This is a genomic window from Phycisphaerales bacterium (genome assembly GCA_035627955.1).
Classification (GTDB): Bacteria; Planctomycetota; Phycisphaerae; order Phycisphaerales; family UBA1924; genus JAEYTB01.
Map to the genome: position 1 here is coordinate 1 of DASPKU010000005.1, position 57,671 is coordinate 57,671.

The window sequence follows — 57,671 nt, forward strand, 5'->3', positions numbered from 1 at the left end:
GAAAGGGCGGGTGCGCCCTTCTCGATGGGGATGATGCTCGCGCCGCAGAGGCGTCGAGATTGGAACTATGCGATCTGGCCGTGCGGCGTGGGGCTGGTGTTGTGGAAGATGTGCATCGTGTCGTACCGGCTGGGGGCGCGGCGTGGGTACCTGTGCCTGAAGTGCGGGTATGACAGGCGGGGGTTGGCGCGGGGGGCGGCGTGTCCGGAGTGTGGGGGGAAGTAGGGTGACGCGCGGGTTGATGGGGTGATGGACAGCGAAGGCACATAGCGACGAAGACGTCGCCATGGCACGCTTTGTAGTTGACGCCGGGGTGTGGTTCACGCGCTCCGCAAATGGCAGAGCGCGGCTTTCACGGGGGCAACCGCGGCATCGGCGGCCAGAGCTCCGCCAGTGGCACAGGGAGCATGAAAGGCACATAGCGACGAAGGCGTCGCCATGGCACGCTTGGCAAGTTGATTGTGGTCAGACGCTCGCGACGGCGGGCTTGATGGTGCCGGCGATTTCGGGGGCGGCGGCGGCGATCTGCTCGGCGATTTCGCGCCGGTTGATCTGGACGTCGCGGGGGAAGTCGAAGGCGATGCGGACGCGCTCGCCCTTTACCGAGGCGATGCGGACGATGCCGATCGGGTTCTTGGGGTCACCGATGACGACTTCCTCACCCTCACGACGCGTGATCACCAACATGGCTGCGCTCCCATCCTGGGCGTCCACTCTTCGGGCGTCAACAACCGTCCACCAGACGCGCCACCCCACAAGGCCACTCGAACATTTCGACTGCTCAGGCGGGGCCACCCCCCGCTTTGAACCACTCACCTGCCCGGTTTATACCACGCGGAATGGGGCGGGGAAAGGGAATCTTTGAACGCGTTTGTCGGATTCCGGGGGCGGCTCTTAACTTCACCCGGGGCAGGGGCTTGGGAAGTGGGGGAGTGGAGGAGAAGAGGAGTGGAGGAGTGGGGGAGGGGGTGTCGGAAGGGGGCAAACCGGAGACCGGAAAGCGGAGACCGAAAAGCGGAAAGCGGAAGGCGGAAGGCGGAAGGCGGAAGGCGGAAGGCTGAAAGCGGAAGCGGAGAGCGGGGGCGTTGTGCGATGAGTGAAGGGAACCCACCCCAACCCCTCCCTTGGGGAGGGGCTTCTATCAGCCGACGCTTTGGACGCCGCGGACTTCGGGGATGTGGGCTTTGAGGTTGCGCTCGATGCCGACCTTGAGGGTCATGGAGCTGGACGGGCAGCCGACGCAGGCGCCGTGGAGGCGGATGCGGACCAGGCCTTCGGGGGTGATGTCCACCAGCTCGAGATCGCCGCCGTCGGACTGCACGGCGGGGCGGATGAGGTTGAGCACGCGGCTGACCCGCTCGTGGAGCGAGGGCTGAGTCGCGGGGGCTTCGGCGGGGGTGGGCATCGGGGGGATGGTAGGGGCGGGGATGGGGATGTGGGGAGGTGGGGAGGTGGAGAGGTGATGGTGACGCCGTGGGCCACCTCCTCACCTGTTCACCTCCTCACCTCGGCACGGCGCGTGCCGGTACACTCGCAGCTATGAAGTCATGGATGACGTTGGCGGCGGGCGGGGTGGTGGCGTTGGCGGTGGTGGGGTGCTCGACGTACTCGCCCAGCGAGGAGCCGCTGGTGGATGTGTCGAATCGGGCGCTCGCGGGCAAGGCGCGGGTGCAGGCGATCGACGCGGCCCGCGAACGGGTGGCGGCCGATCCCGGGCGCACGGCGACGACGCAGCGGGTGCTGAAGGATGTGGCGTGGACGGCCAGCGAGCCGACGACGGTGCGGATGGCGGCGATCGGGGCGCTGCTGGATGACCCCAGCGAGGCGGTGAGAGCGGACGCGAAGGAGATGGTGAAGCTGCTGCTGCCGCGGGAGCGGTCGCTGGCGGTGGTGATTTACCTCAGCGAGGTGGCGAAGGCGCGGCGGTGGACGGACGCGATCCCGGCGCTGATCCGCAGCTATTCGCGGAGCGTGGAGAGTTTGGGTTGGACGGGGGGAATCCGGGATGCGGACCGGCCCGAGCGCGATGCGATCATCGCGCTGTCGGAGGGGCGGGCGATCGAGGAGGTCGTGTTCGGCGTGTTCCTGAAGCCGCCAGCGGTGCAGGACACGCTGGGTGCGGACTGGGAGGCGCGGCTGCGGTCGGACGCGTGGGACCTGCTGGCGCGGCTGGACAGGGACGGCACACAGCGGCGGCGGATGGTGGGGGCGGTGCCGCCGGGCGAGGCGGAGATCGTCGAGCAGATCCGGCGGTGCGTGCGCGACCTGCGGGCGATGCCGCTGACGGGCGATGAGCTGCGGTGGCTGTCGCGCCTGCTGGACGCGAAGAAGACGGGGAATGCGGAGTGGTGGTCGCAGGCGGCGGCGGCGATCGCGACGCTGCCGCCGGAGGTGCAGCTCTCGATGCGGCATGCGGAGCCGGTGCGGTGGGCGAGCGTGGCGCACAAGGAATGGCTGGGGGCCTCGAAGGAGGAACTGCTGGGCGTCCTGCGGGCGCGGCTGGAGAAGCGGCGGATCTGGGAGCGGAATGTCGAGCAGGCGCGGTACCGCGTGCGCGAGCGGCTGGACCATTGGGCGCCGACGATGGAGTGGGCGGATGTGCTGGCGCTGCTGATCGCGGATGAGGTGGTGCACGAGCCGGGGGTGTTGAAGGCGATCACGGCGCAGGCGGAGCTTGATCGCAACGACCAGACGACGGAGTATGGCGGGGCGATCCTGCGGAAGAACGTGGGGCTGGGGACGATCCCGCGGGAGGAGTGGGTGGCGATGCTGTTCCCGCCGCGGCCGGGGCAGCGGCAGGGGGACGAGCGGTTCGTGGCGTCGGATGACATGCTGAACGCGAGTGACGCGGCGCTGCTGCACTACCACATGCATGTGCAGAAGGAGCGGAACGAGCAGTACGCGGGGCCGAGCCCGGGGGACCTGATTTATGCGGCGCGGTTCGGGCGGTCGTGCGTGGTGTTCACGAGCGTTGGTAAGGGTGGGCGGATGAACGTGGACTACTACCAGCCGGATGGGGTGGTGGTGGACCTGGGGGAGGTGGAGCCGCCGGCGGTGGAGGTGGATTCGGGGATGCGGCGGGGGATTGGGCCGCGGTAATCCGGGTGGGGCTGGGCAATAGCAATGGGGAGCGTACGTTGAACGGGCAGCGTCCCCGCTCGGGGACGATTGTGGCGTTGCATAAAAATGTGGCGGATCAGACCCTCCCGTGGAGTCTAAGTCGATGAACCTCAAGAGCTTGAAGTCGAAGGCGGCGGTCCTGGTGGCGGCGGCGGTGGTGACTGGCGGCCTGGGGGCGAAGGCGCTGGCGCAGGGTCAGCGGCGGCCGGAGGGGGAGCGGCGGGAGCGTCAGCCGGGGAATCAGGAGCAGCGGCGGAACCAGGATGGGGGTCGGGACGGGGGGCAGGGCGGTGGTCGCGAGGGCGGCGGGCGTGGGGGCTTTGGCCGCATGGGCGGCGGGTTCATGGAAGGGATGATGGGGTCGGCGGTGACGAGCCGGCAGCTCGAGAAGTACACGACGATCCTGGGGCTGACCAAGGACCAGCAGCAGACGGTGAAGATGCTGCACGAGGGGTACAGCGAGCAGGCCCGCGAGGTGGGCGAGAAGGCGCGGGAGGAGATGCGGAAGCTGGGCGAGGAGATGCGCGACTCAGAGGACCGCGAGGGCCTCATGGAGAAGATGCAGAAGAGCATGCGGGAGGTGCGGGAGACCCGCCGCAAGCAGGATGAGAGCTTCGCCAACGACGTGAAGGCGGTGCTGACGCCCGAGCAGGCGGAGAAGTGGCCGGCGGTGGAGCGGATGCAGCGGCGGGAGGCCTCGATGCGGCGCGGGTTCATCAGCGGTGAGCGGGTGGACCTGTTCGCGCTGGTGAACGACAACAGCCTGTCGGCCGAGGCGCAGAAGAGCGCGGCGCCGATCCTGTCGGAGTATGAGGTGGAGCTGGACCGCGAGCTGATCAAGCGGAACCAGTGGCAGGAGAAGCAGTTCTCGAAGATGAACGAGCTGCGGCGGGAGGGGGACTTTGAGGCCATCCAGAAGCTGGTGGAGGAGGGGCGGGAGCTGGACGTGAAGGTGCGGGACGTGAACCGCAAGTATGCCAAGCAGATCGAGGGGGCGCTGCCCGAGGGGGAGAAGGAGCGGTTCCAGACTGCGTTCAAGCGGGCGAGCTTCCCGGACGTCTACCTCCAGACGCAGAGCGACGAGGCGATCGAGGTGGCGCTCAAGCTGAAGGACCTGACGCCCGAGCAGCGGGAGCAGGTGCAGGCGCTGCAAGCCTCGCACGTGAAGGCGCTGAACCCGCTGAACGAGAAGCTCGCGGCGGCCGTGGAAGAGGCGGAGATGAACTTCAATGTCGGGCAGATGGGGCGCGGCGGGTTCGGGCGGGATGAAGATTCGCCGGCGGGCAAGCTGCGGCGGGAGAAGCGGGACCTTGACCGCACGACGATGGAGTCGCTGCGGAAGGTGCTGACGGCGGAGCAGGCGGAGAAGCTGCCCCGGCGTGAGGAGCGCGGCGGGGGCGGGCAGCGGCGGCGCGAGAACGTGAACGAGGAGAACTGACCGGCCCCGAGGTGTGGGTCGCAGGCAGCGGTGCTGGCCGTGGCTGGGAAGCGGAGCCGGTGCGCGTGGGACTGGAAGCGCGTGCGACGGAAAGTCCGGGCGGCGGCATCTTCGGTGGGGGCGGGCGCGCGGTTCTGCGCGCCCGCGACACAGGAGAATGCACGATGGCGCGGACAACGCTCACCGGTCGGATGGTTCTGGGAGTCCTTCTCGCGGCGGGGACGCTGGCGGGGGTGGAGGCGCTTGCGCAGCAGCCCGCGCGGGTGGTGCTTAATGTGAGCGACGGGCCCTTCGGTGGGAACGGCCTGGTGAGCAAGCGGAGTGTCGAGCGTTACGCGGAGCTGCTGAGCTTCAGCCCTGAGCAGAAGGAGTCGGCGCTGACCATCCACGAGGGGTACCAGGCGTCGATGAAGGAAGTGCAGAAGGCGCGCAGCTCGGCGACGGAGGACCTCAACCGCTCGGCGCAGGACAGCGGGGACTTCTCGGTGTTCGCGGAGAAGATGCCGGCGATCACCAAGGAGTACCGCGAGAAGGAGCAGAAGCTCGAGAGGACGCTGATGGAGGACCTCAAGAGCCTGTGCAGCGGGGCAGGGCAGGAGGACAAGTGGCCCAAGGTCGAGCGGATGCGGCGGCGCGAGGTTGAGCTCCGGCGCGGCAGCGTGGCGGGCGAGGCGCTGGACCTCATTGAGATCGTGCACAACATGAAGCTGGAGCCGTCGGTGCTCGCGCCCATCAGCGGGGCGCTGGACGAGTACGAGATTGAGGTCGATGCGGCCGTGAAGGAGCGGCAGTCGCAGCGCAGCGGCGCGCCGGAGTTCAAGCCGGGCGAGCCGCCGGATATCGAGGCGCTGCGGGCGCAGATGGACAAGATGCGGGAGGCGGGGCAGAAGATCAAGGGCGTGAACGACCGGTTCGCCAAGCGGATCGAGGCGGCGCTGCCGGAGGAAAAGCAGGCGGCGTTCAGGCAGGCGGTGCGGCAGGCGAGCTTCCCGCAGGTGTACCGCCGATCGCCGATCGTGCGCGACCTGGACAAGGCGCTGGCGCTCAAGGACCTTTCGAACGAGCAGCGGGAGAAGCTGACGGCGCTCAAGAAGAGCTACGAGCGGGACACTCGCCCGGTGAACGACGCGTGGGCCGCGGCGATCGAGGCGTCGGACAAGGAAAAGGGCGAGGGCGCCGGGATGCTGACCGCGCCGGGCGGGGGACCGATGATGATCCGCATGGGCGAGGAGCCCGAGGCGATCAAGGAGGCGAGGAAGGCGCGCCGGGAACTGGACGACAAGGCGCGCAAGGCGATGAAGGAGACGCTGAACGAGTCTCAGCAGGCGGCGATCAAGCCGCAGCCGGGCGAGGTTGAGGAAGGCATGGAGATGGTCACGGACTCGGTGATGATCCGCGCGACGAGGTGAGCCATGGCCGCAGCGGATAGGAGAGCTTGGTTCGCCGCGGTGGTGATGACTGCGGGCGCGCTGGGAGCGCTGGGGGCTCCCGGCGCCGCTCTTGCGCAGGATGCCGGCATCGTCGTGACCTCGATCCGGCATGGGCCGGGGACGGGGCAGGCGGGGCCGATTACCAGGCGCGGCGTTGAGCGGTACACCGAGCTGCTGGAGTTCACGCCCGAGCAGAGGGACGCGGCAATGGCTCTCTACGAGGGGTACCTCGTGGGGCGTCGGGCGGCGGACGGCGTCAAGCAGAGGGCCAACGAGGAAGCTATCAAGGCGTTCCGCGCCGGGAACCGGGAGGCCGGGGACCGGGCGGGGCTCTCGCGCGTCAACCAGGAACACGATGCGGAGATCAAGCGGCTGGAGAGGGCGTTCTTCGCCGACCTGCGGTCGCTGTGCACCGGGGCTAGCCAGGAGTCGAGCTGGGCGCGGGTGGAGCGGGCGCGCCGGCGCGAGGTCGAACTGCGGCACGGTTCGGTGAACGGCGAGAGCGTGGACCTGTTCGAGCTTGTGCACCGCCTCAGGCTGACGCCGGAGCAGGCCCGCGGCGTGCGGCCGCTGCTGGATGATTACGAGGTCGAGGTTGACGGCCATCTGAAGGCCCGCCAGCGGATCGCGGCGGAGACGCCGGGGTTCAACGGCGGCAACGTCTCGCTCGAGGATGTGAAAAAGCGGCTGGCGGAGGCGCGGGAGGCCGGAGGCGTCATCCGCGATCTCAACGAGCGGCACGAGCGGAAGATCCGCGCGGCGTTGCCCGAGGAGAGGCGGGCGGAGTTCCGGCGGGCCTTCCTGCTGTCTTCGTACCCGCCGGTATACCGGGCGTCACCGGCGGAGCGGCACCTTGAAGCGGCCCTGAAGCTCAAGGACCTCTCGGCAGCGCAGCGGGAGCAGCTCGTCGCGGCCAAAGCGTCGTATGAACGGGAGGCACGCCCACTCAACGAGGCGTGGGTCAAAGAGGTGCAGGAGGCCGACGGCCTTGAGGTGGGGGATTGGCTCTACCCCAGCGAGGCGGGCGACCCGATCCTGCTGCACCTGGACAAGGGGCCCCAGCCGAGGTCGGAGGCCGCAAGGGCGCGCCGGAACCTGGACAAGGCGGTGGTGGACCGTGTGCTGGCGGTTCTGTCGGATGAACAGCGCGCGGCGGTGTCTGTGGGGGAGAAGGAACTGGCGGACGCGGCTCCCAAGAAGGGGGACGGTGGTGCTGGGGAGGGCGACCTCGAATGACCGGCGGTGCACGGCTGGGGGGATGGCGGGTCACCTGCTCGCACCGTGTAACGGGGCTGGTGGGGATTCGTTTATACTCCCGGACAGGCGTTCCGCCTCAGGTCCGCAGGAGCAACTCGATGATTGGCCGCATGGTTTCCAAACTCGTTCGGGTCGTCGCCGTGGTTGTGGTGGCGGGGGCGGTCGCGTTCACGTCGTCGCCTGCACAGGCACAGTGGGGCGGGATGGGGATGGACGCGCGGGCAATGGACGTCTCCATTTCCCGCCGGACCGTGGACGCGATGACGCGGATCCTGATGCTCGACAAGGACCAGAAAGAGACGGTCCTCAACCTGCACGACGGGTACAAGAAGGACTATGAGGCCGCGCAGAACAAGATGACGGACGGGATGAAGGGGATCCAGGAGAAGGTCGCGGACACGGGCGACTTCACGCTGTTCCAGAAGGAGATCCCGAAGCTCGCCAAGGAGTTCTCGGAGAAGTCGCGGACGCTGGAGACGACGTTCCTGAACGACGTGAAGCTGGCGCTGACGGAGCCGCAGCTGGCGAAGTGGCCCCAGCTCGAGCGCTACCGCCGGCGTGACAAGATGATGCGGGTGGGTGTGGTGAGCGGCGCGGCGGTTGACCTGATCCGCGTGGTGGACCGCCTCAAGCTGACCGCGACAGACAAGGCGGAGCTCGATTCGCTGCTGGAGCGCTACGAGCTGGACATCGACAAGAGCGTGAGCGACCTGGAGCGTATGCAGAAGGAGATGGAAGAGAAGTTCATGAACGGCGACGGCCGCAACATGATGGACATTGGCAAGATCCAGGAGCAGCTGAAGGCGCTGTACGAGCCGGGCAAGGCGATGCGGGAGACCAACAAGGAGTACACCCGCAAGATCGGGCTGGTGCTGGACGAGAAGTCGCGGGAGCGGTTCGAGGCGGAGGTCAAGGCGCGCGGCTTCCCGCGTGTGTACCGGCAGGCGCACGTCATCAAGCAGATGGAGGCCGCGGAGAAGCTCGAGGGGCTGGACAAGGGCAAGAAGGACGAGATTGCGGCGTTGCGGGCGAGCTACCTGAAGGAGGCGGCGAGCACGAACGAGCGTTGGGCCAAGGCCATCGAGGAGCGCGACGACAAGGCGGGCGGCACATTCGCGGCCATGATGTCGAACATGACCGGCGGCGGGGGTGAGCTCAACAAGGACGTGAATGAGGCGCGCCAGGCCCGCAAGGAGCTGGACGCCAAGACCAAGGAGAAGCTGGAGTCGCTGCTGACCGAGGAGCAGTGGAGCAAGCTGCCCGCGGCCCCGCCCGAGCCGCGCGGCGGCCCGTGGGCCGACATGATGCCCCAGCCCGATGACGAGGACGAGCCGGGTCAGTGAGTGCGTGTGACCTCACGCGACCCGACAACGCCGATGGATGCCAAGGCGCAGGAAAGTTCAGGACGAATGACGGCGATCCAGTCCAGCCCGATCAAGCCCTCCAGTGCGGAGGAGAAGGCGCCCGTGCCCGGCACGGGCGGCCCTGTTGTCCTGCAGCAGAAGCCGGAGGTGGACGGGGCGGCGGCGGCGCTGCTGCCGGGCGATCAGGCGGTGCGGCTGCGGGCGATTCCGTACGCGTTCGAGAACGGGCGGCTGCTGGTGGCGATGCTCGACCCGGCGGACCTGATCGCGGCTGACGAGGTGTCAATCTGCGCCGGCAAGCCGGTGACGCGGGTGGGCATCGCGCAGGAAGCGTTCACCGAGCTGCTGCGGGACGTGCACGGCATCACGGCAGCGCAGATGGCGGCGCGCCTGGGCGGGGCGGAGGCGGACGAGGATGATCTCGTCACCAACCTCGAGGCGATTGAGGCTGACGACCTGCACCGGATGGCCGAGCAGCCGTCGCTGATCAACCTGGTGAACCTGATCATCCTGGAGGCGATCCGCGAGCGGGCCAGCGACGTGCACGTGGAGCCCTTCGAGAAGAAACTGGCGGTCAAGTACCGCATCGACGGCGTTCTCGTGGAGCGGGAGCCGCCGCCCAAGCAGCTGCAGCCGGCGATCACCAGCCGCATCAAGATCATGGCGGGGATGAACATCGCCGAGCGGTATGCGCCGCAGGACGGGCACATCTCGCTGCGGTTCGAGGGGCGGAAGATCGACATCCGCGTGAGCACGGTGCCGACCCTGTACGGCGAGAGCGTGGTGATGCGCATCCTGGACAAGGAGGCGATCAACCTCGACCTGATGGCGCTGGGCATGCGCGAGCCCGACCGCCAGGCGATGCAGAAGCTGATCGACCTGCCGCACGGCATGGTGCTGGTGACGGGGCCGACGGGCAGCGGCAAGACGACGACGCTGTACGCGGCCCTGAGCAAGCTGTACGACCCGACGCTCAAGATCATCACGATCGAGGACCCGGTGGAGTACGAGCTGTCGGGGGTGAACCAGATCCCGGTGAACCCTAAGCGCGGCTTGGACTTTGCGAACGGGCTGCGGAGCATCCTGCGGCAGGACCCGGACGTGATCATGGTGGGCGAGATCCGCGACGGGGAGACGGCGGAGATCGCCGTGCGTGCGGCGTTGACGGGGCACCTGGTGTTCTCGACGCTGCACACCAACAACGCGGTGAGCGCCGCGGGGCGGCTGCTCGATATGGGCGTGGAGCCGTTCCTGCTCTCGAGCGTGCTGGAGGGGATTCTGGCGCAGCGGCTGGGGCGGCGCGTGTGCCAGGCGTGCAAGGTTCCGATGCCGCTGCCGGAGGAAGTGAAGCACCGCCTCGCGGACGTGGAGATGAAGTTCTTCGAGGGTGGGCAGTGCTGGCGGGGCGTGGGCTGCGAGAAGTGCAACGGCATGGGGATGCGCGGGCGGCTGGGGTTCTACGAGGTCATCCTCACGAATACGCGGATGCGGCAGGCGATCGCCAAGCGCGTGGGGGCCGTGGAAATGGGCCAGACGCTGCCGCCGGGGTTCGTCACCATGCGGCGCGACGGCATGCTCAAGGCCGGTTCGGGCATGACGACGGTGGAAGAGGTGCTCCGCGCCACGCAGGATGCCGACGAGAGCGTCGGCGGGGCGGGTGAGTGATGCCCACGTTCGCGTACCGCACTCTTTCACAGAATGGATCAGCCAACGGACGCGCGGGGGCGACCATCGAGGCGGTGGACCGCGCCGCGGCCGTGCGGGAGCTGATGCGGCGGGGCGTGACGCCCACGTCGGTAGAGGTGGTCACCAACGGGCAGGCGAAGGCGCTGGCGAGGGCCGACGCGGGCGGGGGCGCGGTGATCGGGCCGGGGCAGGGCGCCGGAGTGATGTCGCTGTCAGAGATGGCGAACTTCATCCGCGAACTGGCGACGGCGTTGCAGGCGGGGCTGCCGCTGGTGCAGTCGCTCAAGACGATCGCGAAGCAGGGGCGCTCGCCCAAGCAGAAGGCGATGCTCGACTACATCATCGGGCAGGTGGAGCACGGCAAGAGCCTGGCGGACGCGATGGCGTCGTGGGGGGCGCCGTTCGGCGAGCTGACGATCAACATGACGCGGGCGGGGGACATCTCGGGGCGGATGGCCGAGGTGCTCAAGCAGGCGGCGGACCTATTGGACAAGGACGTGAAGCTGCGGCGGAGCCTCTTGAGCGCGACGCTGTACCCGATGATCCTCTGCGTGCTGGTGGTGGGGGCGATCATCGTGGTGGTGACGGTGATCGTGCCCAAGCTGCTCAAGCAGTTCGCGGGCAACGCGTCGGCGCTGCCGTGGCCGACGAAGGTGGTGCAGAACACAGCAGACTTCTTCGCGGGGTACTGGTGGGCGATCATCCCGGCGCTGGCGCTGGTGGTGTGGTCTTTCCTGCGGTACTACCGCACGCCCGAGGGGCGGCTGAATGTTGATACCAAGCTGCTGAGCGTGCCGGTGCTGGGGCGGCTGCTGCGGGATGTCGCGGTGGCGCGGTTCACGCGCACGCTGGGGACGCTCACGGCGTCGGGCATCCCGGTGATCATGGCCCTGCGCGTGACCAAGGGGACGCTCGGCAACAAGGCGATGGAGCAGGTGATCGAGGCGGTGATCGAGAAGGTCGCGGCCGGCAAGACGATCGCCGAGGTGATGGAACGGAGCAGCTACTTCCCGCCCATGCTGGTGCAGATCGTGAACCTGGGCGAGCGGTCGGGCAAGCTGGACGAACTGCTGAGCCAGGCGGCGACGGCGTTCGAGGACCGCACGGAGATGAGCATCAAGCTGTTCACGACGGTGCTGCCGCCGGTGCTGGTGGTGATGCTGGCGGGGGTGGTGGGTTTTGTCGTGCTGGCGATCATGCTGGCGCTGCTGGAGTTCCAGAACGCGGTCTCGGTCGCGTGAGGACGAGTTGTTTGCTTGGCGAAGTCGGCCGAACGCGGTGAGTGGTTGAGCTATCGAAAGGCAGGGATCATGAATCGGAGCTTCAGGAGCTTGAGGAACACGCGGCGTGCATTCACGATCATCGAGGTGATCGTGATCGTCGTCATCATCGGCGTCATCGCGGCGGTGGTCACACCGCGGCTGTTCTCGAAGGTGACAGAGAGCAAGAAGTCGATGGCGCAGAGCAACGCCGCGACGCTGTTCCAGGCGATGCAGACCTACTCGCTTGATTGCGGGATGCCGGAGCCCGGATCGTCGATCCGCATTCTCCTCGAGCGGCCGTCGAACGTGGACGAGGGCGCCTGGAAGGGTCCGTATGTGCAGAACGAGAACGACCTCAAGGACCCTTGGGGGAACTACTTCAACCTGGTGGTTCCCGGGCAGTTCAACGTGGACTTTGACATCGTGAGTTACGGCAAGGACGGCCAGCCCGATGGCGAGGGCGAGAACGAGGACATCATCTCAGGGAAGCGGTGAGCAGGATTGCAGGGAAGCCGACGCACATCCCGCAGCACTGGGTTTAGCCTCGTTGAGGTGATCGTTGTCATTGTGATTATCAGCGTGCTGGCGGCGGCGACCATTCCCCGGATCACCGGCATGGCGGGGCGGCGGGTGCGGGCGTCCGCGGAGCAGGTGGCGGACCTGCTGTCGGCGGCGTCGCGCCGGACGTCGCTCACCAGCCAGCAGGCGATGGTGGGGTACAACGCCGACCTGAACGCGGTGAGTTTCAGCGTGCTGGTGGCCGATGCGGGCGACAGCGCGAGCGCTTCGTGGCAGGAGGACCGGCTCGCGCCTTCGGTCATGCTCGGCGACACGATCATCGTCGCGGTGGAGGCCGATGGTGGCGCGATGGACCCTGCGGCGTGGCGGTTTGAGTTTGTTCCCGGCGTGCGGCGGCCGAACCTGGCGATCATCCTGAGCGACGCGAACGACCGCGAGCGGTGGCGGGTCGAGCTGCCCGCGACCACGGACCAGGCGGTGGTGAGTCCGGGCGAGCACGGTGTGCTGGCGGACCTGTCGATTGATCTGGACGCCGCGGGCGTGGGGAGCGCCGCGTGGTGAAGAAGCCCTGCACAACCCACCCCAACCCCTCCCTCAGGGAGGGGCTTCGGAGAAGGCATGGCGTGGTGCTGGTGGACGTGCTCGTCGCCACCATCATGCTGGGAGTGTCGCTGGCGACCCTGATCAGCCTGACGGGGCGGGCGCTGAGCACGCAGCGGCAGGGGGAGCAGCTGCAGATCGCTGCGATGCTGCTGGACACGCAGTTGAATCTGGTGCTGGCGCGGGGGCCGGATGACTACGGGTCGCGGTACACGCTCGAGGGGCCGTGCGAGGAGCCGTACACAAACTACACGTACCGGTTGGACTTCGAGGAGGGCGAGGGTGGGAACGCGTACCGCGTGGTCGCGACGGTGTCGTGGATGGACGGCGGCGCGGTGCGGTCGGAGACGGTTGAGACGATGATGTCGCCGCGGCTGGGCGATGATCCGGACCCGGACCGGCGTCCGGAGCAGCCGGCGGTGCGCGGGTACTAGGTTCGGTTTGCAGGGAGCGTGCGTTGCGGAAGGGCGGGCCAATCAGGCGAAGACGCGGCTTCACGATCGTGGAGCTGGTGGTCGCCTCGCTCGTGGGGGTGCTCGTGGCGACGGGCACGGCCGCGGCGATCTCGCAGATGTACAGGGCGCGGAACCACTCGCGGGCGCACCAGCAGGCGTTCCAGCGGGCGGACACAGCGGCGGCGCGGATCGCGCTGGACCTGACCACCGCGCTGCGGCGGAGCGACCCGCTGCAGCAGTGCGTGCGGATCATGAACGGCGGCGGCCCGGGGAGCGAGCGCGACGAGCTGCTGGTGCTGATGACGAGCATGCGGCCCCTGCGCGGGGCCGATGGCGAGGCGGAGGGGCAGGAATACGAGGTCCAGTACCGCGTCGAGCCGGGGATCGACGGGCGCGAGGCGCTGTGGCGGCGGATGGACATCGGGATGGATGATTACATCGACGGCGGCGGCATCGCCACGCCGATCGCGGGCGGTGTGACGGCCCTGAGCTTCCTGGCGACGGACCAGAGCGGCGAGTGGATCGAGCAGTGGGACTCGGACGCTGATGGGCTGCCGCACGCGGTGAAGATCACGGTGACGGCGCTGGCGGATGATGGGCGGGCCAGCGCGACGGGCGTGCGGATCGTGGCCCTGGACCGCGTGCCGCTGCCGCCGGTGGTTGAGGGTGAGGGGGAGGAGTCGAGCGAGGGCGAGTCGGGGGCATCCACGGGCGGTTCAAGCGGCAGCAGCGGGGGTGGGCGTTGAGCCGGCATCGTGCACGCTTCGGTGGACAGCGACGGGCCCGGCGCGGGTTCGCGACCGTGATGGTGTTCGGCATCATCATCGTGGCGGCAGTGATCATCAGCATGATTCAGTCGTCGGCGTTCTCGCAGGCCGCGGCGGGACGGGAGAGCATGGCACGGGTGCGGGCAACGTGGGCGGCGCGGGCGGGGGTGGAGGCCACGCTGGCGCGCCTGGAGTACGCCACCGAGAACCCCGAGCCGGGGGACGCCTTCAAGCTGATGGACGACATGGTCGAGATCGCCGACGGCGTGCTGATCGACGCCACGTACCGCATCGCGACGACCGAGGGCAACAAGGAGGTCCCCGGGCCCCTGGACGCGCACGCGAAGCTCAACATCAACCGCATGACCCGGGACCAGCTGCTCACCATCGAGCCGCTGATGACGGAGGACATCGCGGACTCCATCCTCGATTGGATCGACACCGACGAGGAGCCCAACCCGATGGGCGCCGAGAGCCCTTACTACATGAGCCTGCCCTACAGCTACCTCGCCCGCAACGGCCCCATGCAGTCGATCATGGAGCTCGAGCTCGTGGCGGGGGTCGACCAGCGCGACCTGCGGGGCGAAGATTGGAACGGCAACGGGCTGCTGGACCCCAACGAGAACGACGGCGAGGCGAGCTGGCCGCCGGACAACGCGGACGGCATCCTCGACATGGGGTGGTCGGGGATCCTGACGGCGGCGAGCGTGGATGGCGGGCTGGGCGCGTCAGGCGAGCCGCGTCTGAACCTCAAGACCGCGAGCGAGTCGGACATCGCCCAGCGCACGACGGTGACCGGCGCGCAGGCGAGCGTGATCGCCAACTACGCCGCGAACAACGAGAACGCCACGATGGCGGACTTCATCGGGCGTAGCCTGCGCAGCCTGGGGCAGCAGCCGGGGCAGCCGCCGCCGCAGGTGGAAGCACTGACCGACGAGCAGCTGGGGCTGCTGCTGGATGAGTGCGACATCCCCGCGGAGCAGGCGGCGGGGCCGATCCCCGGGAAGCTGAACATCAACACCTGCCCGGCGGAGGTGATGCGGTTCATCCCCGAGATCGGCGACGAGATGGCGGACGCGATCATCTCGGACCGGTCGGGGCGGGCGGACGGGTACACGTCGATCATCGACCTGCTGGAAGTGCCGGGGATGAACCGGCGGACGCTGGCGACGCTCTACAACTTGTTGACGGTGCGGTCGAACGTGTACGTTGTGACCAGCCGTGGGCGGGATACGAAGACCGGGCTCGAAGTTGAAATGACGGTGACGCTGGACCGTTCGGCGGTCCCCGTGGTCATCAAAGAGGTGCGTGTGCGATGAAGGCAGGGCTGACATCCCGGACCGATGGCCGGAGCAATGGCCGCAGCAACGGTCGCAACGGCCGCAACGGCAGGCCCGGCGCGCTCGCGGTGCTGCACACGCAGGAGGGGCGGCACCGGCTGCTCATCGCGCGCCACCGCGAGCGGTGGGAGGTGGTGGAGGCGCGGACGCTCCAAAGCTTGGACAGCGCGGTGCTGACGCCGCTGTTCGAGGAGCACCTGGTGGCGCAGGTGGTGCGGGTCGCGCCGGGGCGCGAGTCGATCGCCCGGTGCGTACAGGTGCCGGGCGGGGATGACGCGTCGCTCGCGGGCGCGGTGTCGCTGCTGGCAGAGGCCGAGCTGCCGTCGACGCTGCCGGCCTACCGGCGCGCCGGCGGCGTGCTGCCGGGCGGGAACGCGGACCTCCGGACCGGCCTGCTGACGGGCTGGGTGCCTTCGGCGCGGACGCCCGAGCCGATCGGCGAGACCCCGGAGGTGTGGGTGTCGCCGGTGGCATGCCTGGCGATGCTGCGGGGGGACTCGGGACGCGCGGCCGTGTACTGCGAGGCTTCTGAGGGGCTGATCTGCCTTCTGGTGCCGGGTCCGGAGCGGACGGTGGCACGCGTGACGGTGGAGGAGCCGGCGGACGGCGAGGAGTGGGGGGCGCGGGTGGCGCGGGCGGTGGAAGAGACGGCGCAGATCGCCGGCGTCACCGCTGCATCGGTGGGCATCTTCAACACCGGCTCGCGGGCGAGCACGACCAGGCGTCTGCTGTTGGAGAGCGCGTCGGTCTCGAACGTGAAGGTGCGGGTGTCGGGCGTGCGAGAGGACTCGGGCTGGCTGGACGACTTTGGCCTCGCGTTGGGCGCCGTGCTGATCGCGGGGTCGGAGCATGCGGCGGTGCGGTCGCTGGCGGGGCTGCACGCGGACACGCCGCGTCAGCAGCTGTCGCCCATCGAGTCGGCAACAGCGTGGATCGCACGCCCGCGGAACGCGTGGGCCGTCATTGCGGCGTCGCTGGTGCTGATGCTGCTGGTGCCCTGGGGCCTGGCCCACGCCCGCGCGGCCATCCTGGCTCCCCGGGCCGAGTCGCTCAAGGAGTTGAAGGTCGGTCGCGAGGGCGCGGAGAAGAAGGCGGCGATGTACGAGCAGCTCCAGAAGAGCCGCTGGCCGATGACCAAGCTGCTGGCGGACATCTCGACGGCGGCGCCGCAGGGGGTGGTGATCTCGCAGCTGAGCCTGAACGTGGGGCAGGGCGTGACGATCAAGGGCACGGCGTCAAGCGAGGAGGAGATCACGAGGTTCCAGGAGAAGCTCGCGGGCACGCGGGTGTTCGGCAACGTGAGCATCGGGCGGCAGGCGGCCAAGGGCTCGGGGTACGAGTTCGACATGACCGCCAAGGTGACGGACAACGTGCACGCCCAGGTGAAGATCACGGAGGAGAACGACTACGCGGCCAAGCCGCTGGGCGTGCGGCTGCACGGCGAGGGTGCTTCGAACACGGCGGTGGCCCCGGCGAGCGAGCCGGAGCGGCGGGGCGGGCGGCGTCCAGATCGCGACCGCGGCGAGCGGAGCGGAGATGCCCCGGCGCGGACCGAGGGTGAGTCCCGGCGTCCGGCGAGCACGACGCCAACGGCGGTACCGCCGCCGCTGACGGATGCGGACATCGCCAAGATGGACCGCAACACGGCCATGAAGGAGTGGTCGTCGCGTCAGTCCTACGCGCAGAAGAACCCGAGCCTTGACTCGGCCACCAAGCAGCGGCTGAAGGACGAGGCGGAGAAGTGCAAGGCGCAGATGCAGAAGGCCGCGACAGCAGCCCCCGCGGGCGGCGCGCCCGCAGCACCGGCCGGCGCTGCACCGGCGACACCCGCCACGCAGCCCGTAGGAGGGACCAAGTAATGGGCAAGTACGCCGCCGCATTCCAGGCGCTGCCCCGCGCCGCCAAGTGGGCGATCTTCGGCCTCGGGCTGGTGCTCGTGTACTTCGGCGTGGTGGAGCCCATGCTGGTGCAGATCAACCAGGCATCCATGAAGGCTGATCAGCACGAGACGCTGGTGCGGTCGTTCACCGAAGAGGGTGGCACGCAGAAAAAGGCGATGCAGACGCTGCAGGCCGGCATCCGCAACTACGGTGACGTCGAGTACCTGGGCGACGAGGCCGGGCGCACGCTCAAGTTCAACAGCGACGTGGACCGCATCCTCCGCGAGAACAAGGTGACCGGCGCCAAGAGCAGCACCAAGAGCGTGTCCCTTGGCCAGGGCGTGCTCACCGCGAAGGTGGGCAGCGATTACCGCGTGCTCCGCATCGTGCGCGACATCGACTTTGAGGCGACGCCCGAGGAAGTCGCGGCGGTGGTCGCGGGGCTGGAGCGCAGCCCCGTGGTGGCCACCGTCTCGCGGGTGCAGATCAGGACGATTGAGGGCAAGCAGTCGGAGCGGACGGTGCACGCCACCCTCACGGCCGAGGCGTGGATCAGCGTGAAGAAGGGGTGACGATGAGCGGCTTCCAGGGAATCAGGGCTGTGTACGCGACCCTCGGGCCGGTGGGGGCGCTCGCGACCATCGCGGGCTGCGCAGCGGCCGTGGTGGTGGGGGCGTCGCTCGTGACCTTCACGCGCGGGGCGCTGACGACGGCGCCGGATGTGGACCCCAACGCGCAGGTAGCGGCAAAGGGCGACGACAAGACAGAGAAGTACCTGGCGCAGATCAACGGTCGCACGCTGTTCTACCAGCCGGTGCGCGTAGTCAAGGAAGAGCCCAAGGTCATCGAAGAAGACAAGGGTCCGCCCCCGCCCCCGCCGCCGACGACGGAGTACGGCGGGTCCCGCATCATCGCGATGGTGCTGGACACGGTGTGGTTCGAGGACGGCCGCAAGATGAAGGTGGGGGACGAGGAGAAGGACGACACCGTGGTGGTGTCGGTGAACTCGCCTTGGGACGCGAAGCTTCGGTGGAAGAAAGTGGAGTTCACGGTGCCGCTGTTCGGGCGGGACACGGTGGTGATCAAGAAGGAGCGGGGGTCGGAAACCGCGGCGGCCACGCCCGAACCGCCGAAGCCGCCGGAGGCCGCGCCCGCGGAGAAGGCTCCGGAAACCAAGACCGCGGGCACGCCGGGCGACAAGCCCGCCGAGCCCACGCCGGAGAAGCCCGCCGACCCACCCAAGCCCGGCGGCGAGAAGATCGCGGCGAACGAGGCCGCGCCAGCGAGCGCCGATAAGGCGACAGAAGCAAAGAAGGACGAGCCCGCCAAGGACGCGCAGCCCAGCGACGGCCAGCCCAAGTGATTGCAGGAAGTCAGCGAGGACAGCGAGAGAGAACAGGAGCAGCATGAAGACTCGCGCCGAGACCAACAGGATGTTCATCGCGTCGGCGGCGGTTCTGTCGGTGCTCGCCGGCACCGCGCTGGCGTGGCAGCCCACGACCAGTGCAACGGAACCGCAGCAGGGCAAGGACACGCCGGGCGAGCAGCGGCCGGTCGAGGTCGCCAAGGCCGACGCGCACACGGCCGCGCGACCAGCGGTGCGCGAGAGCGCGGACGCCGCGCCGAAGCTCTCCATGCCCACCGGCCCCGCCGGGCGGCGGGCGATCGCCGGTGAGCCCACGGCCCTGGGGTTCCGCAACGTCACGGTCGACCAGATCGTGCCGTTCATCGTGGAGTCCACGGGCAAGGTGGTCATGCCGCAGCAGGACGTGCTCAACCGCAAGGTCACGATCCTCAACGACCGCCCCATCCCGCGTGAGGACGCGCTCGACCTGGTGTTCCAGGCGCTGCAGCAGATCGGCGTGGCGGTGGTGGAGAGTTCGAGCGTGATCTCGCTGCGGGACATCGCGGAGATCACGCGTCAGGACGTCCCGGTGATCGGCCCCGACGAGTCGACGCTCGCCCGCAAGGACCTGGGCAACTTCGCCGAGAAGATCTACCGGCTGCGCTCCTCGACGGCCAAGTCGATGGGCGACACGCTGAAGGCGGGCCTGCCGGACTTCGCCAAGATGACGGTGGACGAGGAGTCCAACCAGATCGCAATCATGGGCAACATCGCGCTGCTGCAGCGGATCGAGTCCAAGATCAATGGGCTGGACCGGCCCCCGGCCGCGGCATTGCAGACCGAGACGTTCCGCCTGCGCTTCCAGGAGGCGGCGACGATCAAGGAGAACATCGAGGAGCTGTTCGGCGCGGGCAGCACGAGGAACAGGGGCGGCCAGAACCAGAACCAGGGCGGCAACCGCGGGGGGCCCAACTTCCAGTTCCAGGGGCGCGGCGGTCCCGAGCAGGCGCCCACGGCGGCGGCGAGCGAGGTTCGCGTCACCGCGAACACGCAGCAGAACTCGGTGACCGTGGCGGCGGACCCGGCGATCCTGGCGCAGATCGCCGAGCAGATCAACGAGCACTGGGACAAGGAGATGCCCCTCGACGTGCTCACGCCCAAGATCTACGACCTCAAGTACAGCGATCCGGTGAAGGTGGCGGCGCAGCTGGAGGGGATCTTCGGTCGCGGCACGCAGTCGCGCACGGGCGGGCAGCAGCAGCAGCAGAACCAGGGCGGGGGACCGTTCGGGTTCAATCAGGGCGGCAACGTCTCGCCCGCGACCGGCACGGGCGCGGGGCGGCTGGCCAATCAGTTCTCGTTCACGCCGATGCCCGACGCCGGGCGGCTGATGGTGGTGGCCAAGACGCCGGACAACATCAAGGTGCTGGATGATCTCATCGAGCAGATCGATCAGCCGCAGAACGCGGGGCTGCCGTCGGTGATCGAGCTCAAGCACGCGTCGGCGGAGGACCTGGCCGAGCAGCTCAACGCGCTGCTGGCGCAGGACGGCACGCTGGCGTCGATCCGCAGGGCGGCGAGCGGGCTGACCGAGAGCTCGGCCAACAGCAGTCCCTTTGCGACGTCGACCACAACCACCACTTCGAACCAGGAGGGCTTCTCGCAGGAGCAGCAGACCACCGGCAGCCAGGTGATCTCCTTCTGGTGGCAGCGCTCGCGGACGCCGACGGACCGGCGGGCGTCTTCGAACCTGATCGGGCAGCTGCGCATCGTGCCCATCTGGCGGCAGAACGCCTTGATGATCGTGTCGCCGCCGGAGTACAAGCAGTCGATCATCGACCTGGTGGCGCAGCTGGACAAGCCCGGGCGGCAGGTGCTGATCGCGGCGATCGTCGCGGAGATCTCGCGTGACGACGCCACGGCCTTGGGGCTGCGGTGGTCCAGCCAGCAGATCACGCCGACCAACCCGGACAACAGCTTCAGCATCGGCAACAACGCCACGGGGACGAAGAACGACTTCATCAACTCGCTGTTCGACACCTCGGTGCTGAACACCGAGGCGAACCTCAACCTTGTGCTGCAGGCCTTGGCGCAGAAGACCGACGTCAGCATCCTGAGCGAGCCCAAGATCTTCACCAGCGACAACCAGGAGGCGGAGTTCTTCGACGGCCAGGACATCCCCTTCGTGACCGACTCGCAGACGAACGCGCAGGGCAACCTGGTGCAGTCGTTTGACTACCGAGCGGTGGGCATCCAGCTGCGGGCGAGGCCCCGCATCACGGTGCAGGGCGACGTTGACCTCAAGGTGAACCTGGAGCTGTCGTCGATCGTGCCGGGGCAGACGCTGTTCGGCGGCTTCGTGGTCGATCGTCGCGAGACGACGACGCAGCTGATCGTCAAGAACAAGCAGACGATCGTGATCTCGGGCATTCTGCGGGCCGAATCCAGCGACATCGTGCGGAAGGTGCCCCTGCTGGGGGACATCCCGCTGCTGGGCGCGATCTTCCGCAGCAAGGAAAAGACCATCAAGAACACCGAGCTGCTGGTGTTCATCACGCCCATCGTGGTCGTCAACACCGACGGCACCGAGAGCGAGGCCCTCAACGCTCCCTACCGCGAGCGGCTGGAGCAGATCAAGAACCAGCTCCGCAAGGAGGAGCCTCTCAAGGGCAAGACCACCCTTCCCGAGCTGCACGACGGCCCGCGCCCAGCGGGCGACAGCGGCACCACGGGACCGACCCCCGGCGCCGATACACCCAACCCCAACCCGCGCCCGGGCCTCGACCAGCAGACCGTACCCGAGCGGGCCAAGGAGCTCTGAGAGCCGCCGATGCGAGCAGTACGCGCCATCCTCTGCAGCACCGTCACGAGCGTTGCGGCGGGTCTGCTGCTCGCCGGTTGTGTCACCGAGTCTGCGGGTCCTTCGCGGGGCGTGCGGGTCAGTCCCAGCGCGCCTCCGACGAATCAGCCCTCGCGCGCACCCGCGGGTCCGCAGCGGCCACAGCCCAGCGCTCCTGTTACGCTGCCGGCTGGGCCGATCGCCAGCCCAGCGCTCACCAGCCGAACCACGCTGTCGCGCATCGAGGTGGGCGTGGTGCCCTACGGCGTGGTGCGCAACGATGGCCAGTCGCTGCCGCTGGTGTCGCCCGACGGGCGGTTCATCGCGGTGCAGGAGGGCGAGGCGCCGACGTGGGAGGTGATCCTCGCCGAGCCCGGCGCGGCTCCGCCGATGCGGACCGTGATCAGCGTCTACCAGGTCGGCGAGCGCGAGCTGACGTGCGTGAGCCCGGCGCAGCCGCTGGCGACTGGGCTTGTGCTCGGGCGGGCGAGCGACCACGAAGGGTTCCTCGTCGAGGCGCCGCAGGCGGACGGCTCGCGCTGGATCGGGCGTGTGGAGTGGACGGGCGGGCTCGAATGGCTGGTGCAGGGGAACATGGTGAACTCCAGCGCGGTGCTGACGCCGCGGGGGGACCTGGTGTACGTGCGCCGGCCGATCGAGGGCGACTTCAACGAGCTGGTGGTGCTCTCGCGGGGCGGGCAGCCGTCCGTGCGGTCGGGCGACGGCGGGTCGTACGAGTTCCCGATGTGCACCAGCGACGTGAGCCTGGTGTACGCGCTGCGATTGACAGAGAAGAGCGGGATCGAACTCGAGGCGATCCGCCTTGACCGCGGCGGCGCCCTCGACGGCCCCGCGCGACTGACCTCAACGGTGTCCACGAAGGTGCTCCAGCCCAAGGCCGACCGCTTGCAGGCGTACCAGATCACCGCGGGCGTGACGCCGCCGATCGCCAGCCGCGGCGGTTTCAGCGGGGGCGAGTCGGCGCTCGCGCTCTTTCACCCGCGGATGGGTCGCGTTGCGGCTTTTCGGCTGGAGACGGGGCAGTTCGAGCCGCTCGCGGGCGGCTCGATGTCGGCGATCCCATCACAGGACGCGGCCCGGCCCGGGTTCTACTGCACGACGCCGGAAGGCCTGGTGTTCCAGCCGACGCTCGACAAACCCGCGCAGGGCGAGACGCCGACCATCCGCGTGCTGCCCTCTCCCTACGTCGGACGGCGGCTCGCGGGCACGCCCGAGTCGATGATGCTCTTTGGGCCCGTGAAGGGGAAGGCCGACGAGTTGGAGGTGGTCAAACTGGTGATCGGGCCGCCGACCGCGCCTGAGCCGGCCGCGCCGCAGTGACCGGTGCAGTTCTCGGGCGGGCGGTCCGCCGGCTCGAATCCACCGGCACCGCGGCGACTAATCTTCTTTCTCGTGCACCCTCTGCTACGTGAACTCGGCGCCCGCGTCGACGCCTGCATGCCCGCCGACCGGCGGCGGCTGACGGGGCGTCTGCACGGGCTGGGCCGGGTCCTCGCGGCGGCTAATGGTCAATCAGGCGGCGAGCTGCCGCCCCAGGTGGCGGCTTTCACGACTGACCTGGAGCAGGCGGAGGCGCGCCTGGCGCAGCGGCGAGCCCGCGTGCCGGTGATCCACTACCCCGAGGACCTGCCCGTCTCGCAGAGGCGGGAGGAGATCAAGCGGGCCATCGCCGAGCACCAGGTGGTGGTGATTTGTGGCGAGACCGGCTCGGGCAAGACAACGCAGATCCCCAAGATCTGCCTGGAGCTGGGGCGGGGTGTGACCGGGATGATCGGCCACACGCAGCCGCGGCGCATCGCGGCCCGCAGCGTGGGGCAGCGCATCGCCGAAGAGCTGGAGACGCGCTTGGGCGACCTCGTCGGCTACAAGGTTCGGTTCGGGGACAAGACGAGCCCCGGCACGTTTATCAAGCTGATGACGGACGGCATCCTGCTGGCGGAGACGCAGGGCGACCGCAACCTCGAGCAGTACGACACGATCATCATCGACGAGGCGCACGAGCGCAGCCTGAACATCGACTTCCTGCTGGGGTATCTGCGGACGCTGCTGCCGCGCCGCCCGGACCTCAAGGTGATCGTGACGTCGGCGACCATCGACCCGCAGCGGTTTGCGGACCACTTCGCGGGGCCGCGGGGGCCGGCGCCGATCATCATGGTCTCGGGCCGCACGTACCCGGTCGAGGTGCTGTACCGCCCTCCCGTCGCGGAAGAGAAGCTCGACGAGCTCGACGAGGACATGCAGCGGGCGATCCTGCACGCCGTGGACGAGGCCGCGAGCTATGGGGATGGCGACATCCTGGTGTTCCTGAGCGGCGAGCGGGAGATCCGTGAGACGGCGGAGCTGCTGAGCAAGCACCACGTGCCGGGGTCGCCTTCCACGGCCATTCTGCCGCTGTACGCCAAGCTCTCGGCCGAGGAGCAGATGAAGGTCTTCCAGCCGCACACGGGGCGGCGGGTGGTGCTGTCGACCAACGTCGCGGAGACGTCGCTGACGGTGCCGGGCATCCGCTACGTGGTGGACGTGGGCTTCGCGCGGATCAACCGCTACTCGCCGCGGACGAAGGTGCAGCGGCTGGAGATCGAGCCGATCTCGCGGGCGAGCGCCGACCAGCGGATGGGCCGGTGCGGGCGCATCGGGCCGGGCGTGTGCGTTCGGCTGTACGCGGAGGAGGACTACACGACGCGCGGGCAGTACACCGACCCCGAGATCGTGCGGGCGAACCTGGCGAGCGTGATCCTGCAGATGGCCGCGCTGCGGCTGGGGGACGTCGAGCGGTTCCCGTTCATCGATCCTCCGGACCCACGGGCGATCCGCGACGGGTACGAGACGCTGCACGAGCTGGGCGCGGTGAACGAGAAGCACGAGCTGACGCCGCTGGGGCGGGACCTCGCGCGCCTGCCCATCGACCCGCGGATCGGCCGCATGATCCTCGCAGCTAAGCGCGAGGGCTGCCTCGAGGACGTGCTGGTGATCGCCTCGGCCCTCTCCGTGCAGGACCCGCGTGAGCGGCCGATGGAGAAGGCGGACCGCGCCGACGAGGTGCACGCGGAGTTCAAGGACCCCTCGTCGGACTTCGGCGGGTACCTCAAGCTGTGGGCGGCGTACCACGACCGCAAGCGGCACCTCTCGGGCAGCAAGCTGCGGAAGTGGTGCAAGGAGAGTTTTCTATCGTTCGTGCGGCTGCGCGAGTGGGAGGACATCCACCGGCAGCTGAGCGAGCTGATCCAGGGGATGCAGGACCAGGACGGGCAGCGCACGGGTGGGCGAAGTGAGGGCGGTGCTGGGCGACGCGGCGAGCGCGGCGGTGGGGGGCGTGACGGGCGGGGCGGGCGCGGCGAGCGCGGGGAACGTGGCGGCCCGCGTCACCAGCGGCAGCCGGCGATGGCCGTGGAGTCGCGCGGGTCTGCGGCGCCGCCGGCGCGCGGGCGCGAGCGGCATAACGGCGGCCCTGAGCAGCAGGCACGGTCGAGTGCACCCGCGTCGAGCGCCGTCGCGCAGCTCGACCAGACGCAGCAGACGCGGTACAACCGCCTGCACCGGGCGCTTCTCACTGGCCTGCTGGGCAACATCGGATTCAAGACCGAGACCGGCGAGTACGCGGCGGGCCGCGGCGTGAAGTTCAACATCTTCCCGGGCTCGGCGCTGTTCAAGCAGGGGCCAAAGTGGGTGATGAGCGCGGAGCTGGTGCGCACGACCAAGCTGTACGCGCGCACCGTCGCGGGCATCCTGCCGGAGTGGGTGGAGGAGCTCGGAGCGCACCTGGTGAAGCGCACGTACTCCGAGCCGCACTGGTCGCGCCAGGCGGGGCGGGTGCTGGCGTATGAGCGGGTAACCATCAACGGGCTGGAGCTCGTCGCGCGCCGGCGCGTGCACTATGGGCCCATCGACCCGGTCGCCAGCCGCGAGATCTTCGTGCACCACGCGCTCGTCGAGGGTGACCTCGACACGCGGGCCCCCTTCTACTCGCACAACCAGGGGCTGGTGGAGCAGGTCAGGGAGCTGGAGATCAGGAGCCGCCGCAGCACGCTGCTGGCGGATGTCGAGCAGCGCTTCCGGTTCTATGACTCGCACATCCCCAGGGACATCCTGACCGCCGGCGCGTTTGAGCGCTGGCGTTTCGAGGAGACCAAGAAGAACCCGCGCCTGCTGTTCATGAACCTCGAGGACCTGATCGCGCCAGACGCGTCGCTGCCCACGCGCGACCAGTTCCCCGACGAGATCGACGCCGGGCCCGTCGTGCTGCCGGTCGTGTACCGCCTGGAGCCGGGGCACGAGGCCGACGGCGTCACCGTGCGCATCCCGATGGAGGCCCTCGGCCAGCTCGGCCCCGAGCGCTTCGTGTGGCTGGTGCCCGGGCACCTGCAGGAGAAGATCGACACCATCATCCGCGGCCTGCCCAAGGAGTTCCGGCGCGTGCTGCCGCCGGCCGCGGCCCTCGCGCAGCGGTGCATGACGGACCTCACCTTCGGCGAGGGCTCGCTCATCGACCGTCTGCGCGAGTGCATCCTGAGGGCGACCACCGTCGAGGTCCCGCGCGAGGTGCTCGCGGCGGTGCCGCTGCCGCCCTACCTGCGCATGCGTTTCGAGGTGATCGGGTCGGACGGCAAGGTGGTGGCCGCGGGGCGTGACCTGTCGGAGATCAAGGCCCAGCTGCGGACCGAGCTCAAGACGGGCCTGCTCGCAAGCGAAAAGACGTACACGCGCGAGGGTATCAGGGAGTGGAGCTTCGGCGACCTGCCCGAGCGGGTCGAAATCGACCGCTTCGGCGTTGCGTTCGCGGCGTTCCCAGGGATCGTCGACCAGGGCAAGGCGGTGGCCCTCAAGCTCTTTGACACCTTTGACGCCGCCCAGCTTGCAAGCCGCGCCGGCACGCGCCGCCTGTTCATGTTCGAGGCGAGCGAAGAGCTCAAGCGGCACACGATGTACATCCCGGGCGTGGAGAAGATGTCCCTCCAGTACGCCACCCTGGGAACGCCGCAGCAGTTCAAGGAGCTGCTGAAGGAGCTCATCGCCGACCGCGCCTTCATCGGCGACCAGCTGCCCGTGCGCACGGAGAAGGAGTTCGCCTTCCGCGTGGGCGTTGGCATCGATCGCCTGGGGGCCGCACGTGAGGAGGTGACTGCCCTCATGGGCACGGTGATGACGGCGTACCAGGCCGCGAAGTACGCGGTGGACCACGCGAGCAAGGCCCCCGCGTTCCAGGCCAACCTTGATGATGTGCGCGATCAGCTCGGCGCCCTCACGCCCCCCAGCTTCCTCGTGAGCACCCCCTACGAGTGGCTGCGGCACTACCCGCGGTACCTCCAGGCGATCCAGCTGCGCGTGCAGAAGATGACCGGCCCCGGCCTGCAGCGCGATGCCCGGAATATGGCGGAGATCGTCCCCCTGTGGAAGGGGTACTTTGAGCTCGAGAAGCGCCGCAAGGAGCTGGGCCTGAGCGAGAGCAAGATTATCGAGTACCGCTGGATGGTGGAGGAGCTGCGCGTGTCGCTCTTCGCGCAGGAGCTCCGCACCGCCGTCCCCGTTTCGGTGAAGCGCCTGCAGGAGCTGTGGCAGGCGATCGTCAAGGGCGCGTGACGCCGGCGGCCACCCGATGCGGCGGTGGATGCCGTTCACCGCAGGGGCGAGCTCCTACCGTTTCGCCGCCGCATGATCCAGGTCCTGCTCATCCTGCTGTTCGGCTCGATCTACCTGTTCGACTGGCAGGGCAGCGAGGGCGTGCTGGACCTGCCGCCGGGCGAGGTGCTTGCATGGCTGCTCGCGCCGCTCGCGGCCATGTGGGGCGTGTTCCAGGCGCTGTGCGTGCGGTGGGGGCGGCTGATTGACCGCAAGGGCAGCTACTCCGCCGTGCGGATGGCGGACACCACGATGCTGGCGCTGCGGCTGCTGGCGGGGGCGTGGTGGGGGTTCTGTCTGTTCGCGTTCGGATCGCTCGCGACCGTGCGCGGCCTTGTGGGCGACTTCATCATCGTCGACGAGCTGGCGACGATGCTCCCGGTGCTGCTGTTCTTCGCGGCGACCTGGTGGTCGCTGTACCCGCTGGAGCTTCGAATTCGCGAGGCCCTGCTGCTGCGCGAGCTCAACAACGCCGAGGGCACGCCCGTGCACCCGCCGCTCACCCGGGGGCAGTACGTGTCCTCGTGCCTGCGGCACCAGGCGATGCTGTTCCTGGCGCCGCTCACGATGATGATGGCCTGGCATGAGACGCTCGCGATGCACGTGGGGGAGTGGATCGTGCGCGAGTGGCGGGGTCAGGCCGAGTGGCTGCTGCCGGTTGTGACCTACGCGGGCATCATCGCCATCCTGATTACGTCCCCGGCCGTGATCCGGCGCGTGTGGGACACCGTGCCCATCGGCGACGGCCCCCTCCGCGAGCAGATGCGGGCGATGTGCAGGCAGTACCGAATCCGGGTGCGCGGCCCGCTGCTGTGGCGCACGCACGGAGCGATGGTGAACGGGGCAATCCTGGGCATCTTCTGGCCGCTGCGGTACATGCTGCTGAGCGACGCTCTGCTCGAGCGGCTCAACGCCGATCAAGTGGAGGCGGTGATGGCCCACGAGGTGGCGCACGTGCGGCGTCGGCACCTCATCTGGCTGGCGGTGTGCGTCATCTCGGCGGTGCTGGTGCTGGCGCTGGTGCTGGGAACGATAGTGGAGGGGTTCCATATCCGCGTGCTCAGCCCCACGACGCTGTCGGTGATCATGGGGCTGATGGGCATCGCCGGGGCGGGCACGGTGTTCGGCCTGGTAAGCCGCCGCTTCGAGTGGCAGGCGGACGCGTTCGCCGTGCAACACTTGACGCGTACGCGCGAGCATGAGGCCGCAGCGGTGACGGCGGGTGCGGTGGGGGTGATGTCCAGCGCCCTGCAATCCGTCGCCGACCTCAACGGCATCGACCCCGAGCGGTTCACGTGGCGGCACGGCTCGGTGCGCGAGCGGCAGCGGCGGCTGGCAACGCTGATCGACCGGCCGGTGGACGCCCTGCCCATCGACCGGCAGGTGAAATGGATCAAGATCGCGGCCGTGGTGGGCATCATCGCCTCCTTCGTGCCGTTCCTGCTCGGGGGGGCGTCATGAGCCTGACGGCGGCGGAGCAGCGGGTGTGCGGCATCATCTCGGGGCGGCACGCGGCAATGGTGGAGCAGCTGCGGCAACTGGTGAACATCCCCACGGGGCCGGGATCGGCAGGCGGGCTCGATGAGACGCGGGGGCTGTTGACGGAGCGGTTGGCGAAGCTTGGCGCCGCTGTGGAACTCGTCCCCGGTGACCCCAAGCCCACGTGGCTGGATCCTGAGGACCGCGGCAGTGTTCCGCCCACGGCGGTGTGCCGCCGGCCTCGCACGACGCCGCACCTGCCGAAGGAGCACCGCGCCGGTGTGTTGTTGTGTGGGCATCTCGACACCGTGCACCACGCCTCTTCCTCGTTCCGCGAGCTGTCAATCTCCCCTGATGGTCGCACCGCCACCGGTCCAGGCTGCGTCGACATGAAGGGCGGGCTGCTCGTGGGCGCGACAGCGCTGGAAGCGCTCGAGGAGGCGGGCGTGGCCGCGGGGTGGGGGTTCATCATGAACTCCGACGAAGAGACGGGGAGTTATCACTCAGACACGGCACTCCAAGCCGAGGCCAAGCGCGGGTACCGGGAGGGATTGGTGCTGGAGCCCGCGATGGCCGACGGCGGGCTCGTCACCGAGCGCCCCGGCAGCGGCCAGTTCATGATCGAGACACGCGGCAGGGCGTCGCACGTGGGGCGCGACTTCGGCGCGGGCGTGTCGGCGGTGAACGCGCTGGCCGCGTGCATCCTGCGGGTGTCGCAGCTGGTGGACACCTCGCGGGGGCGGATCGTCAACATCGGACCGCTCCAGGGCGGCGTCGCGGCCAACGTCGTCCCCGACCTCGCCCGCGCGTGGGGCAACGTTCGCTTTCCCACCTACGAGGCCGGCGAGGAACTCGGCCGAGCGCTCGAGGCGATGGAGACCGCGCCTAGCGAACTGCCGGGGGTGAAGGTCTACCGCAGCTTCAACAGGCCCGCCAAGCCGCGCACACCGCAGGTCGATGCACTTGCGATCCACGCACGCTGGGCCGCCGAGGCGCTCGGCCAGCAGCTGCCCTTCGGCAAAACCGGCGGCGTGTGCGATGGGAACAACCTGCAGGCCGCGGGGCTGCCGACGATTGACACGCTGGGCGTGAGGGGTGGGGGGCTGCACACGCCGCAGGAGTGGATCGAGCTGGCGAGCCTGGTGGAGCGGGCGCAGCTGCTCGCGGTACTGATTATGCGTCTATCGCAGTGAATAGCAGCGTGCGGGCACGGCCCGAAGACGGATCGTGCCACCCCGACCTCTCACAGATGAACTCCCCTCACCCGGTAAGCCGATGGACGCTGCATAAACTCGCGTCAGCACAGGAGCAGCAATGACCCAGGCCCCCGCCCAGCAGCCCGCCCGCCCCAGCACTCCCAATAGCTCCAGCTCGTCGGCCACGGCGCAGACCTTGGGCGACCAGCTGCACCACAGCCCGGCGGTGAAGGCCGCGGCGGCGGCGATGGTGGCGGAGCTGCGGGCCAAGTCGGCGCAGATCACCGACGTGCGGCCGCCCCGTCCCGAGCTCAAGCAGACCTACGACGCGCTGATGGCGCGGGCCGCGGCGGTGCGCGGGCGGGCGCTGCTGTACCCCTACCTCGGCTCTGGCCTGGGCAACGGCGCCCTGGTGGAGCTCGCCGACGGGTCGGTGAAGTGGGACATGATCTGCGGCATCGGCGTGCACTTCTTCGGCCACAGCGACCCGGAGCTGGCGGAGCTGGGCGTGCTCAGCGGCATGGACGATGTGCTCAAGCACGGCAACCTCTCCAGCAACTTCGAGCCCTACGCGTTCATGGAGACGCTGCTGAAGGAGGCCGGGAAGAACAGCAGGCTTAAGCATTGCTACCTCAGCACCAGCGGCGCCATGGCCAACGAGAACGCCCTGAAGGTGTGCTTCCAAAAGAACGCGCCGGCGCCGCGGGTGATCGCGTTCAAGGACTGCTTCATGGGGCGGAGCACGACCATGGCCCAGATCGGGGACACCCCGGACTACCGCCAGGGGCTGCCGCTGAACGTGCTCGTCGATTACATGCCGTTCTACAACGAGCACGAGGCGAAGCGCGTGGGCGAGGCCAGGCACATCGACGGGGCCGTCAAGCAGCTCACCGAGTACCTCGACCGCTACCCCGGCCAGCACGCGTGCTTCATCTTCGAGCTCGTGCAGGGCGAGGGCGGGTTCAACCCCGGCACGCGTGACTACTTCAAGGCCCTGATGGAGGTGTGCAAGGCGCGCAAGGTGATCGTGTGGGACGACGAGATCCAGACCTTCGGCCGCCTGCCCACCATGTTCGCCTATGAGTACTTCAACCTCGGCGAGTACGTGGACGTCTTCTGCGTGGGCAAGATGACGCAGGCGTGCGCCACAATGTGGACCGAGGAGATGAACCCCAAGGGCGGGCTGCTCAGCGGCACCTTCACGGGTGAGGGTGTCTCGTTCCGCATGGGCCAGCGCGTGATGGAGCGTCTGCGCGACGGGGGTTACTACGGGCCGCAGGGCTCCATCGCCCGCCACCACGCGCTTTTCCGTGAGCAGGTGCAGCAGCTGATCGCCAGGCACCCCGCGTGGTTCCCCGCGGTGGAAGGTCAGTCCGAGCTCGTGGGCGGCCTGGGCGGCATGATGAAGTTCACGCCCTTCGGCGGGCGCAAGGACAAGATCAACGCCGTGTGCAAGGCGTGCTTCGAAGAGGGCGTGATCCTCTTCTACTGCGGGCATGGGCCGTACCACGTGCGCATGCTGCCCCCGCTGGGGGTGATGAAGGATGCCGACTGGGCGCGCGTGTTCGCGTGCATCGAGAAGGGCCTGGCCAAGGTCGCGGGCTGATCCGGGGGGCGGCTCACCGCTCGGAATGAGCGCCGTTCCCCTGCGGGGGCCGCACGTGCGGGTGTGTGGATTCTGTGTTATGTCACATCACCCGCGCGGGTGATCGCGCGGTCGACAGTCATCCCACGCGTTGGGCATCGCTGCGCGGATCGATCAAATTTCTGTGTCGCGGCACTCGCTTGCACTCATGAATGCGCAACTCTTCTCCACATCAGTGCTAGAGGCCACGCGCTGGGGTGCGGCGCTCATCCCGGCGCGCGGCGCCCGCGCCGTCTCTCATCCCCGCGATCTGGTGCATAGAACCCACGAACCCGGGGACTTACCGCCCCTCGATCGGCGGGTATCGACCAGCTGGGTTAAACGCCCCCATGTCCCGCATGAGTGGGAAGTTAGGGACCACGTAGCCGCCCGGTTCCCGTATGGTGCCTCCGCACGACTGAGGCGGCGTTTATCGGAACTTGAGCTCGCCAAGAGCTTGGACCGAGAGCCCCCAAAGACCCGAGAGGCGGGTAGTGAACCTGTGCCGGTAAGGATGCTGGTGCGGTTGCTGCGGCCTCCAGAAGACAGTGAGAGTTGGCCGGGCGTACCGGTGAGGGGTCTTAGGGGCCGATGTTTCGCAGACTCGTCTTGGTTGTGCTGATGAGGAGTCTGTGATGATGAATCTCAAGTCCAAGGGCCAGGCCGCGGTCGTGGCGATGGTGCTCAGTGCCGGGACGGCGCTGGTCGCCCCCCTCAACCTGGCATCGCCCGCGGCGGCGCAGCTCAGCGGCACTCGTGTGCCCGCGGCGCCCAGCAGCATCGCGGCGACCGTTGATTCCACCGGTCTGGTCCGTGTGACCTGGCAGGACAACTCGAACAACGAGCTCGGCTTCCGCCTGGTGCGCGAGACCCGCCGCACCAACGGCAGCTGGACGACGTCCGCCAGCTACACCCTGGGCGCCAATGTGGCGCTCTACACCGAACGCCCGGGCACGGGCACCTTCCGCTACAAGGTCCGCTCGTACAACTCGCGCGGCAACTCCTCGTACACCTCCGCCGCGACTGTCACGGTGAACGGCACGGCAGGCACCACCACGCCCCCGCCGCCGCCCCCGCCCCCGACCTCTCCGCCCCCGCCCCCGCCCCCGGATGACACCACTGCGGTCCCCGCGGCCCCGACGAACTTCGCGGGCACGCCGGACGGGACGGGTCGCATCAACCTGACCTGGACCGACAACTCGAACAACGAGACCGCGTTCTGGATCGAGCGCACGCCCGCCTTCGGCGGCAACGGCATCATCGAGATCCCCGCGGACTGGACCGCCTGGGGCGACACGCCCGGGGCCGGCACTTTCCAGTACCGGATGCGTTCGCGCAATGCGAACGGCACCTCCGCGTACACGCCGTGGATCACCGTGAACTCGAGCATCCAGGCGCCCGCGGTCCCCGCGGCCCCCACGAACTTCACGGGGACGCCCGACGGCCAGGGCGGCGTGACGCTCGCGTGGACCGACAACTCCGACAACGAGACCGCCTTCTGGATCGAGCGCACGCCCGCCTTCGGCGGCAACGGCATCGTCGAGATCCCGGCGGGCTGGACCTCCTGGCGCGACACCCCCGGCGCCGGCACGTTCCAGTACAAGATGCGCTCGCACAACGGCAACGGCGAGTCGGCGTACACGTCGACGATCACCGTGAACTCCACGGTGGGCAGCACCCAGCCGCCTCCTCCGCCCCCCCCGCCCCCGCCGCCCAGCGGCACCTTCCCCGTGCTCCCTGCGGGCACGGGCTTCACCAGCGCCTCGCCGGAGCCGGGCGTGCAGGGGAGCGCCGGCCAGCTCGGCTACACCGCCAAGGCGATCGCCCGCTGGGACGTGGTCCCCTACCAGACCATCACGGGGAACTACAACATCGGCGTGGTGGCCTTCCACCTCTCGGGCATCAACCGCGTTGAGTTCTCGCTGAACGGCGGCGCGTGGACCTCCGTTTCGAGCATGGCCCTCAACCCCACCAGCAATGTGTGGGAGTACACGGCCACCATCAACGCCTCATCGCTGCCCGACGGCCCCTTCGAGGTCCGGGCCCGCGTGATCCCCAACGTGGGCGTCCCGCGCGTGCTCCAGGACAGCACGGGCACTGACCTTGGCGACAAGGCCCTGCGCCTGTACGCCAACGCTGGCGGCACGCTGCCCAATACCAACCGCACCGTGTACGTCTCGCCCAACGGCAGCGACACGGTGGGCAACGGCACGTCCTCGCTGCCCTTCTGGAGCATCCGGCGCGCCATCACCCACCTAGCGGCGCAGAACAGCACGGGCGCGGTCGAAGGCGCAACCGTGTACCTCATGCCCGGCATGTACACCATTCCCAACACCGGCTCTGACGGTGCGGCGAACCGCTGGTTCACCATCGAGGGCGCCCCGGGCACCAGCCGCAGCCAGGTGGTGATCACCACCGGCGGGGAGACCGTGTCCCAGCGCAAGCTCCGCGTGCGGAACCTGACGCTGCGGCAGCTGGCGAACACCACGCTGCTCACCCAGCCCAGCGACCCGTACGGCAACCACTTCTGGATCGACAACGTCGACATCGAGGGCCTGGGCTACATCGGCTCCACTACGTCCTGGATCCAGGCGGTGGCGAGCGGGCCGACCATCCCGGTCTGGTACACCGACGTCAACATCCGCAACACCATGCACACGGGCCTGAACCAGTACGTGATCATGGCGCGCAACATCAGCGCTCAGGACATCGGCGCCGACTTCAGCAACATGCGTCGCCTGATGGTCAACTGCTCGGTCAACCACATGCGGTACAACTCGGGCGTCCACCCCGACGTCGTGCAGGTGCCGGTGGAGGCCATCGAGAACATGATCATCTTCGGGCTCAAGGCCACCGACGTCGCCTGCCAGGGCATCACCCTCGGCAGCGGCACGCAGCCTGTGAAGAACGTGGCGATCGTCAACGTCCTGCTGGACAAGATCGCGACCGATCCCCAGGCGCAGTGGATGGGCGGCGGCAGCGTCACCGACCACTACCTCTGGTGGAACGTGACCTGGAACAACTACGCCGTCATGTTCAACGGCAACAACATCACCAACTTCAGCGTCCGCAACTGCGTCATGCCGCAGAAGAGCGACACCAGCACCATGAACTACCCGGGCTTCAACGCCGAGAACAACCACGTGACCAACGGGCAGTACCTGTTCGGCACGAACTGCACCTCGGGCAACCCGATGTTCACCAGCAGCACCGACTTCCACCCGATGAACGGGTCGCCGCTGACCAACCGCGTCACGACCCCGCTGGTCCCCGTCGACCTTGACTGGCGACCGATCAGCACCTCTTCGGGCGCTGCCGCCATCGGCGCCTTCCAGAAGCGGTAATATTCGGGGGCCCCGGACGGCCCGCGACTATGACCACCCTTCAGCATGAACCCAACCGCCAGGCCGGAACACTCCGGCCTGGCGGCTTTTTTGGCTGGACCCCCGGCGAGCGCATGCGCCTGGCCATGAAGGCCAGCGCCGTCTCGGCCGGCGGGTTCGCTCTGATGCAGGTCCTGCGTTTCGTGCAGAACCTGTACGTTGCCGACCAGATCAGCGTCAGCGCCTACGGGCAGGTGGGCCTGGTGATGCTGGTCATCTCGGGCCTGATGCTGCTGTCGGATATCGGCATCGCTACGAACGTGGTGCAGAGCCGGCGCGGTGACGACCCGGTCTTTCTCAACACCGCTTACTCCATGAACGTCGTGCGTGGGGGCGCGCTGTGGCTCATCGCCGCGATCATCGCCTTCCCCTTCGCTGCGTCGAACCACAACCCTGATCTGGTTGGCATGCTGGTCATCGCCGCGAGCACGACGTGCATCCGTGGTCTCTCGAGCTCGGCCCTATGGACCGCCACCCGCCACGTCCAGATGCACAAGATCACCGCGCTGAATGTGGGCAGCGAGGTCATCGGGTTCATCGTCGCGCTCGTGTGGGTCTGGCAGTCCCCCACCGCGTGGGCACTGATCGGCGGCAGTGTCGCGGCGGCCTCGGCTTTCGCGATCGGAAGCTTCTTCATGGGCCAGCGCCCGAAGCTGGAGTGGGAGAGCGCGGCCGCGCGGGAACTGATCTCCTTCGGCGTCTGGCTCTTCCTGTCCACGGCCACCTACTTTGCCGCGAGCCAGGCCGAGCGACTGCTGCTGGGTTGGACCGTGACAAAGGATGAGCTGGGCTGGTTCACCATGGCCTTCATGCTCGCCTCCGCCCCCACGCGGGCGATCCAGCAGCTCTTCGAGCAGGTGTTCTTCCCGCTCGTCTCGCGCCTATGCCGCGACGACCCGGCGCGGGCCATGCTCCAGTTCCGGCGCGTCAAGCTCATCGCCTTCGGCCTCGCCTGCGGCGCGGCCATTGTGTGCATCCTCGGCGGTCCATTTGCCGTGGAGAAGCTGCTGGACGACAAGTACAAGCCGTCCGGCTGGATGCTGCAGCTCCTGGGCTTCAGGGCGGCGCTGGACATCCTCATGGGCCCGACCGTGAACATGCTGTTTGCTTCCGGTCAGTCCAAGTTCGCGGCCACCGGCAACGTCATGCGGCTGGCGGTCCTGGCGCCCGGTCTCTGGATCACCCTGCGTTACTTCTCCCTCCGCGAAGCGGTGTGGGTTCTCACACTGGCACCGTTGGCCGGCTATGCCGCGACGCTGCACGCAGTCCGCCGCCACCTTCGCGCCGCGTTCACGCTCGAATGGGTCACCATGATCGCGCTCATTTTCCTTGGCGGGGCGCTTGGCCTCATGTACAAGTGGATGACCTGAAGGGGGGACGCGATGCACACCAGGCTGCTGCCGCGCCTGATCATGCCCTATACCCGGCGCGAACTGCCGGGGTGGGGGCGGCTTCTCGGGCTGGCCGGCGCGTACCGCCATGAGGACTGGAAGGGCGCGGGGACGGTGCAGGTCCGTGACAAGTGGCACGGGTACCTCATGACCCTTGACCTCGCCGACGCCTGGGACCGCACGGCCTACTTCCTCGCCCGCTACCACGAGCTGCCCTCGCAGCTGCTGATGCGCGAAGCCCTGCGGCCGGGCGACACCTTCGTGGACGTGGGCGCCAACACCGGCAAGCTGACGCTGCTGGGCGCGGGCTGCGTCGGGCCGCGCGGTCGCGTGTACGCGTTCGAGCCCAACCCACACCTGTTCGCACGCCTGACTGCCGACGTTCATGCCAACCACCTGAATCACGTGCACCTGCACCCCGCCGGCCTGGGCGATGCGCAGGCCGAGCTCGTTCTCAAGGTTCTGGGCGGCGAGGGGCTGCTGGGCACCTTCGCCGAGCACGCCGGTTCAGAGGATCAACCCGTCACGTCCGAGCACCGCGTGCAGGTCCTGCCCGGGGACGAGGTCCTGGCAGACGCACCCGACGCGCCCATGGCCATCAAGATCGACGTCGAGGGGTTTGAGTGCCGCGTGCTCAAAGGGCTCACCCGCACCCTCTCCCGCCGCCCGCTCGTTCTGACGGAAGCCGTACCGCAGTGGCTCGAGCGTGCGGGCTCCAGCATCGCGGAGCTGTTCGAGCTCATGACCTCCCGCGGCTATTCCGCCTCTGCCATTGGCGCGGCACGCAGGCCACTTCAGCACCGCCTGACCTTGAGGCCTGTCGCGGCCGCCGGCGACCTGAGGGACACCGACCTTCTGTGGATTCACCCGGAATCGCCGTTCGCGAAGCGCATCCGGGGCGAGTGTTTCCTGCCTGCGTGAGGCGATGCAGCCGGCCGGCTGCGGCCAAGTGCAGCACGTGCAACGGGTTATCGCCACGCCCTCCGCCGCTATTCAGCCTTCGTACGGCGGATATCCTGACGATCGCCGCACCATGCCCCGGGGAGCCCCGAACCGCTGCCGCTTCCGCCACGTCGTACCCGATACTCGAAGACGAACGCCGGCTCATGAAGATTCTGAGCCGGGATGGGCGAACGTAGGGCATGATGAGGGTCCAATGAGCAGCCGCGACGTTCAGCCACTCGTTGCCGTGATCCTGCCGCTCTTCAATGCGCGGCCCTACTTCCGCGCCGCTGTCGAGAGCGTGCTCAACCAGACGTACCGCGAGCTCGACGTCATCGTCGTCGACGATGGCAGCACCGACGGGTCTCTGGAAGTGATCTCCGATATCCGCGACTCCCGCCTGCGGACTGTTCGGCAGCCCAACTCTGGCAAGCCAGTGGCCATGAACCTCGCGCTCTCGATGACCGATGCCGAGTTCTACGCCATCAACGACGCCGACGACCTCAGCCACCCCGAGCGCATCCAGCGGCAGGTGGACTGCTTGCGTCGGAACTCCGATGTGGCCGCGGTGTTCAGCGGGCACGACATCATTGTGAGCAATCAGCGGCACGCCCCCCAGTTCCGCCCGCGTACGCGGGAGGAGTGCCGCGAGGAGATCGAGTGCCTGCGCATGCCAGCGCACGACCCCACGGCGCTCTGGCGGCTCAGCATGGTCCGGCACTTCAGTTACGAGCCCAGCCTGCCGGGGGTTGAGGGGTACGACTACATCCTCCGCGTGGGGGAGCAGTTCCCAATGCTGGTGCTTGGTGAGTGCCTGTATTCCTACCGTGTGCACCCCGACTCGATCACCAAGCGGGCGCCGGTGGAGCGTGAGCGGCGTGTCCGGGAAGTCCTCAGGCGGGCGTGCGAGCGCAGGGGGGCCAACCCCGAGGAGGTTCTGGGCCCCGCACCCGGTCCGGGAACGTATTCCAGGCTGCGCAACCGCGATCTGGACAACAACCTGGCGGCACACTTCATCGAGAGCGTGCTGGACCTGCGTTCTCATGGCAGAGTGATGGAGGCGATCCGGACGGGAATCGCCTGCGGGAAGTTCCACCCCACCGACCCTCACTACCTCAAGGCCCTCGCCTATGCCCTCCTCCCGTCGGGGTTCATCGCGAAGGTCCGATCACGGAAGAAGCCCAAGAGCGTGAGCTGGCCCACAACCCCCGCCATGGCTCACGCCGGTTGAGAGAGAAATGGACCCCCTGCCGATCACCATCATCCTCACGCTCGCGGCTTGCGCCGGGGCGCTGATGCTCCGCCCCGGCGCGGCGCTGGGCATGATCATCGCCTCGATGTTCCTGTGGCCGGAGTACCTCCGCGTGCCGGTCGGGATCGCCCAGATGTCGGTCCCCCGCATGGCCGCGCTCGTGCTCTACCTCCGGCTGGTGCTCAGCCCGGGGGACAACCCCCCGCGCTTCCGCTGGGCCGACGCGATGGTCATCCTCTTCTACCTGTGGATGGTCGCGGCCAATCTGATCGCCGGCACGCCGGTGGACAAGTTCAAGACGGTGGTGGGTTCGGGCTTTGACACCGTGCTGATGTACCTGATGGCCCGCAAGGTCTTCGCCGAGCCCGGCGCGGTCAAGGGCATCGTCAAGGGCTTGGCGGTATGCGTGCTGATCATGGCCCCGCTTGGGGTGCTGGAGAACGTGCTGCGGTTCTCGCCCTACATCCCGTTCCTATACCGCGAGGGCATCCGGATGGACGGCGGCGGCAGCGAGATCCGCCTTGGCATGCGCCGCGCCTTCGCCAGCACGGAGCAGCCGATCTTCTTCGGCATGGGCATGCTGCTGGTGACGGGTCTGCTGTTCAGCTTCCGGCGCGTGTTCGAGGCCCGGTGGACCTACCTCGCCGTGCTGGGCGCCGGCGTGCTTGCGATCCTCACCAGCCTTTCGAGCGGGCCGTGGTCGGGGCTGTTCGTGCTGGTGTGCCTCAACGCGCTGTTCTGGATGCCGCAACTGATCAAGCCCGGCCTGATCGCGACCACGCTGCTGCTCGTCGCGGTGGAGGTGCTCTCCAACCGCCACTTCTACCACCTCATCGACTACCTCGCCCTGGACAAGGGCAACGCCGGCGCGTACTACCGCAGCCGCCTGATGGAAGTCGCGGTCAAGTACCTGCCCAACTACTGGGCGGTGGGCTACGGCGGCAAAACCCTCGACAACTGGGGCCCCGACATTGACGGTCGCACCATCGTGGACATGGTCAACAACTACGTGCTGCTGGCGGCCTCCGGCGGGGTGCTCGCGGCCCTGCTCTACATCGGCGTCAAGATCGCCGCGCTGGTCACACTGATCAAGTGCTACCGCCAGGGCGAGCCCGCGGTCAAGGCTGTCGCGTTCGGCCTTGCGAGCGTGCTGATCGCGCTCTCCTTCAGCGAGCTTTCCGTGGGCCTCTTCGGCCCGCCCCTTCTGCTGAGCTTCATTACCCTTGGCATGTCCATCAGCTGCGCCGAATGGCTGGAGCTGCGGGCCCGCACCCGCCAGATGCGAGCGCCGGCCCGGCGCCTCGCAGTGGAGCCGCTCGAGGGCGTGCCCGCCACGGCGGAGGCGGCACCATGAGCCGACCCATCCGCGCCCTGTACAGCTTCGCCGGCCGCCTGGGACGCACCGGAATCGGCGTCACCGCGTGGAACCAGCTGCGCGGCCTCGTCGACGAGGGCATCGAGGTCCACCTTTTCTGCGGCACATGCGAGCGCGACGTGCCCGGCGTCAGCAGCATCACCCAGACGATGAAGCCCGCCGGCTTGCGTATCCCATATCGCGTGCTGGGGACTCAGCGCGCCTGGGGCTGGCACGACTGGTTTACGGCTCGGGCCGTGCGGCGTGGGCTCAACATCGACCTGGTGCACGCCTGGCCTCTGGGGGCGCGCCGAACCTTCGAGGCGGCGAAGGCGCGCCGAATCCCAACGCTGCTGGAGCGGCCGAACACGCACACTGGGTTCGCTTTCGAAGTAGTGGGGGAGGAGCTGCGGAAGTTGGGCCTGGAGCTCCCGCACGACCACTCGCACCGCGCCGACCCGCGCCGGCTCGCGGTCGAGGAGGAGGAGTACCGGATGGCGGAGCACTTCCTCTGCCCCTCGGAGTTTGTCGCTTCGACGTTCATCCAGCGAGGATTCCCGGCCGCCCGCATCTCGCGGACGCAGTATGGGTACGACCCGCGGGAGTTCTGGAGCCAGCCGCAGCGCCCGGCAGGGCCGCTCACCTTCGGGTTCGTCGGCAGCTGCGAGCCCCGCAAGGGCCTGCACCTCGCCCTGGAAGCCTGGAGCCGCTCACGCGCCCGCGAGGCAGGCCGCTTTGTCATCTGCGGCCGCTTCGTCCCCGGTTACCGCGAAAAGCTCGAGCCCTACCTCAAGGACCCCAGCGTGCAGGTGATCGGCTACCGCAGCGACGTCGGCGCCACGATGCGCGAGTGCGACGTGCTGGTCCTGCCATCGATCGAGGAGGGCAGCGCGCTGGTCACCTACGAGGCCCGCGCCTGCGGCTGCGTGCTCATGGTCTCTGACGCCGCGGGCGCCCGCTGCGAGCACATGGTCAACGGCCTCGTGCACACCGCCCGCAACGTGCAGCAGCTCCGCGAGCACTTCGACCTGCTCGCCGACAGCCCCGACCTGCTCGAGCAGCTCCGCCAGGCCAGCCTCGCCGGGGTCGGCAACCTCACCTGGAGCGCCGCGGCCAGGCGCCTCGTGTCCGTCTACCGGACCATCCTCGGGCGCGAGCCCCAGGAGCATCGGGACCACTACGTGCCGCGCGAGCGGGAGCCGGTGGTGCAACGGGAGACGGTGGCGTGACGAGCATGACGGCAGTGCGCGCGCATGATGTGCAGACGCCCGGCTGGACGTGGGCGGCATGCCCGCTCTGCGGCGGGCGCGAGCACCAGCTGCTGTTCGAGTCGCGCAACCGCCTCTTTGGGACCGACGACGTCGCGTGCCTGCGCCGCTGCCGCTGCGGGATGTGCCTGACAAACCCACAGCCCACCGACGAGACCCTCGCCCGCCTCTACGACACGCAGGAGTACTACACCCACGCCGGCGGTGGCACCTTCAAGGAGCGCCTCCGCGAGCGCACCCGCCGCTGGCAACTCCGCGGCCCGCTCGCCGCCCTCCGCCTCCGCGCCGAGCGCACCCGAGACGTCAGCCGCTTCACCAGCCGCTTCGCCCCCGAGCACTTCCCGCTCTCGCGCGGGCTCTCGCTGCTGGACTTTGGGTGCGGCGCCGGCGACATCGCTGTGCTGGGTATCGGCCTTGGCATGCGGGTGCTGGGCATCGAGCCCGACCGACAGGCACAGAAGGCCGCGGCGTCCCGCGGCGTGCGCGTGGTGCCCTCGCTCGACGCGGCGCCCGCCGAGCGGTTCGACCGAATCATCATGCGGCACGTCCTTGAACATGTCCCCGACCCCGTCGGCATGCTGCGGACCCTCGGCGGCCGTCTCGCCACCGATGGCCGCATGCTGGTCGCGGTGCCCAACGTGGACGCCCACCAGGCGCAGGTCTACGGCGAGCACTGGATCGGGTACGACATGCCGCGGCACCTGTGGCACTTCTCGGTGGCGACGCTCCGGCGGACGGCGGAGCAGGCCGGTCTGAGGGTGGTATGGATGGGCACGGTGGAGCTCGCCGGCTTCGCGCAGAAGTCGCTGGAGAACACGCCGGCCGATCGCCGCGCCGCAGCAGCGGCCCAAACCTGGTCCGCCCGGGAAGTCGAGCAGCAGGGCAGGGGCACCGAGATCGTTTGCGTGCTGGAGGGCGCGCTGGGCCGATGATCGAAGCAACGCGATGAACCCCGAACTGTCCATCCTGATCGTCAGCTACAACACGCGGGACATCACCCTCGCGTGCCTCGAGTCGGTGTACGCGCAGACCCGCGACACCAGCTTCGAGCTGATCATCCTCGACAACGCCTCGACGGATGGCTCCGCAGACGCGATCGCCGCCCGCTTCCCACAGGCCACGCTCATCCGCAGCACCGACAACCTCGGCTTCGCCGGCGGCAACAACGCTGCGGCGCAACACGCCACCGGCACCTACCTGCTGCTCCTCAACCCCGACACTGTCGTGCTCGACGGCGCCATTGACCGGCTCATGGCCTTTGCCAGGGCCAACCCCGCGGCCGGCATCTGGGGCGGCAGAACCCTCTTCCCCGACGGCACCGTCAACACAACCTACTGCTGGAAGCGCCAGACGCCCTGGAGCGCTTTCTGCTGCGGCACGGGCCTGCAGTCGGTGTTCCGCGGCAGTCGCCTGTTCGATCCCGAAGCCATGGGCGCGTGGAACCGCGAGCAGACGCCGGAGGTGGACATCGTGTCCGGCTGCTTCCTGCTCATCACCCGCGCGCTGTGGGACGACCTCGGCGGCTTCGACCCCGCGTTCTTCATGTACGGCGAGGAGGCCGACCTCTGCCTTCGCGCCCGCGCCCACCGCGCCCGCCCGCGTATCACCACCGACGCAACCATCATCCACCTGGGCGGCGCCAGCGAGAAGGTGCGTTCTGACAAGCTCGTTCGGCTGCTGAAGGCCAAGACGCTGCTGATCCGCCGCCATTGGTCGCCCGGCGCCGCCCGCTTCGGCGTCGCCATGCTCACCCTCTGGCCCTGGTCGCGGGCCGTGGCGTGGAAGCTGCTCGCGCCCATGCGAGGCCAGTCCGGGCGCGACTCCGCCGCCAGCTGGTCCAGCGTGTGGTCGCGCCGTCGCGAATGGCTCGATCAGCCCGACGCTCCCATCCAGCCGCGTGCGAAAACCTCCGCGCGCCTCCCGGAGCCCACCCATGCCTGAGCGCCGCAAGCGCATCCTGGCCGTGGCCTCCAGCGGTGGGCACTGGGTGCAGCTCCGCCGCCTCCGCCCCGCGTTCGAGGGCTGCGACGTCGCGTACCTGACGACCGACGCGGGCCACAAGGACCAAGTCGGCCCCGCCCGCTTTTACGTCACGAAGGACGCCAACCGCTGGAACAAGGTGGCCCTCGCCCTCAGCGCCCTCAAGGTGCTCTGGGTCGTGCTCCGCGAGCGACCCGACGTCGTCATCTCCACCGGCGCCGCCCCCGGCTACTTCGCCCTCCGCTTCGGCAAGCTCCTTGGCGCCCGCACGCTGTGGGTGGACAGCATCGCCAACGTCGAGGAGCTCTCGATGTCCGGCCGCATGGCCAGCGAGAAGGCCGACCTCTGCTTCACCCAGTGGTCGCACCTCGCCTCCACGAAGGTCCGCTACGAGGGGGCCGTGCTGTGATCTTCGTCACCGTCGGCACCCAGCTCACCTTTGACCGCCTCATCAAGGCCGTGGACGACTGGGCCGCCGCCCGCGCCCGCACCGACGTCTTCGCCCAGATCGGCCCCAGCGAGTTCAAGCCGCGCCACATCACCGCGCAGCAGTTCATCACGCCGCAGGAGTGCGACCGCCACATGCGCTCCGCCGACGTGATCATCGCGCACGCCGGCATGGGCTCGATCCTCACGGCCCTGGAGCTCGGCAAGCCCATCGTCATCATGCCCCGCAAGGCGTTGCTGGGCGAGCACCGCAACGACCACCAGCTCGCCACCGCCCGCCGCTTCGCCGAGATGGGCACCGTCACCGTCGCGATGGACGAGCGCGAGCTTGTCGAGAAGCTCGATGCGTTAGGGCAGCTCGGGGCCGCCCCCCGCATCAGCCCCTTCGCCTCCGACCGCCTCATCGGCGCGGTCAGCGCCTTCATTCATGGCGAACCAATCCCCGTCGTGAAGCCTACTCCTGCAGCGGCTTCTGTCATGGAGAGCGTCAACGCGTGAGCCAGGCCCCCGCCATCCCGGTCCAGCCCTCCCCCGTCTCCGCCCCGCCCCCCGCCACCATCGCGGCCACGGCCGACGGCGTCGTCTGCTTCGCCGCCGTGGACTGGTGGTACCACAACCGCGGCCACAGCGAGTGCCAGATCATGTCTCGCCTCGCAAGGCGCGTCCCCGTGCTCTGGGTCAACAGCATCGGCATGCGCGCCCCCACACCGGGCAAAACCGAGCTCGTGCTCCACCGCTACGTCCGCAAGCTCAAGAGCACGGTCAAGGGCCTCCGCCGCGACGAGGCTACGGGCATGTGGGTCTACAGCCCGCTGTTCATCCCGCGCTACAACCCGCGCATGGTCGAGCTCAACGGCCGCCTCGTCGGCCTCCAGGTCTCAACCCTGCTCCGCAAGCTCAAGATCAAGCGCCCCGCCGTCTGGGCCACCGTCCCCACCTGCGCCCCGATGGTCGAGCGTCGCCGCTGGGCCGCGTCAGTGTGGAACCGCTCCGACGAGTTCTCCGCCTTTCCCGAGGCGGACGCCAACCTGATCGCCCCCCTCGAGCAGCGCCTGCTCAAAGCCTGCGACAGCGCCGTCTACGTCAACCGCATCCTTTTTGAGCGTGAGCGCCGCAGCGTCAAGGCCGCGGAGTTCATCGGGCACGGCGTCGACTTCAATCACTTCGCCTCCGCCCGCCCGGATACCAAGCCGCCCGCGACGATCCCCGACGAGCTCAAGGACCTCCCCCGCCCCCTCGTCGGCTTCTACGGCGCCCTCGACGACTACACCGTGGACCTCGAGCTGCTCATCAAGGTCGCCCGCCACATCCGCCCCGCCACGCTCCTCATCATCGGCCCCAAGGCGATGGACATCTCGCGCCTCGTCGCCGAGCCCAACGTCAAGTACCTCGGCCCCGTGCCTTACGCCAAGCTCCCGCACTACGCGGCCCAGTTCGACTGCGCCCTCATGCCCTGGCTTCAGAACGACTGGATCAAGGGCTGCAACCCCATCAAGCTGAAGGAGTACCTCTCCCTCGGCTTCCCGGTCGTCTCCATCCGCTTCGCCGAGCTCGAGCGCTACGAGCACCTCGTCTACGGCGCCGACTCGCACGATGAGTTCCTCACGCAGATTGGCCGCGCCCTCAAAGAGAACAACCCGCAACTCGTCGAACAGCGCCGCGAGTCCGTCCGCAACGACAGCTGGGACGCCCTCGCAGACAAGGCCGCGTCGCTGCTGGGCCTCAACCCGCACCAACCCCACCACACCGGAGGGCCCCGCTGATGTGCGGCATCGCCGGCTACATCGACTTCAACGCCCCGCCCAGTGACGACGTCCTCCGCGCGATGGCCCAGACCATCCACCGGCGCGGCCCCGACGCTCAGGGCACGCTCATCGACGGCCCGTGCGGCCTCGCCCACCGCCGCCTCTCCATCATCGACCTCGCGGGCAGCCCCCAGCCCATGCAGGTCCCCGCCAGCGACGTGAGCCTCACGTTCAACGGCGAAATCTACAACTACCAGGACCTCCAGAAAGAACTCCGCGCCGCGAACGTCCCCCTCAAGTGGAGCGGCGACACCGAGGTCCTCCTCCGCTTCGTTGAGCGCGAGTGGGAGAAAGCCCTTCCGCGCTGCGACGGCATGTTCGCCTTCGGCGCCTGGCAACGGCGCCAGCAGAAACTCCTCCTCGCCCGCGACCCGCTCGGCAAGAAGCCGCTCTTCTACTGCACGCCCGAGCCCGGCCTCATTGTCTTCGGGTCCGAAATCAAGGCCCTGCTCGAGCACCCCGCCGTCACCGCAAAGCTCGACCTCGACGCCCTCCGCCAGGTCGTCCGCTTCCGCGCCGTCTACGGCGACCGCTCCCTCTACGAGGGCATCCGCCAGATCGAGCCCGGCTCCTGGCTCGAGTTCTCCCGCGACGGCGTCCGCACCGGCTGCTTCTACCACCTCGGGCGCGAGGTCGAGCGCGCCGCCGAATCCATCCGCGGCCTCGGCGATGTCCAGCTTCAGACCCGCTTCGGCGAGATGATCGAATCCGCTGTGCGCAAGCGCCTCATCGCCGACGTCCCCGTCGGCGCCTTCCTCTCTGGCGGCCTCGACTCCAGCGTCATCGTCGCCCTCATCCGCTCGCTCCGCGCCCGCGACGCCGAGGTCCGCACGTTCTCCGTCGGCTTCGCCGGGGATCAGCACAGCGAGCTGCCCTACGCCAGGCAGGTGGCCGACGCGATCGGCACCACCCACACCGAGGTCGCGCTCCACGAGAAGGACTACGCCGACCTCTTCGCGCAGATGACCGCCTGCCGTGACGCGCCCCTCAGCGAGCCCGCCGACCCCGCTATTGCCCGCATGAGCGAGGTGGCCAAACAGTCCGTCAAGGTCGTGCTCTCCGGCGAAGGCTCCGACGAGGCCTTCTGCGGCTACCCCAAGTACACCCTCGCCAAGGCGCCCAGCCTCCTCCGCGCCGGCGTGCGAACCATCGGCCCCGAGCGTGCCGCCGCCCTCGCGGGCGCCCTCGGCCTTGACCGCCGGCGGGCCCTCGTCGCCGCCCGCGCGTTGGGCCTGCCCAGCGAGATCGACCGACTTTCGCAGTGGTTCAGCTACCTTGACCGCGCCGCGCTCCAGTCCCTCCTCCCCGGTATGGGCTGGAGCGCCGACACGTGGTCGCGCACCACCCAGCCCCACACCGCCGCGCTCGCGATGAGCGACTGGCAGGGCAACCTCCGCCGCATGCAGGCCGTCGATTGCCTCACATGGCTCCCCGGCAACCTGCTCGAGCGCGGCGACCGCATGACCATGGCCGTGGGGCTCGAGATGCGAGTCCCCTTCCTCGACAAGGCCCTCGTGCCCTTCGGCATCGCCCTGCCCGACCATCTCAAGATCCGCGGCCGCAAGGGCAAGTGGATCGTGCGCCAATGGGCACAGGAAAAGCTCCCGCCCGCCATCCTCGCCCGCCGCAAGTGGGGTTTCCGAGTCCCCCTTGCCCATTGGTTCCGCGGCCACCTCCGCCCCATGCTCTTCGACTACCTCCGCAACCCCCGCGGCCTCTGCGGCACCTACGCCGACCGCCAGCAGGTCGAGTCACTGCTCACCTCCCACGACTCGGGGCAAACGGACGCCAACCTCGCACTCTGGACGCTCCTGGGGGCAGAGGTCTGGTACCAGGACGTGTTCCTGCCGCGCCTCGGCGTGCATTCAAACGGCACGCCCGAGATCCACCGCGCAGCGACACCGGCAATCGTTTAACATCCGTCTGTGCCGTTGTTGCCGTCTGCGCAACGGCTTACGGATCCGCGGGCCCCGCACATCTCCCTTCTCTCCCACCAAGTCGCCATCCAGGTGGCATGATTAAGCCGCATGACCCAGGTGGCACCACCGCCGCAGATCGAGACCACGCCCAGCCTCAGGCTGACGGCGTGCGTTCTGCTGGCCGGCAGCCTCCGCGCCTCGCCGCTCGCCGCCGCCGCGCGGTGCTCGGTGCTCGACCTATACCTGACGCCCTCCGAAACCGTGCTCGATGTCTGGATGCGTCACTTCGAGGCGATTGCCGCGGCCCTGGACCAGAAGCCCGTCGTCCACGTGATCTACGGCGCCGCTACGCCCGCGCCCCGCGTTCCCAAGCATTCCAACCGCCTCGAGTTCAAGCTCCAGGAGGACGCGCAGCAGTTCCGCGGCCCCGCCGGTGCCGTCCGCGACGCGTGCAGCTGCTACCCGCCTGATGCGACCGTCCTCGTTGTCGAGGCAGCCCGCTACGTGAGCGGCGACCTCACCCGCATGGTCGCCGAGCACCAGTCGAAGAACGCCGACATAACCGTCGCCTGCAACGAGGACAGCACGCCCGCCGGGCTCTTCCTCATCCGCTGCGCCACCCTCGAGCTTGTCCCCACGAAGGGCTTCACCGACCTCAAGGAGCAGTGGCTCAAGAAGGCCCTCGACAAGAGCCACAGCGTGCGCGTGCACCGACTGCGCGACGGCTACTCTTACGAACTCCGAACCCGCGAAGGGTTCCTTCACGCGGCGGCCGCGGCTGGCGGCCTGACCTCCACTTCAGTCCGTTCCTCAACAGATTCGGCGGTTGTTCCGGCTGACTCGCCGGACGTGGTGCATGCTGTAAGGGATGACGTGAGCATCGGAAACCGTGCCGTCATCGTTGATTCGGTAGTGATGCCGGGCGCGTCGATCGGAGAGGACGCCGTGGTTGCCCGCTCCATCCTGTGCCCCGGCGCACGGGTGAACGCGGGCGGGACGGTGGTTGAGGGTGTCGTGCCCGCAGGACAGACGCCAGGACGGGAGAGTGTCGGATGAACGCGGCGACGGCGTGGAAGTTCACTGACGGGGTCCTGCTATCGGCGCTACTCGCCCTGGCGGTCGCCGTTGGGTGGGCGCCTTGGAATGACGTGGCGTTCCTCGCCTGGAACGTCGAAGAGCAGTCGCACATCCTCCTGGGCCTGCCCGTGGCCCTGTGGCTGGGCTGGACGCGGCGCGACCGCCTCCGCTACGCACCGCCGCGGCGCACGCTCGTCGGCCCGCTCGTGTGCCTCGCCGGCTGGGGCATCTCGCGCTGGGGCTACCTCAACGGCACTGAGCTCGCCTGGCACGGCGGAGCGCTGCTCATCGTCTTCGGCGCGGTGCTCACGGTGGTCGGCTTCGCCTTCGTCCGCCAGTTTCTGCCCGCGTTCTGCGGCCTGATCTTCCTACTGCCGGTGCCCGGTCGCATCCGCCACATGATCGCCCTGCCGCTGCAGGAGATCTCCGCCCGCATCTCCGAGTTCTTCCTCATGCTCTTCAACGTGCCCGTCGAGCGGGCCGGCAACGTGCTCACGATCGCGGGCCATGAGGTTGCGATCGCCGAGGCGTGCAACGGCATGCGCATGGTCGCCGCCCTGGGCCTGGTCGCCTTCGCCTTCATCTACACCGTCCCGATGCGCTCCAGCGTGCGGATCCTGATCCTCTGCCTCAGCCCCCTGATCGCCCTGCTGGTGAACGTCATCCGCCTGGTGCCCACGGCCCTGCTCTACGGCTACGCCGACAAGTCCACCGCGGACATCTTCCACGACCTCAGCGGCTGGGGCGTGCTCGTCATCGCTCTCGGCATGCTCTGGGGCTTCCTGGGCCTGCTCCGCTGGATCGAGGTCCCGATCGCGCCTTACGCGGTGGCGGAGGAATAACCCATGGCCCTCAAGCGCAACGCATCCGGGCTCGGCCGCTTCGCACCCTACGCGTGCGCCGCCCTCCTTGCCGGTCTCTTCTTCGCCGGCGGCCTCAACGCCAGCACCCCGCACGGCGCCGAGGACTACATGGGGCGCGTCCGCAAGGTGATCGACACGATCCCCTACAAGGTCGGCCCCACCGTCGGCAACGACGTCGAGCCCACCAAGGCCGCGATCCTGCTGCTCTCACCCAACAAGCTCTTCCAGCGCCGCTACATCGACCCCGCCACCGGCTGGGGCATGTCGCTGCTCATCGTCCACTGCAAGGACGTGCGCGATATGACCGGCCACTACCCGCCCGTGTGCTACCCCGCCCACGGCTGGAAGCAGGTCTCCACCGAGCAATCACCGATCACCGTCAACGGCGAAGATTGGCAGGCGATGGTCTATCGCTTTTCCCGCTCGGCGGATATGTCCGAGCACCGCATGATTGTGCTGGACTTTTTCATCATTCCTGAGGGTGGGGGCACCATATTCGCAGACATGGCCGCGATGGACCGTGCCGCGCGGGCCAGCAAAGTGGGGGGCCTGGGCGTCGCTCAAGTGCAGATCGTGCTCGACGAGGACGCATCACCCCAATGGCGCGACGCGATGGTGAAGGAAACCCTCCACGCCATCGCTCCCGCCCTCAAGACAATCGGACAAGGGGTCCAAAGGTGAAAGACATTATTCCCAACGACTACGACAACTACTCCGGCGAGCCCCGCCGCCAGCACGAGAACCCCGTCATGATGCTGCACCGCCACCTGCGCGGTCGCTACGGGTGGGCCGCGCTCGTGGGCTTCCTCCTTGCCATCCCCCTCGCCATCACCGGCTACGTCGCCGTCAAGCCCACCTACACCAGCACCGGCATCATCCGCGTGGCCCCCACGATGGAGATGGTCCTGTACAACAACCTCGACGACGCCAAGGTCCCGGCGATGTTCGAGTCCATGGTGTCCACGCAGGCCGCCCTCCTCCAGAGCCGGCGCGTGCTCGACATGGCCATGCAGGACGAGAAGCTCCGCACCGCGGGCTGGCCCGAGGCCCCCGAGGGCCTTGCCCTGCTCCAGAAGAACCTGGAGGTCTCCAACCGGCGCGCGCTGGAGCTCATCACCGCAACGGTGAAGCACCCCAACCCAGAGCTCGCCCAGAAGGCCGTCAACGCGATCCTCGAGTCCTACCTCACCGTCTACGAGGAGAACCAGTCGGTCACCACCAGCGACAAGGAGCGCAAGATCCAGGAGCGGCGCGACAACCTCTCCCGTGAGATCGACCTCTACGCCGGCGAGATCAGCGAGTGGTCCAAGAAGTACGCCACCGACGACGTTGAGGGCCTGCACGCCGAGAAGATCATCGAGATCGACAGGCTCAGCCAGGACATCAAGTCCATGGAGATCGCTCTCGCAAACCGCGCCAAGGGTGAGAACGGCGAAGCCCCCGCCGTCACCGAGGACCTCAAGGACAGCATCGAAGTCCTCGCCCAGGAGGACCCCATCCTCACCCGCTGGCTCGAGGATGAGCGCGGCCTCCAGGCCAGCATGGCCGCCCTGCTCCGCAAGGTGACCAAGGACCACCGCGACTACAAGGCGCTCGAGGACCGGCTCGAGGGCGTCCGCGCCCAGATCCAGGCCCGCGCCGAGGAGCTCCGCCGCGTCCCCCGCGTGAACGAGGCGCCCAAGGCCTCACTGATCGCCACCATGACGACCGAGCAGCTCCAGACCCGCATCGACCAGTACAAGAGCCTCATCAGGCAGAAGACCGCCGAGGCCAACGACCTCCAGACCACCAAGCTCGCGATCGCCGAGCGCAAGGAGCGCATCGCCGACCGCAAGAAGGAGCGTGACCAGGTCAGCCAGACGCTCGAGCAGATCCGCTTCGAGAGCCGCGCCTACCAGATGGGCCGCGTCTCCGTCCTCCAGCGCGGCGACCGCCCCGTCGAGCCCTACACCGACCGTCGCGCCGCCCTCGCGGGCATCGGCGCCTTCGCCGGCCTGGGCCTGGGTGGCTTCATCGTCCTCCTCGTTGGCCTGGCCAAGGGCGGCTACCGCTACATCGACGACATCGAGCGCACCGAGGGCGGCGCCGTGCCCCTCCTGGGGACCGTCCCCGACCTCAGCGACGGCGGCATCGAGCAGGAGCAGATGGCCGCGCTCAGCGTCCACCACCTCCGCAACATGCTCCAGCTCCAGTTCGAGGGAACACCCGGCGGCAAGGTCTACACCATCACCAGCTCCTCCTCGGGCGACGGCAAGACCAGCCTCGCCATCGCGCTCGCCATGTCCTTCGCCGCTACCGGCCGCAAGACCATCATCGTGGACACCGACCTCGTCGGCCGCGGCCTCACGCGCCAGCTCGAGCTCCAGGGCCAGACGGGCCTCTGCGAGGCCCTCAACCACGACAAGCTCAACGGCGAGGTCAAGGAGACCAAGGTCCACGGCATGTGGGCCCTCCCCAGCGGCGTGCTCGGCAACTTCGTGCCCGAGCACCTCTCCAGCAACATGATGAAGGGGCTCATCAAGAAGCTCCGCGACCAGTACGACGCCGTCATCCTCGACACCGGCCCCATCCTGGGCAGCCTCGAGGCCAACGTCGTCGCCCCCGCGTCCGACGGCTGCGTGCTGGTCGTCTCCCGCGGCCAGAACGCCAAGACCGTCCGCGCTTCCATCGCGCGTCTCCGCCGTCTCGGCGCCACCTGCTCGGGCCTCATCTTCAACCGCGCCGGCGCCCGCGACTTCAGCCGTAGCGTCAGCACCGCGTCGGTGTCCGCACGCTCCATCCAGGCCAATTCCGCCGCGGCCCGCACCACCGGCACCGCCGGTCGCGCCGCCCTCCTCCGCGCCCTCGAGGCACCCAGCAACGAGCCCAGCCACTCATAAGCCGTGATCACCGTCGCTCCCAAACCCGTGTCAGCCACCGCCGGCAAGCCAGGCCAGCGCGCCGACACCGCCCCGCTGGGGCGCGTGTGGGGCCTCACGCCCGCCGAGCTCCACGACCGCTACTGGGCGTCCAAGCGCATCCAGGTCGTGCGCCTGGGGGGCGGCTCCTACGCCCCCAAGGGCCCGGGCATGTACCTGCTCATCGAGCCCAGCCAGCTCGTGATCTTTGACCTCAAGCAGGTGATGAAGCCCTTCAACGCCGTGCACCCACGGGCCGCCCGCGTCCGCATCCGCGACGAGGCCGACCAGTCCTACACCGAGACCGTCCTGGCCGACAAGGACGATCGCTTCATCGCCATCCGCCGCAACTACCGCGCCCGCACCCACTCCACCGCCCGCGTGTGGATGACCCCCGACCCCACGCTTGCCAGCATCTGGGCGAGCGCCGTCACCCTGCAGCAGGCCCGCAAAGACATCAAGAAAGCGTGCGGCCCCCGCCGCATGATTTCCGTCACCGGCTCCGGGCGTGTCTTCGGCGTCAGCAAGGAAGCGGTCGCCTGCACCCACGTCCTCATGCAGCGCTGGAAGGCCCCCAGCGGCCTCATCGACGACATCTACGAGTACCAGCCCGGCGTCTGGCTGCACGAGGACACCGACGTCCCCGCCGGCGTGCGCTTTGTCGCCCCCGTCTGGGGCGGCGCCGGCCTGAAGCTCACCCCCGGCCAGGTCTACATCGGCCCCCATGCGGTCGGCGACGCCCCCGGCGCCCACAAGCCTGTCGGCGACATCAAGTGGGAAGACCTTGAGATCCCCGCCTACCGCCTGCTCCCACAGGTGCCGCGCCGCCGCATCGGACGCGTCTTCAAGCGCGCCTTCGACATCGTGTTCAGCCTGCTCGTGCTCATCGCCACCGCCCCGCTCTACCCCCTCATCATCTTCGCCATCTGGCTCGAGGACGGTTGGCCCCCCTTCTTCGCCCACACCCGCCAGACCATCCACGGCCGCTCGTTCCCCTGCTTCAAGTTCCGCACGATGTTCCGCAATGCCGAGCACCTCAAGGCCCGGCTGGTCGGCGCCAACGTGTGCGACGGCCCGCAGTTCTACATCGCCGACGACCCGCGCGTCCTCAAGGTCGGCAAGTTCCTCCGCAAGTACCAGCTCGACGAAATCCCCCAGTTCTGGAACGTCCTCCTCGGCCACATGAGCGTGGTGGGCCCGCGCCCCTCCCCCGACAAGGAGAACCAGTTCTGCCCCGCGTGGCGCGAGGCCCGCCTCAGCGTGCGCCCGGGCATCACCGGGCTCTGGCAGGTCCGCCGCACGCGCGAGCCGCAGACCGACTTCCAGGAGTGGATCCGTTACGATCTCGAATACGTCCAGCACGCGAGCTGGAAGCTCGATCTCTGGATCATCATGCTCACGATCAGAAAAGTGCTCGGAGGGTGAGGAATATGTCTCGAAGGAAGCAGAAGCGCATCACGCTGCTGGTGGGCGTGCCGGTCGTGCTCGCCGTCGCCGTAGGAAGCGCCTACGCGTTCAAGGAAGTCCACCGCAACCGCAAGATGGACGTCTCCCTGCGCGAGGGCACCGCCGCCTATGAGGCCGGCGACTACCCCGGCACGATGGACAAGCTGGGCTACTACATCAGCCAGAACCGCAAGGACCCCAAGGCCCTGCTGATGATCGCCAACGCCCGCAAGAGCGTGCCGCTGGAGAACCGCCGTCATATCGCCGAGGCGATCCCCTACGCCAAGCTCGCCAGCGAGGCGGCGCCTGACGACGTCGCCGCCCTCGAACTCCTGCTCGACCTCTACTCCCAGGCCAACTACCGCACCGAGGCGCTCCAGACCGCCGACCGACTCCTCAAGATCACGCCTGCGCACAACGAGGCCCTCCGTGTCAAGGCGTTCCTCCTGGCCAGCACCGGCAAGTGGCCCGAGGCCATCGAGGTCGCCAAGAAGCGCGCCGCCGCCTACCCCGACGACGTCGACGCCAACAAGGACCTCGTCGGCATGATGGCCTCGGGCAACGTCAGCAAGGACGAGATCGCCGCCTTCGCCGACTCTCTCGCGGCTGGCAAGCCCGACGAGCCCCGCTACGTCGTCATGCAGGCAGCCGTCTACGCCCACAAGAATGAGAACGCCAAGGCCGTCATCCTCGCCAAGAAGGCGGCGGCGATGCCCATGACTTCCCCCCGCGCGGCGGAAGAGGTCCTCGCCCTCCTCGACCTCTTCAGCAACATCGACTCGACCCTCCACCCGCTCGGAGACGAGCTCCTCCAGCGCGAGCTCCAGTGCAAGTTCTCGCAGGACATCGCCGTCGTCGCCGCCCAGCGCTCCTGGAAGCACGGCAACACCACGGCCGCCCTCCAGTCCATTGCCAAGGCCTGCGACCCCACCAACCTCAAGGCCGCCAAGGACAACGCCCTCGGCTGGGCCGCGTACTTCCAGCTCGTCAGCGGCAAGAAGCTCGACAGCGCCGAAGTCGCCCCGCTCACGGCCGAGCTCAAGGCCCGCAGCACCAAGGAAGCCCTCTACTGGGGCGAGATCCTCGAGGCTCAGTCTCTCGTCACCGCCGGCAAGCCCCAGGACGCGCGCCCGCACCTGGTCGCCGCCCGCGGCTACGCACCCCAGAGCGACCTCGCCGAGTTCATCGAGGGCGACGTTGACCAACGCGTCGGCGAGTGGCGCCAGGCCGCGGCCCGCCTCAAGCTCCTCGTCCGGGATCAGCCGACGTGGCGCGTCGCCCGCGTCACGCTCGTCAACATCCTGCTGATGAACGGCGACGTCAACCAGGCGGTTGCCGAGGCCGAGGGAGCAATCAAGGCCCGCCAGGGTCCCGCCGAGTACACCATGCTCGCCCGCGCTTACACCCGTCTGGTCGAAGGAGACCAGGGCAGCACCGACAAGATCGAGCGCATCACCCGTTTCGCCGACCAGATCGTCGCCAGCGATTCCAAGGACCTCGAGCTCAAGGCCCTCGCCGCCCGCATTTACCTCGCCGTCAACCGCCAGGGCGAGGCCGAGACCATTGTGCGCTCGCTGCTCGAAGCCAGCCCACCGCCCGAATCCTCCGTCCTCTCCGCACTCTCCGCCGCGCTCCGTCGGCGCAATCCAGCGCTGAGCGAGCAGGTGCTCGCCCGCGCCGCCGCCGACGCCGAGACCCCCGAGCTCGCCCTCCAATCGGCCCTCCAACTCGCCGACAACGGCCAGCGCGAACAGGGCCGCGCCCTCCTCGAGCGCTCCATCCAGCGCAACAAGGGCTCGCGCGAGGTCGAGTACACCGTCCGCCTGGCGATGTACCTGGACTACCTCAACGACCCCGGCGCCCTCGCCCTCTACACCCGCCTCGCCGACGAAAACCCCAGCACCGCGTGGGTGCAGGCGGCGCTGCTCGATTCCCAGTGCGCCTGGAAGGATGAGCAGACCGTCACCACCGCCATCGAGCGCCTCCGCAACGTCACCGGCAAGGGCGGCAGCGGCTGGAAGCTCCAGGAGGCCCGCCGCCTCCTCACCTTCAACCCCAGCCAGCAGCGCGCGTCGCAGGTGGTGCAGCTCGTTGCCGAGGTCCTCAAGACCGACCCGCGCAACCTCATGGGCCTCGCCCTCTACGCAGAAGCCCAGATCCTGCTCGGCGACCGCAACAGCGCCATCGAGCTGCTCGCCCAGGCCGTCGACGCCGACGCCGACCGCCCCATGTTCTACCCGCGCCTGGTCGAGCTGCTCCAGCAGTCCGGCCGCACCGAGGAGGCCGCCCGCCGGCTGCTCGCCTTCACCAAGGTCCCGCGCCTCACGCCCGAGATGATCCGCCGCCGCGCCCGCCTGCTCTCGGCACAGGGCATGTGGGACCACGCCCTGGCCGACTACTCGCAGCTCATCAAGAGCGGCAGCGTTGAGGACAGGTACTCCTACGCCGCCGTGCTCTACCGCAAGGGCGACGTGAACGCCGCCCGCGCCGTGCTCGATGAGCTCGCCGCCGCCAAGGACCTCTCCGAGCTCGTGGTCATCCAGATCGCCGACTTCTACGCCAGCCAGGGCGACTTCGACAAGGGCCGCCAGGTCCTCGAGCAGAAGCTCCCCGCCACTTCCAACGCCAACCGCTCCCTTATCCTCGCCACCTTCTTCGACCGCCACAAGCACCCCGAGCTTGCGGAGCAGCAGTACATCGAGCAGGCCAAGGACAACAAGGCCGAGTCCGTCGCCGAGCTCGCCGCCTTCTACTTCAAGCAGCGCCGCCTTGCCGACGCCCAGAAGGCCCTCGACCGCGGCCTTGCCATCGACGCCAACAACCCCCGCCTCCGCCAGATCAAGGGCTTCATGGCGCTGGGCCAGGGCGAAGGCGCCAACAACGCCCAGGTCATGGCCGAGATCGTCGACGCGATGAACAACGCCAACGCCGACCCCGCGCTCCGCCGCCTCGCGCAGGCTATCCAGGAGTTCGAGCAGGACCCACGCCAGGTCGCCGAGTGGGTTGCGAAGCTTGAAGCCCTCACGCGCGACCACCCCGCCTTCTTTCCCGGCTGGCGCTTCCTGGTGCAGGCCCGCATGCAGCGAGGCCAGGTCCGCGAAGCCGTCGACGCCTCCCGCGCCGCCCTCAAAGCCATGCCCATCGACCCGCGCCCGGCGCAACTCGCGACCGAAGTCCTCGTTGAGGCACGAATGCTCGACGAGGCCCTCGTCACCGCCGACGCCTGGGGCCAGCGCCTCGGAGCCGAGTCCTACGAGCCCGACATGGTCCGCGGCGCCATCCTCGCCATGCTCGGCCGCTACCCCGAAGCGCTCCAGAAGATGGACCGCTGGCGCAACCGCATCATCAGCGAAGCGGACAAAAACCCCGGCCCGCTCGGCCAGTACGCCGAGGTGCTCGCCGCCGTTGGGCGCGAGGCGGACGCCAAGTCCCTCATCTGGCCCCGTATCGACACCGGCGAGGCGTGGGCGCTCACCGCTCTCCGAGTGGCCGAGAAGCTCGAGGGCAAGCAGCAGACCGAGTGGCTCGGACGCATCGAGCCCATCCTCCTTACGCAGAACACGACCCGCGTCGAGCTCGGGCGCGTCCTCTACTCCGCCGGCAGCAAGCGCTCGGACAAAGCCGCGTTCGCCAAGGCCGTCGAGGTCATGCGTCCCGCCCTCGACGACACCCGCACCCGGACGCCCGCGGCCCTCTACTCAGCCGGCTGCGAGGAGGGCCGGGGCAACCGCGCCGAGGCCATCCGCCTCTACCGCGTCGCCATGGAGCAGCTGCCCAACGACCCGCCCCTGCTCAACAACCTCGCCTACCTGCTGTGCGACAGCCCGGACACAGTCGGCGAGGCCGTGAAACTCTCTGCCCGCGCCGTCGAGCTCTCTGAACGCTCGGTCGCCGGCCCGCAGCTCCGAAAGGCCTTCCTCGAAACGCACGGCGTCTGCCTCCTCCGCGCCAACCAGGCGAAGGACGCCGAGTCCGCCTTCCGTAAGGCCATCGACCTCGACCCCAGCGGTATCGAAGCCGGCGTCGGCCTTGCCGAAGCGCTCGTGGCCCAGGAGCGCGGGACCGAGGCCCGCCCGATCCTCGACCGCATCGAGTCCTCGCCCAACAAGCCGACTGACGCCAAGGTTCTAGAGCGCATCAAGGCGCTCCGTGCCAAGCTCGGCTGAGTTCCAGGGAACCCTGCCCCGCCCGCCACAAGCCCGGCCCGCGCCGGGCTTTTTCGTACGCACACCGCGCCCCGTGGTTATCAGACTCGCCCGCACGCCCGGAAGCGTCTGAATAACGGACATCTTGTCGCCGCAATCCACTTCCGAACACGTTGCCGCTTCCATACTTGCGCCCGCGGCGTATATTCCCGGCAGCGGGTTTCCACCCGCTTTCGGTCTGTTTGACGAGAGCTTGGAAGAGAG

General features: G+C 68.7%; 42 protein-coding genes. 40 read left to right on the top strand and 2 right to left on the bottom strand.

The window, feature by feature from the left end:
• A partial coding sequence (locus VD997_04245) for a hypothetical protein (GenBank protein HYE61185.1) occupies positions 1-225 on the top strand: 225 nt, incomplete at its 5' end.
• Between the two features lie 240 nt (positions 226-465).
• Here the strand turns inward: VD997_04245 and VD997_04250 are convergent.
• Entirely contained in the window at positions 466-687 is a 222-nt protein-coding gene (locus tag VD997_04250) for a carbon storage regulator (protein ID HYE61186.1), read from the bottom strand.
• 454 nt (positions 688-1,141) lie between these two features.
• Positions 1,142-1,405 (bottom strand): NifU family protein, encoded by a 264-nt coding sequence (locus tag VD997_04255; protein HYE61187.1) that lies wholly within the window; start codon positions 1,403-1,405, stop codon positions 1,142-1,144.
• 134 nt (positions 1,406-1,539) lie between these two features.
• On the opposite strand from VD997_04255, the gene VD997_04260 reads away from it, so the two are divergent.
• From VD997_04260 to VD997_04450, 39 genes are all read left to right on the top strand, one after another.
• Entirely contained in the window at positions 1,540-3,099 is a 1,560-nt protein-coding gene (locus tag VD997_04260; GenBank protein HYE61188.1) for a hypothetical protein, read from the top strand.
• Positions 3,100-3,223: 124 nt separating this feature from the next.
• Positions 3,224-4,558 (top strand): hypothetical protein, encoded by a 1,335-nt coding sequence (locus tag VD997_04265; GenBank protein HYE61189.1) that lies wholly within the window; start codon positions 3,224-3,226, stop codon positions 4,556-4,558.
• A gap of 164 nt (positions 4,559-4,722) precedes the next feature.
• Entirely contained in the window at positions 4,723-5,967 is a 1,245-nt protein-coding gene (locus VD997_04270) for a hypothetical protein (protein HYE61190.1), read from the top strand.
• Between the two features lie 3 nt (positions 5,968-5,970).
• Entirely contained in the window at positions 5,971-7,224 is a 1,254-nt protein-coding gene (locus VD997_04275; protein HYE61191.1) for a hypothetical protein, read from the top strand.
• Positions 7,225-7,343: 119 nt separating this feature from the next.
• The gene (locus tag VD997_04280; GenBank protein ID HYE61192.1) at positions 7,344-8,588 is read left to right on the top strand and encodes a hypothetical protein; all 1,245 of its coding nucleotides are present in this window, start codon (positions 7,344-7,346) and stop codon (positions 8,586-8,588) included.
• A gap of 66 nt (positions 8,589-8,654) precedes the next feature.
• On the top strand, positions 8,655-10,274 hold the full coding sequence (locus VD997_04285) for a GspE/PulE family protein (protein HYE61193.1): 1,620 nt from the start codon (positions 8,655-8,657) through the stop codon (positions 10,272-10,274).
• Positions 10,274-11,536 (top strand): type II secretion system F family protein, encoded by a 1,263-nt coding sequence (locus tag VD997_04290; protein HYE61194.1) that lies wholly within the window; start codon positions 10,274-10,276, stop codon positions 11,534-11,536. Before VD997_04285 ends, VD997_04290 begins: the two co-directional genes overlap by 1 nt.
• 90 nt (positions 11,537-11,626) lie before the next feature.
• The gene (gspG, locus tag VD997_04295; protein HYE61195.1) at positions 11,627-12,052 is read left to right on the top strand and encodes a type II secretion system major pseudopilin GspG; all 426 of its coding nucleotides are present in this window, start codon (positions 11,627-11,629) and stop codon (positions 12,050-12,052) included.
• Positions 12,053-12,058: 6 nt separating this feature from the next.
• The gene (locus tag VD997_04300) at positions 12,059-12,637 is read left to right on the top strand and encodes a prepilin-type N-terminal cleavage/methylation domain-containing protein (protein ID HYE61196.1); all 579 of its coding nucleotides are present in this window, start codon (positions 12,059-12,061) and stop codon (positions 12,635-12,637) included.
• Positions 12,634-13,110, top strand: a complete 477-nt coding sequence (locus tag VD997_04305) for a hypothetical protein (protein HYE61197.1) — start codon at positions 12,634-12,636, stop codon at positions 13,108-13,110. Before VD997_04300 ends, VD997_04305 begins: the two co-directional genes overlap by 4 nt.
• A 23-nt stretch (positions 13,111-13,133) precedes the next feature.
• Entirely contained in the window at positions 13,134-13,877 is a 744-nt protein-coding gene (locus VD997_04310) for a prepilin-type N-terminal cleavage/methylation domain-containing protein (protein HYE61198.1), read from the top strand.
• Positions 13,878-13,936: 59 nt separating this feature from the next.
• The gene (locus VD997_04315) at positions 13,937-15,217 is read left to right on the top strand and encodes a helix-hairpin-helix domain-containing protein (GenBank protein ID HYE61199.1); all 1,281 of its coding nucleotides are present in this window, start codon (positions 13,937-13,939) and stop codon (positions 15,215-15,217) included.
• Entirely contained in the window at positions 15,214-17,097 is a 1,884-nt protein-coding gene (locus tag VD997_04320) for a PilN domain-containing protein (protein HYE61200.1), read from the top strand. Before VD997_04315 ends, VD997_04320 begins: the two co-directional genes overlap by 4 nt.
• Positions 17,097-17,690, top strand: coding sequence for a hypothetical protein (locus VD997_04325; GenBank protein ID HYE61201.1), 594 nt, complete (start codon positions 17,097-17,099; stop codon positions 17,688-17,690). Before VD997_04320 ends, VD997_04325 begins: the two co-directional genes overlap by 1 nt.
• A gap of 2 nt (positions 17,691-17,692) precedes the next feature.
• Positions 17,693-18,481: a hypothetical protein gene (locus tag VD997_04330; protein HYE61202.1), complete on the top strand. Its 789-nt coding sequence runs from the start codon at positions 17,693-17,695 to the stop codon at positions 18,479-18,481.
• A 43-nt stretch (positions 18,482-18,524) separates the two neighbouring features.
• Positions 18,525-21,284 (top strand): secretin N-terminal domain-containing protein, encoded by a 2,760-nt coding sequence (locus tag VD997_04335; GenBank protein ID HYE61203.1) that lies wholly within the window; start codon positions 18,525-18,527, stop codon positions 21,282-21,284.
• A gap of 9 nt (positions 21,285-21,293) precedes the next feature.
• Complete coding sequence (locus VD997_04340; GenBank protein ID HYE61204.1) at positions 21,294-22,643, top strand: hypothetical protein; 1,350 nt, start codon at positions 21,294-21,296, stop codon at positions 22,641-22,643.
• A gap of 72 nt (positions 22,644-22,715) precedes the next feature.
• Entirely contained in the window at positions 22,716-26,900 is a 4,185-nt protein-coding gene (gene hrpA, locus VD997_04345; protein ID HYE61205.1) for an ATP-dependent RNA helicase HrpA, read from the top strand.
• A 72-nt stretch (positions 26,901-26,972) separates the two neighbouring features.
• On the top strand, positions 26,973-28,400 hold the full coding sequence (locus VD997_04350) for a M48 family metalloprotease (protein HYE61206.1): 1,428 nt from the start codon (positions 26,973-26,975) through the stop codon (positions 28,398-28,400).
• Positions 28,397-29,611 (top strand): M20/M25/M40 family metallo-hydrolase, encoded by a 1,215-nt coding sequence (locus VD997_04355; GenBank protein ID HYE61207.1) that lies wholly within the window; start codon positions 28,397-28,399, stop codon positions 29,609-29,611. Before VD997_04350 ends, VD997_04355 begins: the two co-directional genes overlap by 4 nt.
• Before the next feature lie 121 nt (positions 29,612-29,732).
• Positions 29,733-31,220, top strand: a complete 1,488-nt coding sequence (locus VD997_04360) for an aminotransferase class III-fold pyridoxal phosphate-dependent enzyme (protein HYE61208.1) — start codon at positions 29,733-29,735, stop codon at positions 31,218-31,220.
• A gap of 653 nt (positions 31,221-31,873) precedes the next feature.
• A complete protein-coding gene (locus tag VD997_04365) occupies positions 31,874-34,582 on the top strand; it encodes a hypothetical protein (protein ID HYE61209.1) in 2,709 nt (902 codons plus the stop codon).
• Positions 34,583-34,695: 113 nt separating this feature from the next.
• Positions 34,696-35,991 (top strand): oligosaccharide flippase family protein, encoded by a 1,296-nt coding sequence (locus VD997_04370; protein HYE61210.1) that lies wholly within the window; start codon positions 34,696-34,698, stop codon positions 35,989-35,991.
• Between the two features lie 12 nt (positions 35,992-36,003).
• A complete protein-coding gene (locus VD997_04375) occupies positions 36,004-36,933 on the top strand; it encodes an FkbM family methyltransferase (protein HYE61211.1) in 930 nt (309 codons plus the stop codon).
• A gap of 235 nt (positions 36,934-37,168) precedes the next feature.
• Positions 37,169-38,185: a glycosyltransferase family A protein gene (locus VD997_04380; GenBank protein ID HYE61212.1), complete on the top strand. Its 1,017-nt coding sequence runs from the start codon at positions 37,169-37,171 to the stop codon at positions 38,183-38,185.
• Positions 38,186-38,192: 7 nt separating this feature from the next.
• Complete coding sequence (locus tag VD997_04385) at positions 38,193-39,560, top strand: hypothetical protein (GenBank protein ID HYE61213.1); 1,368 nt, start codon at positions 38,193-38,195, stop codon at positions 39,558-39,560.
• Complete coding sequence (locus VD997_04390; GenBank protein HYE61214.1) at positions 39,557-40,789, top strand: glycosyltransferase family 4 protein; 1,233 nt, start codon at positions 39,557-39,559, stop codon at positions 40,787-40,789. Before VD997_04385 ends, VD997_04390 begins: the two co-directional genes overlap by 4 nt.
• 5 nt (positions 40,790-40,794) lie before the next feature.
• Complete coding sequence (locus VD997_04395) at positions 40,795-41,760, top strand: class I SAM-dependent methyltransferase (GenBank protein HYE61215.1); 966 nt, start codon at positions 40,795-40,797, stop codon at positions 41,758-41,760.
• Positions 41,761-41,773: 13 nt separating this feature from the next.
• Positions 41,774-42,769: a glycosyltransferase family 2 protein gene (locus VD997_04400; protein HYE61216.1), complete on the top strand. Its 996-nt coding sequence runs from the start codon at positions 41,774-41,776 to the stop codon at positions 42,767-42,769.
• The gene (locus tag VD997_04405) at positions 42,762-43,217 is read left to right on the top strand and encodes a hypothetical protein (GenBank protein HYE61217.1); all 456 of its coding nucleotides are present in this window, start codon (positions 42,762-42,764) and stop codon (positions 43,215-43,217) included. The genes VD997_04400 and VD997_04405 overlap by 8 nt, the downstream gene beginning before the upstream one ends.
• On the top strand, positions 43,214-43,753 hold the full coding sequence (locus VD997_04410; GenBank protein ID HYE61218.1) for a glycosyltransferase: 540 nt from the start codon (positions 43,214-43,216) through the stop codon (positions 43,751-43,753). The genes VD997_04405 and VD997_04410 overlap by 4 nt, the downstream gene beginning before the upstream one ends.
• The gene (locus tag VD997_04415; GenBank protein ID HYE61219.1) at positions 43,750-45,018 is read left to right on the top strand and encodes a glycosyltransferase; all 1,269 of its coding nucleotides are present in this window, start codon (positions 43,750-43,752) and stop codon (positions 45,016-45,018) included. The genes VD997_04410 and VD997_04415 overlap by 4 nt, the downstream gene beginning before the upstream one ends.
• On the top strand, positions 45,018-46,976 hold the full coding sequence (gene asnB, locus VD997_04420; GenBank protein ID HYE61220.1) for an asparagine synthase (glutamine-hydrolyzing): 1,959 nt from the start codon (positions 45,018-45,020) through the stop codon (positions 46,974-46,976). Before VD997_04415 ends, asnB begins: the two co-directional genes overlap by 1 nt.
• A 111-nt stretch (positions 46,977-47,087) precedes the next feature.
• Complete coding sequence (locus VD997_04425; protein HYE61221.1) at positions 47,088-48,035, top strand: hypothetical protein; 948 nt, start codon at positions 47,088-47,090, stop codon at positions 48,033-48,035.
• A complete protein-coding gene (locus tag VD997_04430; GenBank protein ID HYE61222.1) occupies positions 48,032-48,898 on the top strand; it encodes an exosortase/archaeosortase family protein in 867 nt (288 codons plus the stop codon). Before VD997_04425 ends, VD997_04430 begins: the two co-directional genes overlap by 4 nt.
• 3 nt (positions 48,899-48,901) lie before the next feature.
• Positions 48,902-49,600, top strand: coding sequence for an exosortase-associated EpsI family protein (locus tag VD997_04435; GenBank protein ID HYE61223.1), 699 nt, complete (start codon positions 48,902-48,904; stop codon positions 49,598-49,600).
• Positions 49,597-51,798, top strand: coding sequence for an AAA family ATPase (locus VD997_04440; GenBank protein HYE61224.1), 2,202 nt, complete (start codon positions 49,597-49,599; stop codon positions 51,796-51,798). The genes VD997_04435 and VD997_04440 overlap by 4 nt, the downstream gene beginning before the upstream one ends.
• Positions 51,799-51,801: 3 nt before the next feature.
• Positions 51,802-53,241: a sugar transferase gene (locus VD997_04445; GenBank protein ID HYE61225.1), complete on the top strand. Its 1,440-nt coding sequence runs from the start codon at positions 51,802-51,804 to the stop codon at positions 53,239-53,241.
• Between the two features lie 5 nt (positions 53,242-53,246).
• A complete protein-coding gene (locus VD997_04450; GenBank protein ID HYE61226.1) occupies positions 53,247-57,428 on the top strand; it encodes a tetratricopeptide repeat protein in 4,182 nt (1,393 codons plus the stop codon).
• Positions 57,429-57,671: the final 243 nt, after the last annotated feature.

Excerpts from the sequence above, each read along its gene's own strand:
- VD997_04265 (HYE61189.1), top strand. The coding sequence starts at position 3,224 with ATGAACCTCAAGAGCTTGAAGTCGAAGGCGGCGGTCCTGGTGGCGGCG.
- VD997_04335 (HYE61203.1), top strand. The coding sequence starts at position 18,525 with ATGAAGACTCGCGCCGAGACCAACAGGATGTTCATCGCGTCGGCGGCG.
- VD997_04325 (HYE61201.1), top strand. The coding sequence starts at position 17,097 with ATGGGCAAGTACGCCGCCGCATTCCAGGCGCTGCCCCGCGCCGCCAAG.
- VD997_04270 (HYE61190.1), top strand. The coding sequence starts at position 4,723 with ATGGCGCGGACAACGCTCACCGGTCGGATGGTTCTGGGAGTCCTTCTC.
- VD997_04290 (HYE61194.1), top strand. The coding sequence starts at position 10,274 with ATGCCCACGTTCGCGTACCGCACTCTTTCACAGAATGGATCAGCCAAC.
- VD997_04260 (HYE61188.1), top strand. The coding sequence starts at position 1,540 with ATGAAGTCATGGATGACGTTGGCGGCGGGCGGGGTGGTGGCGTTGGCG.
- VD997_04365 (HYE61209.1), top strand. The coding sequence starts at position 31,874 with ATGATGAATCTCAAGTCCAAGGGCCAGGCCGCGGTCGTGGCGATGGTG.
- VD997_04250 (HYE61186.1), bottom strand. The coding sequence starts at position 687 with ATGTTGGTGATCACGCGTCGTGAGGGTGAGGAAGTCGTCATCGGTGAC.
- VD997_04315 (HYE61199.1), top strand. The coding sequence starts at position 13,937 with ATGGTGTTCGGCATCATCATCGTGGCGGCAGTGATCATCAGCATGATT.
- VD997_04375 (HYE61211.1), top strand. The coding sequence starts at position 36,004 with ATGCACACCAGGCTGCTGCCGCGCCTGATCATGCCCTATACCCGGCGC.
- VD997_04330 (HYE61202.1), top strand. The coding sequence starts at position 17,693 with ATGAGCGGCTTCCAGGGAATCAGGGCTGTGTACGCGACCCTCGGGCCG.
- VD997_04370 (HYE61210.1), top strand. The coding sequence starts at position 34,696 with ATGCGCCTGGCCATGAAGGCCAGCGCCGTCTCGGCCGGCGGGTTCGCT.
- VD997_04390 (HYE61214.1), top strand. The coding sequence starts at position 39,557 with ATGAGCCGACCCATCCGCGCCCTGTACAGCTTCGCCGGCCGCCTGGGA.
- VD997_04435 (HYE61223.1), top strand. The coding sequence starts at position 48,902 with ATGGCCCTCAAGCGCAACGCATCCGGGCTCGGCCGCTTCGCACCCTAC.
- VD997_04355 (HYE61207.1), top strand. The coding sequence starts at position 28,397 with ATGAGCCTGACGGCGGCGGAGCAGCGGGTGTGCGGCATCATCTCGGGG.
- VD997_04395 (HYE61215.1), top strand. The coding sequence starts at position 40,795 with ATGACGGCAGTGCGCGCGCATGATGTGCAGACGCCCGGCTGGACGTGG.
- VD997_04320 (HYE61200.1), top strand. The coding sequence starts at position 15,214 with ATGAAGGCAGGGCTGACATCCCGGACCGATGGCCGGAGCAATGGCCGC.
- VD997_04285 (HYE61193.1), top strand. The coding sequence starts at position 8,655 with ATGACGGCGATCCAGTCCAGCCCGATCAAGCCCTCCAGTGCGGAGGAG.
- VD997_04400 (HYE61216.1), top strand. The coding sequence starts at position 41,774 with ATGAACCCCGAACTGTCCATCCTGATCGTCAGCTACAACACGCGGGAC.
- VD997_04430 (HYE61222.1), top strand. The coding sequence starts at position 48,032 with ATGAACGCGGCGACGGCGTGGAAGTTCACTGACGGGGTCCTGCTATCG.
- VD997_04350 (HYE61206.1), top strand. The coding sequence starts at position 26,973 with ATGATCCAGGTCCTGCTCATCCTGCTGTTCGGCTCGATCTACCTGTTC.
- VD997_04360 (HYE61208.1), top strand. The coding sequence starts at position 29,733 with ATGACCCAGGCCCCCGCCCAGCAGCCCGCCCGCCCCAGCACTCCCAAT.
- VD997_04425 (HYE61221.1), top strand. The coding sequence starts at position 47,088 with ATGACCCAGGTGGCACCACCGCCGCAGATCGAGACCACGCCCAGCCTC.
- VD997_04255 (HYE61187.1), bottom strand. The coding sequence starts at position 1,405 with ATGCCCACCCCCGCCGAAGCCCCCGCGACTCAGCCCTCGCTCCACGAG.
- VD997_04450 (HYE61226.1), top strand. The coding sequence starts at position 53,247 with ATGTCTCGAAGGAAGCAGAAGCGCATCACGCTGCTGGTGGGCGTGCCG.
- VD997_04405 (HYE61217.1), top strand. The coding sequence starts at position 42,762 with ATGCCTGAGCGCCGCAAGCGCATCCTGGCCGTGGCCTCCAGCGGTGGG.
- VD997_04385 (HYE61213.1), top strand. The coding sequence starts at position 38,193 with ATGGACCCCCTGCCGATCACCATCATCCTCACGCTCGCGGCTTGCGCC.
- asnB (HYE61220.1), top strand. The coding sequence starts at position 45,018 with ATGTGCGGCATCGCCGGCTACATCGACTTCAACGCCCCGCCCAGTGAC.
- VD997_04380 (HYE61212.1), top strand. The coding sequence starts at position 37,169 with ATGAGCAGCCGCGACGTTCAGCCACTCGTTGCCGTGATCCTGCCGCTC.
- VD997_04340 (HYE61204.1), top strand. The coding sequence starts at position 21,294 with ATGCGAGCAGTACGCGCCATCCTCTGCAGCACCGTCACGAGCGTTGCG.
- VD997_04280 (HYE61192.1), top strand. The coding sequence starts at position 7,344 with ATGATTGGCCGCATGGTTTCCAAACTCGTTCGGGTCGTCGCCGTGGTT.
- VD997_04275 (HYE61191.1), top strand. The coding sequence starts at position 5,971 with ATGGCCGCAGCGGATAGGAGAGCTTGGTTCGCCGCGGTGGTGATGACT.